The 56,280-nt window shown below is 58.9% G+C and carries 54 protein-coding genes and 5 pseudogenes (1 of these 59 only partly in view); 29 read left to right on the top strand and 30 right to left on the bottom strand.

Features of this window, described 5'->3' with window-relative positions; all coding sequences use genetic code 11:
* The 6 genes and pseudogenes from ACUXUR_RS21045 to ACUXUR_RS21020 form a co-directional block, all read right to left on the bottom strand.
* On the bottom strand, positions 1-198 hold the start of the coding sequence (locus ACUXUR_RS21045) for a PAS domain S-box protein (RefSeq protein ID WP_445504314.1). It extends 2,553 nt beyond the left edge of the window; 198 of the gene's 2,751 nt are visible here — the first part of the coding sequence; the start codon lies at positions 196-198; the stop codon falls past the left edge of the window.
* 2 nt (positions 199-200) lie between these two features.
* The gene (locus tag ACUXUR_RS21040) at positions 201-1,697 is read right to left on the bottom strand and encodes an ATPase domain-containing protein (RefSeq protein WP_445504313.1); all 1,497 of its coding nucleotides are present in this window, start codon (positions 1,695-1,697) and stop codon (positions 201-203) included.
* Complete coding sequence (locus tag ACUXUR_RS21035; RefSeq protein WP_414472876.1) at positions 1,687-2,037, bottom strand: HigA family addiction module antitoxin; 351 nt, start codon at positions 2,035-2,037, stop codon at positions 1,687-1,689. The genes ACUXUR_RS21040 and ACUXUR_RS21035 overlap by 11 nt, the downstream gene beginning before the upstream one ends.
* Before the next feature lie 218 nt (positions 2,038-2,255).
* Positions 2,256-2,457, bottom strand: a pseudogene (locus ACUXUR_RS21030) (IS5/IS1182 family transposase); the annotation flags it as partial.
* A 430-nt stretch (positions 2,458-2,887) separates the two neighbouring features.
* The gene (locus tag ACUXUR_RS21025) at positions 2,888-3,124 is read right to left on the bottom strand and encodes a hypothetical protein (protein WP_445504312.1); all 237 of its coding nucleotides are present in this window, start codon (positions 3,122-3,124) and stop codon (positions 2,888-2,890) included.
* 181 nt (positions 3,125-3,305) lie between these two features.
* On the bottom strand, positions 3,306-4,046 hold the full coding sequence (locus ACUXUR_RS21020) for a Crp/Fnr family transcriptional regulator (protein ID WP_414472874.1): 741 nt from the start codon (positions 4,044-4,046) through the stop codon (positions 3,306-3,308).
* A 262-nt stretch (positions 4,047-4,308) separates the two neighbouring features.
* On the opposite strand from ACUXUR_RS21020, the gene ACUXUR_RS21015 reads away from it, so the two are divergent.
* Positions 4,309-4,551, top strand: a complete 243-nt coding sequence (locus ACUXUR_RS21015; protein WP_445504311.1) for a DUF6894 family protein — start codon at positions 4,309-4,311, stop codon at positions 4,549-4,551.
* A gap of 212 nt (positions 4,552-4,763) precedes the next feature.
* Here ACUXUR_RS21015 and ACUXUR_RS21010 read toward each other — a convergent pair whose 3' ends face one another.
* The 3 genes and pseudogenes from ACUXUR_RS21010 to ACUXUR_RS21000 form a co-directional block, all read right to left on the bottom strand.
* Positions 4,764-5,045 carry a hypothetical protein gene (locus ACUXUR_RS21010; protein WP_445504310.1) on the bottom strand — a complete coding sequence of 94 codons (282 nt, stop codon included), beginning with the start codon at positions 5,043-5,045 and terminating at the stop codon, positions 4,764-4,766.
* A gap of 445 nt (positions 5,046-5,490) precedes the next feature.
* A pseudogene (locus ACUXUR_RS21005) lies at positions 5,491-5,649 on the bottom strand (IS6 family transposase); the annotation flags it as partial.
* A gap of 36 nt (positions 5,650-5,685) precedes the next feature.
* A complete protein-coding gene (locus ACUXUR_RS21000) occupies positions 5,686-6,030 on the bottom strand; it encodes a DUF6894 family protein (protein WP_445504309.1) in 345 nt (114 codons plus the stop codon).
* 1,150 nt (positions 6,031-7,180) lie between these two features.
* Between ACUXUR_RS21000 and ACUXUR_RS20995 the strand changes: the two genes are divergently transcribed.
* The 6 genes from ACUXUR_RS20995 (at position 7,181) to ACUXUR_RS20970 (ending at position 9,677) form a co-directional block, all read left to right on the top strand.
* Positions 7,181-7,390, top strand: a complete 210-nt coding sequence (locus ACUXUR_RS20995; RefSeq protein WP_445504308.1) for a hypothetical protein — start codon at positions 7,181-7,183, stop codon at positions 7,388-7,390.
* Positions 7,391-7,412: 22 nt separating this feature from the next.
* Positions 7,413-7,640 (top strand): hypothetical protein, encoded by a 228-nt coding sequence (locus ACUXUR_RS20990; RefSeq protein ID WP_445504307.1) that lies wholly within the window; start codon positions 7,413-7,415, stop codon positions 7,638-7,640.
* 653 nt (positions 7,641-8,293) lie between these two features.
* Complete coding sequence (locus tag ACUXUR_RS20985; RefSeq protein WP_445504306.1) at positions 8,294-8,503, top strand: cold-shock protein; 210 nt, start codon at positions 8,294-8,296, stop codon at positions 8,501-8,503.
* 152 nt (positions 8,504-8,655) lie between these two features.
* Positions 8,656-8,865: a hypothetical protein gene (locus ACUXUR_RS20980; protein WP_445504305.1), complete on the top strand. Its 210-nt coding sequence runs from the start codon at positions 8,656-8,658 to the stop codon at positions 8,863-8,865.
* A gap of 327 nt (positions 8,866-9,192) precedes the next feature.
* A complete protein-coding gene (locus tag ACUXUR_RS20975) occupies positions 9,193-9,498 on the top strand; it encodes a hypothetical protein (protein WP_445504304.1) in 306 nt (101 codons plus the stop codon).
* A gap of 38 nt (positions 9,499-9,536) precedes the next feature.
* Entirely contained in the window at positions 9,537-9,677 is a 141-nt protein-coding gene (locus ACUXUR_RS20970; protein WP_445504303.1) for a hypothetical protein, read from the top strand.
* Between the two features lie 358 nt (positions 9,678-10,035).
* Here ACUXUR_RS20970 and ACUXUR_RS20965 read toward each other — a convergent pair whose 3' ends face one another.
* Positions 10,036-10,668: a DUF6894 family protein gene (locus ACUXUR_RS20965; RefSeq protein ID WP_445504302.1), complete on the bottom strand. Its 633-nt coding sequence runs from the start codon at positions 10,666-10,668 to the stop codon at positions 10,036-10,038.
* Positions 10,669-11,202: 534 nt separating this feature from the next.
* Between ACUXUR_RS20965 and ACUXUR_RS20960 the strand changes: the two genes are divergently transcribed.
* From ACUXUR_RS20960 to ACUXUR_RS20940, 5 genes are all read left to right on the top strand, one after another.
* The gene (locus ACUXUR_RS20960) at positions 11,203-11,406 is read left to right on the top strand and encodes a hypothetical protein (RefSeq protein WP_445504301.1); all 204 of its coding nucleotides are present in this window, start codon (positions 11,203-11,205) and stop codon (positions 11,404-11,406) included.
* Between the two features lie 42 nt (positions 11,407-11,448).
* The gene (locus ACUXUR_RS20955) at positions 11,449-11,883 is read left to right on the top strand and encodes a hypothetical protein (protein ID WP_445504300.1); all 435 of its coding nucleotides are present in this window, start codon (positions 11,449-11,451) and stop codon (positions 11,881-11,883) included.
* 330 nt (positions 11,884-12,213) lie between these two features.
* Entirely contained in the window at positions 12,214-12,432 is a 219-nt protein-coding gene (locus tag ACUXUR_RS20950; protein ID WP_445504299.1) for a hypothetical protein, read from the top strand.
* A gap of 64 nt (positions 12,433-12,496) precedes the next feature.
* Complete coding sequence (locus ACUXUR_RS20945; RefSeq protein ID WP_445504298.1) at positions 12,497-12,736, top strand: hypothetical protein; 240 nt, start codon at positions 12,497-12,499, stop codon at positions 12,734-12,736.
* A 158-nt stretch (positions 12,737-12,894) separates the two neighbouring features.
* The gene (locus tag ACUXUR_RS20940) at positions 12,895-13,122 is read left to right on the top strand and encodes a hypothetical protein (protein ID WP_445504297.1); all 228 of its coding nucleotides are present in this window, start codon (positions 12,895-12,897) and stop codon (positions 13,120-13,122) included.
* A gap of 446 nt (positions 13,123-13,568) precedes the next feature.
* Here the strand turns inward: ACUXUR_RS20940 and ACUXUR_RS20935 are convergent, their stop codons facing one another.
* From ACUXUR_RS20935 to ACUXUR_RS20925, 3 genes are all read right to left on the bottom strand, one after another.
* Positions 13,569-13,724, bottom strand: coding sequence for a hypothetical protein (locus ACUXUR_RS20935; RefSeq protein ID WP_445504296.1), 156 nt, complete (start codon positions 13,722-13,724; stop codon positions 13,569-13,571).
* 23 nt (positions 13,725-13,747) lie between these two features.
* Complete coding sequence (locus ACUXUR_RS20930; RefSeq protein WP_445504295.1) at positions 13,748-14,065, bottom strand: Crp/Fnr family transcriptional regulator; 318 nt, start codon at positions 14,063-14,065, stop codon at positions 13,748-13,750.
* Positions 14,066-14,503: 438 nt separating this feature from the next.
* A complete protein-coding gene (locus ACUXUR_RS20925) occupies positions 14,504-14,740 on the bottom strand; it encodes a hypothetical protein (protein WP_445504294.1) in 237 nt (78 codons plus the stop codon).
* Between the two features lie 1,216 nt (positions 14,741-15,956).
* Here ACUXUR_RS20925 and otsA point away from each other — a divergent pair.
* Positions 15,957-17,372 (top strand): alpha,alpha-trehalose-phosphate synthase (UDP-forming), encoded by a 1,416-nt coding sequence (gene otsA / locus ACUXUR_RS20920; protein WP_445504293.1) that lies wholly within the window; start codon positions 15,957-15,959, stop codon positions 17,370-17,372.
* Between the two features lie 54 nt (positions 17,373-17,426).
* On the opposite strand, the gene ACUXUR_RS20915 is transcribed toward otsA, so the two are convergent.
* From ACUXUR_RS20915 to ACUXUR_RS20880, 8 genes are all read right to left on the bottom strand, one after another.
* Positions 17,427-18,587 carry an RHE_PE00001 family protein gene (locus ACUXUR_RS20915; protein WP_445504292.1) on the bottom strand — a complete coding sequence of 387 codons (1,161 nt, stop codon included), beginning with the start codon at positions 18,585-18,587 and terminating at the stop codon, positions 17,427-17,429.
* 339 nt (positions 18,588-18,926) lie between these two features.
* A complete protein-coding gene (locus ACUXUR_RS20910; RefSeq protein ID WP_445504291.1) occupies positions 18,927-20,744 on the bottom strand; it encodes a relaxase/mobilization nuclease domain-containing protein in 1,818 nt (605 codons plus the stop codon).
* Positions 20,741-21,109, bottom strand: a complete 369-nt coding sequence (locus tag ACUXUR_RS20905) for a plasmid mobilization protein (RefSeq protein WP_445504290.1) — start codon at positions 21,107-21,109, stop codon at positions 20,741-20,743. The genes ACUXUR_RS20910 and ACUXUR_RS20905 overlap by 4 nt, the downstream gene beginning before the upstream one ends.
* A 376-nt stretch (positions 21,110-21,485) precedes the next feature.
* Positions 21,486-21,734 carry a WGR domain-containing protein gene (locus ACUXUR_RS20900; RefSeq protein ID WP_445504289.1) on the bottom strand — a complete coding sequence of 83 codons (249 nt, stop codon included), beginning with the start codon at positions 21,732-21,734 and terminating at the stop codon, positions 21,486-21,488.
* Between the two features lie 360 nt (positions 21,735-22,094).
* Positions 22,095-23,312 carry a plasmid replication protein RepC gene (gene repC, locus ACUXUR_RS20895; protein ID WP_445504288.1) on the bottom strand — a complete coding sequence of 406 codons (1,218 nt, stop codon included), beginning with the start codon at positions 23,310-23,312 and terminating at the stop codon, positions 22,095-22,097.
* 482 nt (positions 23,313-23,794) lie between these two features.
* Positions 23,795-24,859: a plasmid partitioning protein RepB gene (gene repB, locus ACUXUR_RS20890; protein WP_445504287.1), complete on the bottom strand. Its 1,065-nt coding sequence runs from the start codon at positions 24,857-24,859 to the stop codon at positions 23,795-23,797.
* A gap of 3 nt (positions 24,860-24,862) precedes the next feature.
* Complete coding sequence (gene repA / locus ACUXUR_RS20885; RefSeq protein ID WP_445504286.1) at positions 24,863-26,083, bottom strand: plasmid partitioning protein RepA; 1,221 nt, start codon at positions 26,081-26,083, stop codon at positions 24,863-24,865.
* Positions 26,084-28,414: 2,331 nt separating this feature from the next.
* Positions 28,415-29,308: a recombinase family protein gene (locus ACUXUR_RS20880; RefSeq protein WP_445504285.1), complete on the bottom strand. Its 894-nt coding sequence runs from the start codon at positions 29,306-29,308 to the stop codon at positions 28,415-28,417.
* A 354-nt stretch (positions 29,309-29,662) separates the two neighbouring features.
* On the opposite strand from ACUXUR_RS20880, the gene ACUXUR_RS20875 reads away from it, so the two are divergent.
* From ACUXUR_RS20875 to ACUXUR_RS20865, 3 genes are all read left to right on the top strand, one after another.
* On the top strand, positions 29,663-30,820 hold the full coding sequence (locus ACUXUR_RS20875; protein ID WP_445504284.1) for an RHE_PE00001 family protein: 1,158 nt from the start codon (positions 29,663-29,665) through the stop codon (positions 30,818-30,820).
* 443 nt (positions 30,821-31,263) lie between these two features.
* Positions 31,264-32,049: an ion transporter gene (locus tag ACUXUR_RS20870; RefSeq protein ID WP_445504283.1), complete on the top strand. Its 786-nt coding sequence runs from the start codon at positions 31,264-31,266 to the stop codon at positions 32,047-32,049.
* 193 nt (positions 32,050-32,242) lie between these two features.
* Positions 32,243-32,758 (top strand): hypothetical protein, encoded by a 516-nt coding sequence (locus tag ACUXUR_RS20865; RefSeq protein ID WP_445504282.1) that lies wholly within the window; start codon positions 32,243-32,245, stop codon positions 32,756-32,758.
* A gap of 59 nt (positions 32,759-32,817) precedes the next feature.
* Here the strand turns inward: ACUXUR_RS20865 and ACUXUR_RS20860 are convergent, their stop codons facing one another.
* Positions 32,818-33,303: a hypothetical protein gene (locus ACUXUR_RS20860; protein WP_445504281.1), complete on the bottom strand. Its 486-nt coding sequence runs from the start codon at positions 33,301-33,303 to the stop codon at positions 32,818-32,820.
* 384 nt (positions 33,304-33,687) lie between these two features.
* Here ACUXUR_RS20860 and ACUXUR_RS20855 point away from each other — a divergent pair.
* Positions 33,688-34,032: pseudogene (locus tag ACUXUR_RS20855) on the top strand (sugar phosphate nucleotidyltransferase); the annotation flags it as partial.
* Here the strand turns inward: ACUXUR_RS20855 and ACUXUR_RS20850 are convergent.
* The 7 genes and pseudogenes from ACUXUR_RS20850 to ACUXUR_RS20820 all read right to left on the bottom strand — a co-directional run.
* Positions 34,032-34,678 (bottom strand): annotated as a pseudogene (locus tag ACUXUR_RS20850) (transposase); the annotation flags it as partial. The pseudogenes ACUXUR_RS20855 and ACUXUR_RS20850 overlap by 1 nt on opposite strands.
* A gap of 207 nt (positions 34,679-34,885) precedes the next feature.
* Positions 34,886-36,109: a sugar ABC transporter substrate-binding protein gene (locus ACUXUR_RS20845; RefSeq protein WP_445504280.1), complete on the bottom strand. Its 1,224-nt coding sequence runs from the start codon at positions 36,107-36,109 to the stop codon at positions 34,886-34,888.
* Between the two features lie 41 nt (positions 36,110-36,150).
* Positions 36,151-37,161, bottom strand: a complete 1,011-nt coding sequence (locus ACUXUR_RS20840; RefSeq protein WP_445504279.1) for an ABC transporter permease — start codon at positions 37,159-37,161, stop codon at positions 36,151-36,153.
* Positions 37,162-38,133, bottom strand: a complete 972-nt coding sequence (locus ACUXUR_RS20835) for an ABC transporter permease (protein WP_445504278.1) — start codon at positions 38,131-38,133, stop codon at positions 37,162-37,164.
* On the bottom strand, positions 38,130-39,674 hold the full coding sequence (locus tag ACUXUR_RS20830; protein WP_445504277.1) for a sugar ABC transporter ATP-binding protein: 1,545 nt from the start codon (positions 39,672-39,674) through the stop codon (positions 38,130-38,132). Before ACUXUR_RS20830 ends, ACUXUR_RS20835 begins: the two co-directional genes overlap by 4 nt.
* A 329-nt stretch (positions 39,675-40,003) precedes the next feature.
* Positions 40,004-40,912 (bottom strand): polysaccharide deacetylase family protein, encoded by a 909-nt coding sequence (locus ACUXUR_RS20825; RefSeq protein ID WP_445504276.1) that lies wholly within the window; start codon positions 40,910-40,912, stop codon positions 40,004-40,006.
* A 159-nt stretch (positions 40,913-41,071) separates the two neighbouring features.
* Positions 41,072-42,052 (bottom strand): asparaginase, encoded by a 981-nt coding sequence (locus ACUXUR_RS20820; RefSeq protein WP_445504275.1) that lies wholly within the window; start codon positions 42,050-42,052, stop codon positions 41,072-41,074.
* A 207-nt stretch (positions 42,053-42,259) separates the two neighbouring features.
* On the opposite strand from ACUXUR_RS20820, the gene ACUXUR_RS20815 reads away from it, so the two are divergent.
* The 11 genes from ACUXUR_RS20815 (at position 42,260) to ACUXUR_RS20765 (ending at position 54,638) form a co-directional block, all read left to right on the top strand.
* The gene (locus ACUXUR_RS20815) at positions 42,260-43,924 is read left to right on the top strand and encodes an ABC transporter substrate-binding protein (protein WP_445504274.1); all 1,665 of its coding nucleotides are present in this window, start codon (positions 42,260-42,262) and stop codon (positions 43,922-43,924) included.
* Between the two features lie 56 nt (positions 43,925-43,980).
* Positions 43,981-44,910, top strand: coding sequence for an ABC transporter permease (locus tag ACUXUR_RS20810; protein WP_445504273.1), 930 nt, complete (start codon positions 43,981-43,983; stop codon positions 44,908-44,910).
* Entirely contained in the window at positions 44,910-45,920 is a 1,011-nt protein-coding gene (locus ACUXUR_RS20805; RefSeq protein WP_445504272.1) for an ABC transporter permease, read from the top strand. The genes ACUXUR_RS20810 and ACUXUR_RS20805 overlap by 1 nt, the downstream gene beginning before the upstream one ends.
* A gap of 7 nt (positions 45,921-45,927) precedes the next feature.
* Complete coding sequence (locus ACUXUR_RS20800) at positions 45,928-46,950, top strand: ABC transporter ATP-binding protein (RefSeq protein WP_445504271.1); 1,023 nt, start codon at positions 45,928-45,930, stop codon at positions 46,948-46,950.
* Complete coding sequence (locus ACUXUR_RS20795; RefSeq protein WP_445504270.1) at positions 46,848-48,008, top strand: oligopeptide/dipeptide ABC transporter ATP-binding protein; 1,161 nt, start codon at positions 46,848-46,850, stop codon at positions 48,006-48,008. Before ACUXUR_RS20800 ends, ACUXUR_RS20795 begins: the two co-directional genes overlap by 103 nt.
* 9 nt (positions 48,009-48,017) lie before the next feature.
* Positions 48,018-48,770, top strand: coding sequence for an SDR family NAD(P)-dependent oxidoreductase (locus tag ACUXUR_RS20790; protein WP_445504269.1), 753 nt, complete (start codon positions 48,018-48,020; stop codon positions 48,768-48,770).
* 143 nt (positions 48,771-48,913) lie between these two features.
* Complete coding sequence (locus ACUXUR_RS20785) at positions 48,914-49,645, top strand: FadR/GntR family transcriptional regulator (protein WP_445504268.1); 732 nt, start codon at positions 48,914-48,916, stop codon at positions 49,643-49,645.
* Positions 49,646-49,699: 54 nt separating this feature from the next.
* On the top strand, positions 49,700-50,599 hold the full coding sequence (locus ACUXUR_RS20780; RefSeq protein WP_445504267.1) for a polysaccharide deacetylase family protein: 900 nt from the start codon (positions 49,700-49,702) through the stop codon (positions 50,597-50,599).
* 342 nt (positions 50,600-50,941) lie between these two features.
* Entirely contained in the window at positions 50,942-52,018 is a 1,077-nt protein-coding gene (locus ACUXUR_RS20775; RefSeq protein WP_445504266.1) for a CobW family GTP-binding protein, read from the top strand.
* A 107-nt stretch (positions 52,019-52,125) separates the two neighbouring features.
* Positions 52,126-53,289 carry a mandelate racemase/muconate lactonizing enzyme family protein gene (locus ACUXUR_RS20770; RefSeq protein WP_445504265.1) on the top strand — a complete coding sequence of 388 codons (1,164 nt, stop codon included), beginning with the start codon at positions 52,126-52,128 and terminating at the stop codon, positions 53,287-53,289.
* A gap of 248 nt (positions 53,290-53,537) precedes the next feature.
* Positions 53,538-54,638 (top strand): tartrate dehydrogenase, encoded by a 1,101-nt coding sequence (locus ACUXUR_RS20765; RefSeq protein ID WP_445504264.1) that lies wholly within the window; start codon positions 53,538-53,540, stop codon positions 54,636-54,638.
* A 33-nt stretch (positions 54,639-54,671) separates the two neighbouring features.
* On the opposite strand, the pseudogene ACUXUR_RS20760 reads toward ACUXUR_RS20765, so the two are convergent.
* Positions 54,672-54,854: pseudogene (locus ACUXUR_RS20760) on the bottom strand (DDE-type integrase/transposase/recombinase); the annotation flags it as partial.
* Positions 54,855-54,940: 86 nt separating this feature from the next.
* Here ACUXUR_RS20760 and ACUXUR_RS20755 point away from each other — a divergent pair.
* Complete coding sequence (locus tag ACUXUR_RS20755) at positions 54,941-55,990, top strand: IS110 family RNA-guided transposase (protein WP_445504263.1); 1,050 nt, start codon at positions 54,941-54,943, stop codon at positions 55,988-55,990.
* The last annotated feature ends 290 nt before the right edge of the window (positions 55,991-56,280 follow it).

The following is a 56,280-nucleotide window of genomic DNA, read 5'->3' as shown; positions in this document are numbered from 1 at the left end:
GGCGGTCCGCAGCGTTTCGTCGGTCACGATCGCAAAGCCCGCGCCATGCCCTATCGCGAGCACGAGCGCGGGCAGGTCGGGACAGATCTCGGCCGCGATCCCAGCGGCTGCCAGAATCTGGACCGCGACAGTGGCGTCCCGCCCATGCGGAGCCAAGATGAGCGCCCGCTCCGAACGGGATTGGAGTGTATCGCTCATGATCAGCGGTCTTCGAGCAGCCGGGCCCGCTCGCCATCGGCCAGGACCGGGGTGCCGCGTAGGATCCCCTGGAAGCCCTCCAGGGCTTCGCCGATGGCAATGCCCCGGCTGTCGATGCGGATCTCGCGGATGGTGTTTTCGTGTGTGCCGAACCGCTTCTTGATGATCGAGATCGCCCGCCGGACCTGCCCGAAAGCCTCGAAGTAGCGCAGCAGGATCACAGTGTCAGCGAGATAGGTGACGTCGACAGGGGACTTCATGTCGCCGACAAGTCCGTGCTGGGCTATCGTCAGGAAGGTCGAGGCACCCTGCCGGTTCAGGTACTGCAACAGTTCATGGATGTGCAGGACCAGAAAGCTCTCGTCCGGCATGGCGGATTGGTACCCGTTGAGGCCGTCGATGACGACTGTCTTCACGCTGTTGCCATCCACCCTAGCCCGAACCCGATGGGTAAACTCTCCAGGCGAGAGCTCGGCGGCGTCAACCTGCTCGATGAACAGGTTGCCACTGGCACATAACGCGTCCAGATCGATGCCCATCAGCTTGGCTCGGTCGATGAGCAGACCAAGCTCCTCGTCGAAAATGAACAAGGCCGCCTTCTCGCCTCGCGCGGCAGCGGCAACGGCAAATTGGACGGCCAGCAGGGACTTGCCTGCCCCCGCAGGCCCCATGATCAACGTGCTGGAGCCCTTCTCGATGCCACCACCCAGCAGGGCGTCGAGTTCCCCTATGCCGCTCGTGAGCACATGGCGGTCAAAACCAGTCTTGTGCTCGCCGGCGACGAGGCGCGGGAACACCTGGACGCCCCCTTGTGCGATAGTGAAGTCGTGGAAGCCGCCCCGAAACGCCTGGCCACGATACTTGATCACCCGCAGGCGGCGGCGCTCGGCTCCATAGCTGGGCGCGAGTTCCTCCAGGCGGATCACGCCATGGGCGAGGCTGTGAACCGTCTTGTCATTCGTGTCGGTGGTGAGGTCATCCAGCATCAGCACCGTCGCGCCCTGCTTCGCGAAGTAGTGCTTCATCGCCAGGATCTGACGGCGATAGCGCAGGGAGCTTTGCGCCAGGAGGCGGATTTCGGACAGGCTGTCGATCACGATCCGAACCGGCTGGCTTCGGTCAATCGCCTCGAATACGGCCTTGGTGGTCTCACCCAGCTCCAGATCCGACGAGTACAGCAGGCTCTGCTGGTGCTCCTCGTCGAGAAGGTTCTCCGGCGGCACGAGTTCGAACACCTGAATGCCGTCGCGAAGAGCCCAGCCATGCGAGGCCGCCCCGTCGCGTAGCTCCCGCTCGGTTTCGGACATGGTGATGTAGAGCCCCGTTTCTCCCGCCTCGGCACCTTCGATCAGGAATTGGAGCGCGATGGTGGTCTTGCCGGTGCCGGGGCTGCCCTCCAGGAGATAGACGTGCCCGGGGGACAGGCCCCCGACGAGGATATCGTCCAGACCCGCAACCCCGGTCCGCGCTTTCGGAGACCGCTGAGGCTTAGTGTTCATAACTTAGTCCGATCTCGGCCTGGATAGCAGCCGGAAGAGTGTGAGTCGGGATCAGCCCGAGTACGCCGGTGAGCGCCTGCTCCGCGTGCCAGAGGTCGTACTGTTGCTGGCGGTCGAGCCAGAAGTGAGGTGCCGTGCCCGAGAGACGGGCCAGACGCGTGGCCATTTCGGGACTGATCGCAGCCGTGCCGGCGAGAACACGATGGAGCGTCTGACGGGCGATGCGAAGCTCGCGGGCCGCTTGGCTGACGGAGAGCCCAAGGCCCGGCAGAACCCGATCACGTAAGATCCAGCCTGGATGGGTCGGAGGCACCGGAAGGGCGTCGCGGGAGCGGGGCATGCGCTTGCCTTGGTTAAGCCGACTGTAGCGTTATGGGCGACAGGCCACCGAAAACAAGGGCTGATGCTGATCTTTGCATGATCGAGCTGTCGGTCCGCCCTGATAGCCGTTTCGAATGCCCAGTCTTCTCTGTTCCTTTGGATTATAGGAGGCGGAGGGCCGGCCTGGGTGCAATATTCCACGGCCCAACTGATCAACGAACGTCAGCTGTTTGGCGCGATCTTGAGCAGAATGGCCGGATGGTAAGCGGACCGCCCTGGGGCGGCAGGCTGAACCCGGGCAAAGTCGTGAGCCTGGAGATCGAGTTCGTAATGAAGGCGTCAATCACCCGCACCGGATTGTCTCGAGTGACATAGTCGTCTCGGCCCCTGGGAGGAGCAGCGCCTGCCGGCGGTCTTTGCCTTCGATGAAGCGCGCCACCGTGGCCTCCTGGATCCGGTGAAAAGTCTACCGGATCAGCGCGCTTCCACGCTGCCTCAAGCGCCAAAGTGGACCAAGCTCTCTGATCTAGGGAGTGCCAGTTTGAGACCTTCCTGGTGTGGAGACCGCTGCGTCCTGTACCATCAATGACTTACGGCAAAAATTTTGCGGAAGGCCGCATGTGGACGGCGTTTATGGAAAGGTTGGCAGAGTGCCATATTTTAGGCTGGAGAACTGGCTTGATTTGATGGGTATTCTCATGGCCGAGAGCAACCATAATCCGTTTGGTCCCCCTGCCGAGATGTGGCAGATCCTGAAAGCTCAACAGGCCGAACAGGTCTGGGTTTGGGAGCAGATCAGGTTCTCCAGGAGAGCCATCTGGCGGTCGCACCAGATCCTGGCTGAAGAGGCGGCTCGCTCCGTTCAGGGATCAGGTCCAAGGGAGCGTGGATTTTCGGGTGATGGTACCTAGGATAAGTTGTCGGCGAATGTGCAACTGTTCGAGGGTCTGCTCGAAGGCTTGGAGCAGTCGCATGGCTAGAGCCGTTTCCTGGCTATCCTTGCGCAACTGCTCGACATACGCGGCTTGATCGCCCACACGCCTCTCGCACTCGCCAAGGTGCTGATCGATCTTGGCGAGCTGTTCACGGTGCTGGTAGAGGTCCATGGCATCTCTCGCTTCGCAGGCGGGAGCGCACGTCTCTCTCAGTCACCGGGGCCCACGGGTTCGGATTGGCCAGTGATGGTTGGACTATGCGCTCTTGCCGCTTCAAAGTCCAAGCGGGGCCGCGAATTTCGATAAGCACTGTATGGAACGATCCGGGGCGGGCTGGAAACCCTCCTGCCGGTCAGAGCGCCTCTTTCTTCACCAGGTGCAGGTAGGTCGGATCAAACTCGCCTGCCCATTTCAGGCCTTCCCAGTCCAGTACCTTCAGGGTTGTCCCCTGCTGGGAGATCAAGCTCTCTTTCCGGAGCTCTTGGAGCACCCGGTTGACGTGCACGTTCGAGATCCCGAGCGCATCCGCCAGTTCTCCTTGGGTGACCGGCAGGTCAAAGACATGGTCCTCCACCAGCTCGACCGCTCGCAGCCGCACCAAGAGCTCGCACAGCAGATGCGCCATGCGGGTCCGCGCGGGGCGCCGGCCGACATTGACCACCCACTGCCGAAACACGGCTGCTTCGATGAGGGTGTCACGCCAGAACAGGTCATTCAGCCGAGGGTGATTGCGCATGAGGCTGCGGATGTCGTCATGCGGAATGAAGGCGAGCTTGCAAGGGATCAATGTGCCCAGGCTGTGATCCATGACCTTCAGGTGCAGGCTCTGGAGATCCGGGATGTCGCCGCTGATGTGAAACGACTGGATCTGTCGCCTGCCCTGGGCCGTGACGTTGTAGCGGCAGGCAAAGCCCTCGACGATCAAGCAGCACTCGGAGGGGGTGTCGCCTTCGCTGACGATGTCCTGGTCGGCCGCAATCGTTTTCAGCCGCAGCGGCAGGCGCTGGAGCGCTGCCTTCTCCGCCGGCGCGAGCCGGGCGATGCTCTCCAGCTTGCGGATCAGCGCAATGGTGTGAGGGTGGATGGCATCCATGACAGCCTCCCAGTGTGATCAGGCGGGAGAGCATGTCTCTCAGCCGCCAGCTCCCGAGGTATAATTGCTGGCGATGCTTGATTTTTATGGCTGGAAGCATCTTGAGCAAGGCCTGAGAGCGGTCTGAAACCGCAAATTGACAATGTCGTTCCCGAACAAATGCAATCGTTTGCCGTTGACGCTTATCACCAGCATGGATGATCCAGGCGTTGGTGGCTGAGAGATCCCCGTGCTCCCGCCTGTCGGCAGAGGAGCGTTCAAGATGCCTCGCTATTTCTTCCATACCTTCAACGGATTCGCCCAGCCCGACACCGAGGGAACTGAGCTTCCAGGGCTTGAGGAGGCGCGCCAGGAAGCCGTTCAGACCGTCGGTGAGATCATCCAGGGTAACGGCGTCGACTCCTGGATGGGTTCCGACTGGCACATGGAGGTTACCGATGCCGCCGGACAGGCCTTGTTCAGGCTTCGCTTTTCCCTGGAAGAGCTGAGCCGCGAAACCTCATGATTTCGCAGAGGCGCCTTTTTGGAACCGGATAAGGTGTCTTTTCAGCGCATTCGGAGGAATTTCGCAGCGGCTCCTTATACTAGCGAGCAAAGGGTTATTCTAACCCATTCTTTGGAAGCGAATGATCGGAAGTTGGATCCTCGCGAATGCCGGCCCGCGGGCCAGCACAGCTCCCTAGGGTCAGGACCGTCATAAACGGAGGCCTGAGCGCATCATTTGCGCTCAGGCTGGCTCGTTTTCGGCGGCACGATGATGGCACCAGCGTTGGGGTGTCGATTTCCCATCTGCTTCTCCTGCCGGATACCATCACCTTTCATCCGTCCATCAAACAGGAATGGCCTTGTTCCATTTGTGCTCGGCGCAGCAGGAGCCTGCGATTGTCCGGATGGAGCATTTTGAGCGCTGGAGGTGGTCGCTGCCAGTGCCAACGCAGCCGCGATTGCTAATCTCGACAAGACAGACATCTCCTCCTCTTGCCCGGGATCGGTCACCATTGGGGAGCACGTAGGCACCAGGATGGAAGCCGTTTAATGCGCCCTCTAAAAAACCTAATGCAGAACTGTGCCCTGTAACTGCTTTTTCTCGGAACGGGACGTTATGAAACATGGACCCTGACGGGAGAACTGCTCCGGGAACGTCCGGAGTGGGTCGAGCCTGTGTGAAAACTCAAACGAGCTCGGCCTTAGCGCACTATTCGTACAATTCTGCGCCTCTATACCGGAAAACCTCCGGCCTGTTGGATCTTGCAAGACATGAAATTGCGCCGGGGCTTGGCCCGTCAGCGTTTTCACGCGGATGTCATATTAACGGCGAATACTCCCCTGTACGCGTCAAGGAAAAATCTGGCGCCGAGGAAAATCAACGACTTGGGTTGTGCAAAAACTGATCTCGCCGGGCAGCCCAACGGCTATACTCAGTTAATGTGACATCCCCCCTGCCCCACCGGCGGATCGTTTCGTAGGATACGACGATGCCGCGCTCCAGCAGCATCTCCTCCACGAGCCGCAGGCTCAGAGGAAACCGGAAGTACAACCAAACGGCATGGGCGATGATCTGGGGTGGGAAGCGATGGCGCTTGTAGTGGACGGGATTGGTCATGACGCGGCTCTTAGGGCACAAGCCTCTGCCCGAAGGTTAGCGTGACATCACCGTCAGCACCTGCTGATTGGCTCTGTCCATGATCTCGACGCTCCAGCTTCGTCGGTCCTCGCCTTTCCGATCACCTTCTCTAATTAGGGTACGCGCTTGGGCGGCAGCGGCCTCCCGCGCCGCCTGAAGGTTCGGATACTTGTTCCCTTCAGGATCTTCGGCGAAGCCATCTTCGGTCCGGATATTGAAGTAGTACAGAGCCGTTTCCGCCCTGCGCTCAGGCGTGGAGGGCAACTCTTGGGAAGGGTGACCTGAGCGAGGGGCACCGCCCTCATTGTTCCACCGCTTGAGATCGTCGCGCTGGTTCGGGTGCTTCGGAGCTTTGCTCATAGAAAAAGGATCACAGCTCTGGGAGGCTTTTTCCATGGCTGCGCGATGTTGACGCGGCCTTACTGCGCAATCCCTTTGCAACGAAGGCAGACGCGCGGTGTTGGTGATTAACTTATGTTATCGGGATTGCGCCGTTTCCGGTGTTGGAGAGACCTAGATGAGGTCGATGAACAATCCATTCAAGCAATTTAATGAGACACTTCTCCCAAGCAGCCTGAATTTCACTCAAGCTCAGGTCAACTGGATCTTGGGCCAATCTCTCGCGAGCATTTATCAGGATCTGCTGAAGGCTCCTGTTCCCGAGCACCTTCAGGCTTTGCTCAATCAACTCCATGAGGAAGCCTCATCCTCAGAGGACGACAGTGGTCCGCGATCCTGAATTGGCCTGTATCTCGGTTATTTAGCCAATGCCTGCTCTAATCGGGAGGGGAACTTATCCCGAGGCCTCTTCTTAACCTATAGGGGTTCGCTTTCTCTAAGCATGCTCAGTGTCATCTCAGACTGACCTCTTTATGATTTGAGCCTCGGCATCCTTAAGAACATGCACTTCTGAGTGTCATATAGGCCAGAGCCCCACATCGACCGCACAGGTGATTCCTTGTTCGTGCATTGCGGCCTGCACGAGCCCGACAAGGAAGGAATGCGCTATGCAAGCCCATCGGTTCGCCGCCGGAGAGATCGTGCTTTTCGTCGAGAGAAGGCACTCTCACTTCACATGGAAGGCTCCTTATACGATCACCGAATGCATCAAGACGGATGCCGCTGAACCGCAGTACAGGATCGCGTCCGTCCACCGGAACGAAATCCGTACCGCAGGTGAGCACGAGCTTTGTCGCACGCCGCAACCGCTTTCTGATGTCCAGCAGCCACCTGAAGAGTTCCTTGAGGCTCTGTCTTGCCTGCAACCCGCCAACCTCAATGCCAGGACCGCACTTGGGAATCCACTCATGCCGTGGCCTCAGCGCTCAAGGACTGGAAGACATCATGTTTAGCGTTGATTTCGCTTTCAGCAGACACCCGAGAGATTGGCTCCCAACCGCCAGCATGGCTGGCGTCTTGTCCTTCATCCTGTTCGTCGTGCTGTTCATCGGGTGAGAGCCCTTTTCGCAGCGCCTCGCTCAGACATTGTCCGCCTCGAAAGGAGGCTTCCATGGCAACGCATCTTTACCCCTGCGGCCAAATCGTCACTTTTAGCGATAAGCGGTTCTTAGGCGCGTCCTGGAGCGGGGACTTCGTGATCGTCAGGCATTTGCCTTCCGGCGACGAGTTTCCCCGCTACGAGATCAAGAGCACGGGCGAAGTCTATAGCCGTGTTGCCTACGAGAATCAGCTCGCCACCTCGTTCACGATTTTTCGATAAGCAATGCATCGCGGAGAAGAGCATGTCCGACAGGCAGAAGCTGGCCTGGTTTCTGGTCTCTCCTTCATCCAATGGCAGCGATCCTCATCCCGTTATAGAACTGGAGAACGGTTTTAGGCTAACGCTCACGGCGAGCTTCTCTCAGATCGAGGACATGGCGGATGTTCTGGATGACATTCTGGGCGCCGCGCCTCCTCGCGAGGGGATCGATCCAGATCACATGCCTGCCTTTCTTCAAAAAGACAGGTAGTAAAGCTAATCTGTTAGTTCTTTTGAGAGCCTATCCTTGAATTATGAACAGGGCCCACGTTGTTGGCTTTCGATGAACTTGATTTTGGCGTCGACCAGATCCGCCAGTGCACTAGCGGGCGTGAGAACTCGCGAATCGTTCGATGCTTGCTTCAGCTCGACCCATGTCGCACCGTCGATCAACGTTCGCTCTGCAATCCGTAAGGCTTGTTCATAAGGCATCGGTTAATCCTCTGGTTCTCAAATGCGCCGCCATAGAGCCTTCGGAATACGACTTTCATGCGCTTCCCAGGGGGGCATTTGAAGATACTGATGTTTGATGGTCTGGCGGTCTGGATAATGCTGTCGGAATGCTCCGCCCTCTTCGAAGCCCAAGCCTGTTCACTTCGCCCCATGCATAGGAGCATCTTCCGCCCCCCTCACGGACAAGCTTTTCTCGAATAAAAACTAAATATCCAAGGCGCTTGTTATTGTCCGAGTTAAGACCTATATAGTTTTTATCGGATTTTGGCCGGACAATCGGGTCGTTTCGCTTTTGACGCTGTCAGGCGCACGTTCGGACTTTCTTACCATTACATCGACGAACCGAGCTAGGCTGCGCTTTCGCGCGCCATCGCTCACGTGCATCTACAGCAATCGCGAAAGGTTACCCCTATGATTACGGGCACTGTAAAATTCTACAACGACATGAAGGGCTTCGGCTTCATCCAACCTAGTGATGGCAGCAAGGACGTGTTTGTCCATGCGACCGCGCTCGAGCGCGCTGGCATGCGCAACCTCGTCGAGGGCCAGAAAGTTGCCTTCGACACCGCAGAGGACCGCCGCTCCGGCAAGATCTCTGTCAACAATATCGAGACGGCGTAACCTTTGATGGCAGGCTCGGGACATAAGCCTGCGCCACCAAGCCTTGAGGCCGCTCCCCTGTGGAGCGGCCTTTTCGTTTGCATCCCGCAAACACTCGGCTGCGGTTATCCGTCCTCCCCTTCCCGATCATCATCACGCCTCAAGAGAAATGAATGTCCCACAAGTATAAAGTTCATCAGCTGGTCTGCATCACCCACCCGAATTTCTCGGACAAACGCATCAATTCGGGCGGCATCTATGAAGTGACACGCCTCATGCCAGCCGATCAGACGGGCGAAGTCTCATATCGGATCAAATCATCCGGCTTCGGCGAGCGCGCCGTGCGCGAAAGCGAGATCACGGCACGGGTGTCACGCAGTTGATGATTGGCGAAGCGTTCTTCCATGGGTCGCAAATCTACGATCCGATTGCGCTGCTTCGACAAGGAGACGAGGCTTTGTACGTTGCTCGCGTCGGCATGAAGGCATCACAACGATTCATGATCCTCCTGCCTTCTGGCGAACTCGCTCGGCCGCATGAACCGCTCGGCAGCCTATCCGATGTTGGCTGGTCGCTTCGAGCGCACAACTAGCATATCGCAACAACGGAGTCGGTAGGCTCCGCTGCGCGGCCTGCCAGAACGCTGGCGCGGCTGCTGACCGAACGCGCTTAAATGGTCGTCTCGTCCTCAGGAATAAAGGGAGCAGATTATGGTTGATCAACCGACCAATCTCGATGCCCATCGCGGCATGGCGGCACAAAAGGCAACGGATCTTCGACGCCTGCGATCCGAGGTCGAGGCCGATCAGGAGTCTTTGCGTGCGAGACAGGCAGAACTCGAAGATATGCTTGCGGCTGCCCCTGCGGCTGACTGGCCGGAGGCAGTCGACAAAGCACGCTATCTGCTCCGCCTCTTCGCGCAGAGCGCCGACGCCGTCGATCCACGTCGCCGCAAGCTGATTGATCAAGTGATCGCCGACTTCGATCACCTGCTCGGCACGGTAGCCCGCGACTAAACCAATTTCCCACGAACTGACCGGTAAAGGAGCAAGCAATGGCCAAAGGCGAACGACGCGGAAACCGCGAGGCGAAAAAGCCGAAGAAGGAAAAACCGAAGGTCATCATGGCAGCGCCATCCGTCGCAAGCCAGGGCAAAGCGACCGCACCGGCAAAACCATCCGGCGGCAAGCGATAAATTTTCGCACTGAGACATGCTCCAGTCATGGAGATCAAATAGGCGGGTGGCGAGGATCGACCCGCCTGTTAGCCGCCTCCATGTCACGGGCGTCATTCTCAGCAAAGCGCCTTAGGGAGCCGCTGCTCGAGACTAGTCGGCGTCCGACTTCTTGCTGGGCGATGGAATATCGTCATCTCCATACCCTCTCCGGCCATCGAGCTTTACCTTTGATGGCTCTATGGATGGATTGTCCAAGCGCCGCAAGGCCTTCCTGACCGCGTTCACAACGCCTTGGACCGCTCCGAGAAAATCCTTACTCATCCTTGGCTCACTTTCCTGTATCGCGGGCGCGTTGCTGTCACGCAAGCCTTTCAGCCTACACTTTTGTCCCAGGACCAAGCGCTTCTGGGAACGTAACCACGAGGACAGGTTTATTGGCTCTGTCCATGATTTCGATGCGCCAGTCTTTCCGGTCCTCGGCGGCCTGATCGCCTGTGGCGATCATCTCACGCGCTATAGTGAGCGCCTCTTCGCGTGCTGAATGAAGATCAGCATACACGTTCCCTTCCGGGTCCTCGATCAGTCCGCCATCGGTTCGGACGTTGAAGTAGTAGAGAGCCGGCTTCGAAGCAGTTTGCAGTTGAGGCGCCTCACTGAAACGGCGGCCTGATCGGGGCGCACCACCCTCATCATCCCACCGTCTGAGATCCTGAGACTGCCATTGTCTTTCCAGTTCGTTGCGATTTTGGCGGGCAGGCGATGCACAGGCCATCATGGCTTGCGGAGGACGCTTACTCAAACGCGTCTTTCTCCTACCGAGCCCCTGCAGCTGAGTCTCCCAGACAACTTGGTCATAGGTCTGATCGTCACCTCGGATCTGATATTGAGGCTCTCGGTCTCCAGCAGGAAGAAGGAAGACGATCTCGTAACGGCCGCCCCAGACATCATTGGGTGGATGAGCCTCGGCATAGCGGACATGTTGGCCGACGGCATAGCGATGCGTTCTCATGACAGGCTCCTTTCCGGCACTTGGATCACACTGCCAAAGAGGCTCGAGGTCGTTCGATTACAGCTCCAGGACGGGCGAAATTCATCGAACATGCTGCCGTCACCGCAGGATGCGCGGATGTTTGACCGTTCCGGCTCGAATGCTCACTCCGTACACAAGGAGACATCCGGCGATGAGCAGGATCGAAACAATTGCTTGGCTTAACATGATTGTCACTCCCGACCCCGAAACCACGCAGGAAAGATAAATCGATCTTCTCGCTCATCATATAATTCGATGCATAACAACATACTCCTCCATACGGATTTTAGATATACGAAATGTGTTTGTTATGTTTTTATTTACGGAAGTCGCTGCAAAAACGCGTTCCGGCCCCATGTATAACTAAGATGAACTTTCGGCCTTGGGGCTTTTCGTTCAGCCAAGGTTGACACCGAAAGCCGGATGGCAGGCGAGCAATTCTCGATTTCTTTGAATTCGGAATGGATGGCCGTGTGTCCCAGCCCCGAACGTCCGATCAGCGGAGGTCAGTCGATGGCAACCGAGTTTTACGTCGTCCGGCATCATGGTGCATGGCGCATCAGAGTGAATGGCAAACACCACGGGGAATACGGATCTCGGGTTTCGGCCATCCACGCCGCAATGGCGGCGGCCGAGACGGCTGGAGCAGGGGCCAAGGTCTTCAGCACCGGAATTGTGAGTCGATACAGCCAGGAACGGCAGACGCCGGAGACTTAGGCCAAGCATGCGTCATCGCAATGCGCCTGAAAGGAGCCTCGCATGAGCGAGAGATTAAGCCGCCTTTGCGATGAGCTTCGCATCAAGCTTCACGGCCTTGATCGCCGGCTTGAAGCTTTAAAATCAAATGGCGTTTCAACCTTCGATCACTCTCAAGACGCTCTTGAGAGTCAACTCGACCGTGTCGAGCAACGCATCTATGACCATCGTGCCGCCGTCGAAGCGGCAAATGCCAGGGCAAAGACCTGGGTAGCGGAAAAGAAATCCGGGCTGCATGCGATTCATGTTCCCCGGAATGACCACGACAAGATATTCCTGCTTGAAGCTGAGGCCGACGAGGCCGAGACCTATGCATCCGCCGCGTTCGAGCTGGCGGCGGCAGCAGCAGATGAAGCCATGCTAGCCGTCTTGCAGGCACTCCTCGCGCGCAACAAAGCGGATCAGGTCGCATTCCTAGAGGCGGATCCTCCCAATTGAAAACCTCTCCCTCCCTTTTTGATGAATTCGGCAATCTGAGCCGTCGAAACGGATTTGATGATGAATGACGAGGAAACAGAGCTCGACCACCGGGATATGTACTATCGCGGGGTTCTCGCGGAGCGATCTACCGATTTGGTCGTGCGAGACGGCAAATTTCCGCGTGGTTGCGGCGAAGCTCAAACCCTGGCGCTCTTGCGGGCTGGATACTTGACGAGTGTTCCTCATCACTTTGCCGATGGAACGGCAGAGATAAAATATGAAGTCACCTGCTAGGGGAAGGCTGCTTGAAAGGCCTATCGATTCAGCTAGCAAAGGGGAGTTGGTGCGATGTTTACCTTCGAGTTCTTTCGGGTCCGGGATGCGGACGACGCCCATGCCGTTCTGGATCGGGTTGCGCACGACACATCCGATCTGGAGAATGCGAAAACAAGGGCGAAATCCCTTTTCGAGACATTGGACATGCCGCAAAAGCCAGATGCCCTTCGGATTCTCGATGAGCGTGGTGAAGAGGTGTTTATCTGGAGCCCGGACAGCCACGGGGCCTGAATGTGCAACTGTCACCCTCTAGGTCTGTTGTTCATTCAGGCAGAGCCTAAATGGGAGAGTAGATATGGCGAACGTCCATTACACGGTGGTGGAACACGAGGACGGTTGGACTTACAAAGTCGGCGACGTCTTTTCGGAACGCTACGCGACCCATGGCGAGGCCCGTGAGGCTGCGGAGCGGGCCGCCGCCGAGCAGATGCTGCCGGGCGCCACTGAGGACATTGAGTTCCAGGACGAGGCAGGTGACTGGCACGAAGAAGTCTCTCTGGGAAAGGACCGACCAGAGACAGACGTCACCGGCTGAGGGACAGTTCCTCACAACGTGGCAGCTTGCACACCAGGGATGTTCGTCCTCGCACAGACGCCGGGAAAGCCCTCGAAACGCCTGATGAGACAGCTACATGGTGCCAAAGGCAAAGAACAAACGCCTGAGAGTCCTCTCCGCCAAGCAGGGAGCCGAAGATGACGAAGGCGCGAAAGCTCTACAGCAGTCCAACTGGCGACCGCTGGTTCCTGATTCGCACTGCGTCGGGAGAGGTTTTCGTCAGGCATGAGGCCAACTCAGCCTCCGGCGGTAATGTCGATCACATCGAGATCGGAGCCTTCCTCAGTTCTGGGCGTGGCCCTGAGCATCAGGAGCTGCTCCGCCTGATTGGATCCTTGTTGGATGATGAGACGGCACACGTCTGACGTGGCCGCGTATGCCTGAAGGACGAGGAGTATTCCCGATTCAACGGTGGAATAAGCCATGTGTGGAGCTGAGTTGCATTCAGGGCGTATGAGCCTCCACTGACGGTGAGACCAGGCAAGCTGTGCTGACGTTGCCGCTCGCGGAGATCATGCATGACGGTAACAGGAACGATCGCTTGGTTCGACCTGACCAAACGATTTGGCTTCGTGGCACTGGAAGGCGGCCACGGCGACGCCTCCCAGCACATGCCAGGGCTCAAGGAGGCCGGCTATGTCTGGCTTTCCCGTGGCACTACTGTGCGGGTCAGGGTTGAGCAGGATCGCAGCGGCGGGTGGCCGAAGTTCTGGAGATCGACACCAGCACTGCCCGGCCCAGGGAGAACGAGGCGATCCGGCGCAAGCCCAAGGCCTGAGCGCGTCAAACTAGGGTTTACCCCCGATCAGGCTCAATGGACGAGGCGCTGAACGATCCACTGCTGGGCAGCATCCAGGTCAGCAAAGGTGGGATGGCTGATCCCATCCAGCCGGCCAAAGCCCGCCTCCAGGAACCACTGCCCCGGAGCCACCTCGTTCTCGTCCGAGAGGCGAACCAGCACCGCCACCAGCCGCTGCTCCTCATCGAGGACTAATGTGCCTTCTTCGTCAAAGCCTGTCGCCATGCGTATGGGCTGAAGAGTGAGGGGCATGCGGCGGCCTGATTGGTCTCCAGGTGCAGGTAAGTCGGATCGAACTCGCCCACTTCCTTCAACTTGCCCCAGTCTGGAATGTTCAACCGATCGCCTTTTAGCTCGATCAGCCCGTCAGCCCGCATCTGCTGGATCACCCGATTGACGTGAACCGGCGTAATGCCCATGGCATCGGCGAACTCGCCCTGGGTGATCGGCAGGTCACAGGGATGGTCCTCCACAAGACCGACGGCCCTCAGGTGCACCGAGGCGGCCACCTAGGACCTTCTGTGTTGACATTCCCGTCACGTGCCGTTCACCGGGTAATAGCGCCCTTCTCAGAACCGTGGTTCGCGACCACAACGACGTTATCGGGCCGACGCTCGAGCCAGTGGTGATTGCCTGCATATTCGAGGCCGAGCTCGAGATCATCTCCACGCTGCCCCAAGCTCACCGTCCACCAATGTCGGAGGCTTTGGATGGAGATCCCCCTGCCCTTCGGTCTTTCCCAGCCCACGGACGAGGTGGCGGATAAGGTGGAGCGCAACACTCTCGGCGGGAACGGGACTCATGCCGAAGGTCTCCTGGATCTCTGAAGGGGCTCTCAGCGAGTATGCTCACAGGTCATCTGGCCGGGGCCAATCTTCGCTAAGGTAGCCTGCCTATCCTGAAGGTTCAGCTTATTCATAGGCTGAGGCGATCCTGTGGCGGAGATCTCAACAGCCGGTGCAAATGCCCTTCGAGATCGCCCTCATTCTGCGATCCCTGGCGCGTTCCAGCGCCTCGGCCTTGTCACGAGCTGTTCGCGCCAGCGTTGCCGATTCCTCGGCAGTGAATTGCTGAGAGGGGGAAGCCTTCCAGCTCTGGGTGTCAGGCGCCGCTTTGTCCTGGGCATTGGCCGTCGAAGACAACACGATGATGGCAAGCAGGACCGTGGTTTGTAGAACCCGCATAGGAACGCTCCTCGAGGAGCGCATGCGGCGGCTCCGAGCCTGGATATAGGGTCGGCAACCTCGCTCCCCAGGTTCCGGGGAGGACGATGTGAGGCAACTATGGGGTGTCCTCCTCAATTGGAGACGATCCTGATCGAGGATGGGTATCACGTTCCGGCTTGAGGGCAGGTTTCCATGCCCGCCTCGGCAACGTTCCCTCTCGCCACGCTCGATCTCGTAAGCTGGGCTCACGCCCAGAGCGCTCCGCCAGCATCGAGTACGCCCCAGCTCATCACCGTCGGCAGTAAGTACTGGCCTCCGCTGACTTAGAGCCCGGGTTGAACAGATCTCAACGGGCGTTCCCGCCCTTCTCGCGCTGCACAAAAAGAACTTGTCCCTCGTGGCATCCCGGCTAAAGATGGCCCCATAGAGCCTTGCCTCACGCGAACTAGCTACAAACGCGGGAACCCGGAGAGCCTATGGACACTCGCCTTTGCCCGCAATGTTCTTGCGATGCAGCATCGGTCCTGAGCTCTAGGACCGACGACGGTCGATATGTTGCCGCCGTCCAATGTCACGTCTGCGGCTACGAGAAGCCGACCTCTACGGGCTTCGACGATGAACAGGCTGCCCACGAGGCCGCAAAGCGGGAGTGGTTTGAAGCCGCCTGATCGACGTTTGCCCCCGGAACCAGGATGGTGATGTACATGCTCCCGAGCTGGTGCCTCACATCTTTGATGTGCTCTGGGGTGGACTCCTCAGGCGGCAGCATCAAGCCGGATACAGCGGCTGCGGTGAGCGTCCCACCATCGTTAAAGGCGGCGCCACGCAGCACAACCAAGAGGGCGCCCACGCAGCGGGACCTGCACCTCCAGGTGATCCAAGAGCGCGGTCGGCCCAGCTGGCAGACAGCAGTCAACTACCGCCAGTGTGGTCCTTGGGCGAAGTTGGGGTGACGCGCTACAAGACCCTTATCGGCCGCCGCTTCCGCGCCCGGACTCTGCCAACGCAACCGACCGAAGCTGCCGTCAGCTGCAAAGTCCTCACCATCATGACCCACTTTTTGGCAGGCTGGTGTCGCGGCCCATCGCCTGCGTTCGAGCGTTAGGGACTGAATGCGGTCCATCTTGGAGCTACGAGCCAAACTCGGTCGCAGAGACGATCATCAATCGGGATTGCTCTATTATGATGGAGCGCCACTTCATGGTGGCCATATCGGAACAGCCGGGAGAGCTTGTTGCCCCGCCTCGTCGTCGTGTCCAATCGGGTCTCAATCCCCGATCCCGCCGCCAAGGGGTCCGCCGGTGGTTTGGCGGTGGCCCTGCGCGAGGCCTTTCAGGGCCGGGACGGGTTATGGTTCGGCTGGAGCGGGAAAGTTTCGGCCCATCCATCCGCCGCGCCCAAGATGACCGACAAGGGCAATGTGCGCTATGCCCTGATGGACCTGACGGCCACGGATCGCCGGGAATATTACAGCGGGTTCGCCAATCGGGCGCTCTGGCCGGTGATGCATTACCGCATTGGGCTGTCGGACTTCTCTCGGGCCGACTACGCCGGATACCTGCGGGTCAACCGGACCTTCGCCGGGGCGCTGGCGCGGCTGATCCGGCCGGACGATCTCATCTGGGTGCACGACTACCATCTGATCCCGCTGGCCGCCGAGCTGCGGGCGCTGGGCCTGGCCAACCGGATCGGCTATTTCCATCATATTCCCTGGCCCGCGCCGGAGGTCATTGGCACCTTGCCCGGAAGCCCGGACTTGCTGCGCGCGATCACGAGCTACGATCTCGTTGGCGTGCAAACCGAGCGGGATGCGGACAACCTGCGGCGCGGCCTCTTCCAGGAGGTCGATGCCACTCAGCACAGATCGGATGTGATCGTTCTCGGCGGTCGCCAGACACGGGTGAAGGGGTTTCCCATTGCCATCGACGTGAGCAGCTTCGAGCAAGCCGCGCGCCGCCCGGTCAAGCATCGCCTGATCAACCAGACTGTCGCCAGCCTCGGCTCGCGCAGCCTCATCATCGGGGTCGACCGCCTCGACTACTCGAAGGGCATTCCCGAGCGGATGGAGGCCTTCGAGCGCTTTCTCATCAGCAACCCCGATCAGCGCGGCCGGGTGACCTATCTTCAGATTGCTCCCACGAGCCGCAGCGAGGTGCCCGAATATGCCTCGCTCAGCCGGACTGTGAGCGAGACCCTCGGCCGCATCAACGGCACGCACGGTGAACCCGGCTGGGTGCCGATCCACTATGTGACGAGCGCCTATCCGCGCAGCGTGCTGGCCGGTCTCTACCGCCTCGCCCGGGTCGGCCTCGTGACGCCGATGCGCGACGGCATGAATCTCGTGGCCAAGGAATACGTGGCGGCGCAGGATCCGGAGGATCCCGGCGTGCTGGTGCTATCCAAGTTCGCCGGGGCGGCCGAGCAGCTCGGCAGCGCGCTGATCGTCAATCCCAACGACAAGGTCGAGGTGGCTGAGGCGATCAGCGCGGCCCTCCACATGGAACGGGCGGAGCGGATCGCCCGCTGGCGGCAGATGATGGATGTGCTCCGGCGCTATGACATCTCCTGGTGGGCCGATGCCTTCCTGAAGGAGCTCGCGGGCCAGAAGCGAACCAGCAAGGCACCGAGCCCGGCCCGGGTCCTGGGCTAGAAGCGCCGTGGAAGGCGTGATCCCATCCGGTAAGCCAATGCCCAGTGAGGCCTCTCAGACGATGCCCCAGGCTCGGTAGCGGGAGCGGCCGGTGAGCTCGCGCGGGAGGGCTCCGCCAAGCTGGACCAGCATCAGGTCGACGGCCTTGGGCGTAACCTGCAGCAGCTTGGCCCCGAGCGGCACCGTCACCAGCGGGCGCGACAGGAACAGCTCCACCAACCCGGGCAGTTTGGAGTTGCTCCTACACTCCTTGGTCACCCGCTGCATCAGCTCGCGGGCGAGGATCAGGCGATCGAGATCCTTGTTGGCGATCGCAACCGCCTCCTCCACGACCGTGCAGAAACCCTCCACCTTTTCGAGCGCCCCTTCCCGGCCCTGCGGCCGGAACCTGGACTGCTTGAACCCGGCGGCGAGCGGCAGCAGGTGGGAGGTCAGGCCGCGCGCCCGCAGGATGGCGGCGGCCATGATCAGCCCGAGCCACGGCAGGCGGGTGTAGAGGTTGAGATCGAGCCAGGCATCCCACGCGACGGCGGCGGCCGCCAGTGCTGGCCAGTGGGCAGTGCGCTGGACCACATCGAGCCAGAGATCCTCATTCTCGGCCTCGTCGACATCCGGGTCATAGACGAGGTCCGAGCGGCGCTTCGGCAGCGGGGTCTCGCCGGCCAGCACCTTGTTAGTCCGGTCTAAGAGGGCATCGATCTCGGCAAAGTGGGCCCTCCACGGATCGGCATCGTTGGCATAAGGCGGGTAGGCCTCGTCGTCGTCCGGGTCCGGCTTGCCCGTGGGCCGGGTGGCCTCCCCCTCCCCGCGAGCCGGGCCGAGGCCGCGCAGGGCGGCGAGGCCGTCGATCGACAGCGGCCAGGGCGCCGGCCGGGCCAGGGCGGTGCGGCGGGCCCGCAGAGCGGCGGCGGCGCGGGTGAGCTCGTGGGTGGGATGGCGCACGTCCATGCCGGCATCGTGCAGGACGAGATCGCCGACATCGACGAGCTGGCCGTCGAGGATGAGGGCGCGCACGGCCTCGGTCATGTCGCAGCGCGCCTGCCAGCCGGCGGCCAGGCCCGAGCTCTCGAGCCGGGCATCAAAGCGCAGGAGGCGGATCGCGACCGGCTCGAGCCGGCCGGCGACCTTCTCCCACGGCAGCTCCGGCAGAGCGTAGGTTCGGACCTCCAGCAGGGCCGGGTCGTCGAAATCCAGCGCCCTGCTCTCAAAAGCCACGCTTGGCCCCCACAGCTAAGTTGTTGATCTTCGGCACTATAGCTTGGGTGGGGGAAGCGAAGCAAGCGAAGGCTACGGTCTGAGGAACGGCTCCGCGTCCTCTCGCGCGACGGTGGCCGCGCACCACGCCCACCGCAGGCATTGGGTGATAGAGCTGACCGTCCGGCTTGGTCCTCGGGGCGCCGCAGAGCGCCCAAACCCTTTGGTTTAAGCCACTTTCGGCGGCCGGTGAGAAGCCCTGCCCTGCTTGGCTGGTAAACGAAACCCCTCACGGATCGTCTGCAAACGATCAGTTCGGAGTATCCTAATCAATGTACAGGTGTGCGACAACCACACGGATCAGAAACGAATACCGACGGATTCATTCTCCAAATCACAGGATGGTTCATCAGGGTCGGGATGATCAGCCATTTCGAAACGCATCTTTGAGATGGCCTGCTCGAGAGCGTCCCAGCCCTTCCTCGCGAGCGCAGGATCACTCTCAAGAATACCCTTAGCGTCCAACAACCATGCCAGCTCCCCCTTCGCCCACTCGATATCCGCCTCGCGTTTGCGGGAATGCTGAATGTTATCGCGATCGAAGGCTCGGCTCAGGTCTTTCACTCTCTCGGCTCCGTCACGGGCAGCCTGCTCTGCCGCAGCCCAGGTCCTCTTGGCCTCAGCCAATGCCGCTTCCGCTGCATCAATTGCCTCCTGATGCTGGCGGCGAGCGCCTCTCCGCCACACCCAGACGCCGCCCGAAGCGTCGCCACCCAGGTTCTCCAACTCTGCCTGAAGTCGTGTCACATCCCGCTCGGCCTGATCGCGAGCCTTGCAGGCAATCTGCAATTCAGTCTGCGCTTTTGAAAGCGCCAGTGGAATAGGAGGAAGTGGGTCCTGGGCCCTCCGGAGAACGTCGTACGCGGCCGTTACCCGCTTGTGGATCCGGTCATACAGGCTGTCAGTCGCCACGACATTGTGGCCAATCGGTTGCGGTAAGTCGGAACCTACCCTGGCCGAGGGAAAGCCGCCTCTCAGGGCACCGCGTTCCGTAGATACCAGCGAAGCAACCTCCTGCATTTTGTCGGCGCCCATCGGAGATCCAGGTGAGTGAGGCGCCCACATCTCGACATCGGCTGGATGCGCCTGGCTTGGAGCCTCAGATTCCATCGGGTCTTCGGCGCACGAAATAGTCAGTTGGCTGTGACACGCTTCGAGGTCTCCCCGATCGTGATCCAGCCCAGTCTGATCCGATGCAGCCTGTTCGATTGGAGCATCCGCAGTCGGCGACACGTCCGCTTGATCATCATGACGGCCTCCGTCCAGGCAGGCCGCAACCTCTTTCCGCTTTGCGCGGACAAGCCGATCAAGCGCACCCAGCAGAATGTCACTCTTCATCACAAGCCAAACATTCTCCTCCTCACCCTTGATGAGGCTGAATCCAAGAGCCGTGATGGCGGCCCGTGCGGCCTTTCCCGTATCAGCGCTGCGGTACGCTTCGGCAATCCGGACACGCTCCCGCGGGAGATTGATGCCATGCCGCGCGGCCCTGGCGCGCGTCCGGCTCGACATGGTCGACCGGGGAAGGTCCTCAGGATCCTTCGGCATCATCGCCAGGATTGCTTGAGCCACGTCGTCCCGACCCTGCTTGCGGGCCGCCGCGGCCACTGCTTTGTGACGTCCAGTTGGCGTGAGGACCTCGACTCCCCAGTCCACTTCGAGAGAGCGTGCGACTGCCTCCAGCCTGGCGTAAGACCGCCGGGTATCAAGAGCTTTTAGGGTGGGGCCAACATGGCCCAGCACCAAATGAAAGTGATGATCGGCGGCGTTGGCGGTCGCCCGCTTCTTTCCATCATGCTCCCATAGGACCCACGGATGCTCCTCTGCGCTGAACGCCTGCAGGATCCGCTGCACGGCCTGGTCCCGCTGCTCCTCTGAGAGGCGCCGCAAGGGATTGATCGTGATGTGGTGAAAGGCAATCTCGGCCTTCTTCGATCCGTCCCGCATCAGCTCCATGATCCGGAGCGCCTCCTCGGCAGTCCGGGCCGTGACGTTCTCGATCGCCACGACCCGGACCGTCTGACCATCGGCCTTATAGAGATGGGCGAGGAGGTTCCTCGTGCTGCGGCGGGTTCGGCCGTGCGTGACGGTCCCGATGGTAATCTGAGGAGGGATCAAGCGCCCTGCTCCTTCCGCCCGGCCAATGCATCCAGCACCTGATTCCGAACCATCTCCCATTCGATCTGGACCGCCGCGACCGCTGCAGCATCGGCCTTGCCATCCTTCGCCTGAAGCGTCAGGAGCTTCATGAGACCGCCGATCCGGCCCATTTCGCCGAGGAGGCGAGCGAGGGTCTCGTCACCCGGCCGGCAGCGCCGTTTCGGGATCGGTACCGGAAGGCTTGCGGCCTTCAGCGTTGCGGTGCGGGCGAAGGTCGATAGGCCTACGCCCCGAGCCTTCGCTGCTTTCCGGGCGACCTCATCCTCCTCGTTGGAGAGGCGGAAAGACGTAATCTTGGAAAGGGATTTGTGGTTGCTCGACATGGTGGCTCCGGCTCGTTGGGTTCTCGTGGAAGGATCCCCTCGCCTCACCAGGAGGGGGTGCGTAGCACATCCCGTTCCTGGCCTGCAGAGAGATCACCCCGTCAGATGAGATTGTTGTGAGCCGATGCATAAGACAAACGATCGCCGAAGCGGCGGGCATCCCAGACCCACTTGAACCGTGGTTTCCCGCAACTGCGTCAAGTGTTAGGGCCGAGATCGTCTCGGATGCCTAACAAAGTGTGCGAGCGTTGCAATTTTTCACTTGTGCCTTTCTGTGTAGATCACGATGACCTGCCGGTAGATCAAAATAACCTGACGTCAGGTCGCTGGGAGGTTGCCGGCAGGTCATCACGACCTGCCCGAAGATTACTTTGATCTACGGACCTCGCACGCGGTAGCCACGTCGCTGCTTGCGGTGGAGCCAGGATTCCAGGGCCTCGGCTGCCCTGTCCTCTGTTCGATGGATTTCAATCCGCTGGCGACCACGCTGGCCAATCCGCCCCCATTCACGGACCAAAGTCGGATCGCCAAAAAGCGATGGTTCGATGCGCAGGACGTAAAAGCGCGAGACATTCTGCGATGGGTCGCAGCGCTCCAAGACGAGGACATTGAGCTTTTCAGACATGAGCCCAGTGTCGTGATCCGCGGACTCAAGGTCTAATGAAAAGCAGGAATCTTTCACAGACTGACCGATTCACGACCGTGATGGATCGTGTCCGTTGCGCATTGTTCATGCAACGGATGGAGCCTGCCTAAAGCGCGAGGCCTATTCTCATCAATGCAATCGCCGCGAGCTTTGACTTCCACCCTCCCTCGTCTCCAGTTGTATGGGCCTTCGGCATGGAGGTGCCGTACCCGTTTTGGAAGCGCATTCATGTGAGCAAGACTTAGCACTTGTCCTGAAGGTTCATGAGCCATGTAGAGCCCTCCTTCAGGATGACTTGCACGGGCCTCAGACTCGCTTTCCCAAGCCGCGGCATTTGCGTCATGCCGATTTTCTCCCATCCGCCGCAGCCACGCGAAGGAGAGCCATGACCATGGGGCCGACCGAGAACTTACCCTCTCGGGCCCGCTCGGTCAGATTTCGCAGGTAACCACCAGCGCTCACGATCATCTCGGACCGCTGCAGAATCGCGGCCATGACGATCGCAGCGTCTTCCTCGCCCATGACAACACAAGCGTCCTCCCAGGCGGAGGGACTAATCCCCAAGGCACCTCTTACGACGCCGGCTGCGGCGATGAGCTCGCGCCAGGTCGAAATCCCCTGCCCTCCCTTCGTGTACATCGCGATATCGGGACAGGCCTGCAGCACAAGGTTCAGAGAAAAAGCGCGGATGGGAGGCTTATTCGTTTCTGGATCTGGCGCCGAAGTTTCTTCCAGCCTTTCTCGAAGGCTCTGTTCAGAATCTAAAAAGGGGTTTGGTTTTGAATTCTGATAGTGACGCTCATTATGAGACTCATTGGCGTTCATATTTTCAGTTTTAAGCTGAATTTTCAGCGCTTTTTCCACATCAGCCCAAAGGGCCCGCAGATCAGTCGCAATTGCTTCCAGAGCTCGCGTCTCTGCGTTGCGGGGCGGTGTCTCGTTCAACGCATCAAACCGCGCCAGAAGATCGTCCCACGGGCCAGCAACGTCCTCCTCAAGGGCCAAGGCAATCGTCTTGCCAATGTCACGGCGTAGAACGGTGATCTCTTCGCGCAGGAGGTAGCGGGCCTTCCTCTCGGCTCGCGCCGCTTCAGCGAGGCTCTCGAACTCCGCGGCACGGGCTACGAGTGGTGAGAGGTCGAACCCGAAGGCCTGCTCGATCGAGCCCCCCTCCCCTTTGCGGGCGTAGCGCTTCCCGTTCGGGCTGTCGCGACGGATCACCAGGCCGGCTTGCACGAGGGCTGCGAGATGGCGCCGCAGCGTCGCCGGCGACATGCCGTTGGCCCGGAACGTCAGGGCCTTGTTGGACGGAAACACGATCAGGTCGGATCCGAGCTGCAGGGTGGTGTCCTGGTGGAAGGTCAGCAGGGCATTGAGAACGCTCAGAGCCCGGTCAGAGATCCCCAGGGCTGTCTTGGCCTCCCGAAGGTTGTCGAAGACCTTCCACTTCTCGGCCAAGGCATCCTTGGGCCCAGCCTCTGAAACCGCTCGCGCGGCTACCATGGCCAGCGATAGAGGCCGCGGGCCAAAAGGTGTTGTCGATTGATAGGTTCGCATCGTCGTGGCCCTTTGTTGGGCCGCACGTGTCCGTTCGCAGAATGCACGGGGGCATCTACGTCGTAAGGGAAAGCAAATGTGTTCGGAGAAATTGGCGTTTCTCCGTTGACACTTGATTCGCTGTGTGGGACTCTCGGAACTGTTCGACGGTTCTGATCGTCCCACTATCCACGGCCTCCGAGGTTGGCGCTTCGGGGGCCGTTGCTTTTCCTACGCGGTCACTTTCGCGGCACTTCTCCTCTAATGTGACCTGCCGGCGGCATGGTCCTGCTATTTCCTTCGCATCCGCAGACTTGCTGCGTCCGCGAACTCTCAGCACCTTGCCAGCCAGCACCCAGCCCGGCCAGGATCTGCTTTGATGGTAAATTGTGCACGATTCGCCCGGTCGGTGGAGTCGGAGCTGCTGCAGACGTCAAGAGTCCATAGTGAATCCGGTGGGCAAGTTTCGCGGCATCCACACGAAAACACGACGAAGCGCGGAGTTAGCCCCCGCGCTTCGTTTTCTTGAATTCTTTGTAGAGCGCCTCAAGCCGACCTGCGATGAACTGGCCGAAATCGGGCTCCAGTCGATCGTTCAGGACGAGAGTAGTACGGCCTGGAGCGGTTGAGATCTTTGCAACCGCCTTACCCTCGGGCGTGTGCCAGACCTCTGGCGGCTTAGGGCTTGCCCTCTTTTCCTTGACGGCCTCGACGAGCACCTCGAATCGCTGATCCCCTTCCGCCGTCTCGAACGGGAACGACTGAATGGCTGTCCGTACTCGTTTGAGCGCCCCGTCAGACTGCAAGGCCTCTGCGAAGTCATCCCAGCGCACGCGCCCGATCCCCGGAGCGGATCCGACCGCTGTCGCAATTTCCTGCGGGACCTTGTTTGCGAGACTGATCATGCGCGACAAGGCAGCTTTGTCGACGCTGAGAGCAGACATGATCACGTCGCGCGAATAGCCAGCCTTCTCAAGGGCGGACGCAAACAGGCACTTCTCGATGTAGGAGAGGTCAGCACGGGCGCTATTTTCCTGCCCCTGTGCGATGACAAGCTGGACGTCCGTCAGTTCGCGAACGACAGCTCGCACTTTTCGACCCAGCGCTCTGACCGCGCGTAGTCGTCGGTGGCCGTACGCGACCTGGTAACGGCCCTTCTTCTCCGGATGAGGACGCACAAGGATTGGAACGAGTTGACCATCTTCGGCGATGCGTTGCTTCAGATCTGCATCTAGCTCCGGCTGCGTCCCCAGGCGATCGGTGATGAAGGCGGGATCAATTGTTTCAGGATCGAGTTCAACGACCGCGTATCCGGCGCTGAGCTTCTCCTCGATGTCGCGGGCGCGATCGGCTTGGGAGGCAATTGTCGCAAGCGACTTTCCGAGCGTTCCGAAAGCGCCGGTCTTGGTGATCGTTGGAGCCGCCGACGGGCGCTGCTGCGTGACAGCCGGGGATGCGGCTGTTTCACTCTGTTGCGCAGGAACGGAGGCTGGCGCTGACTTTGCCGGGATTTCAACATCCGGAACGTCGGGACCGGCAATATTCGCGAGAAGATTCTTGCGGGCCATTGTTTACGCCCTCCCCCACGCGCGTTGAACCAGAGCCTCGATCTCGGCATTCACGAGGTCGAGCGACTCGATAGCACGGTCATAGGTCGAACGAGTGAACTGCTGACGGTCGACCTCATACAGGGTTTGCTTCGTAATGCCCGCATCAGCGATGGCCGTGCTTTTCAGCATCGGATGAGTGAGTACTCGCTGTCCGAACATCGAACGCATGAAGCCCACCATTTGGGTCTGTGGACCATCCCCTGGTTCATAGCGGGTGATCAGGTAGCGGAGCCAATCATGCTTCGTATTGCCTCCGGCGGCAGCAACGACGTCGAGGAGTTCACGCATCATGATGAGGAACTGGTTCATCGACATCACGTCCAGCATCTGCGGATGGACGGTGAGCAGAACAGAGGTCGCGGCGCAGATTGCAGACAGGGTGAGGAAGCCCAGCTGTGGCGGGCAGTCAATGACAACGATGTCATAGCGGTTAGCGACGGTGTCGAAAGCCGCGCTCAAGCGCGCAAAGAACATCAAGTCTTCGGCACCGCGACCGGTCAAAGCCTTGGGGGTCTCATGCTCGAATTCCATCAGCTCAAGATTGCCGGGCACGAGATCGAGGCCGGCAATGTAGGTTGGCCGGATGATTTCAGCGAGTTCACGACGTTCTTCGTCATAGCGAATGGCGCCATAGAGCGTCTCGTTCGGCCCGACGTCAAATTCAGGCTGCTGCCCGAACATGGCACTCAAGCTCGCCTGAGGATCGAGATCGACGGCGAGAACCCGATATCCCTTGAATGCCAGATATTGTGCCAAGTGTGTTGCGGTCGTCGTCTTTCCGGACCCGCCTTTGAAGTTCATGACCGAGATCACCTGGAGGTGCTCGTTTCCAGTGCGATGCGGGACGTATCGGCGTTTTGACCGTGTGTTTGTGTCAAGATAGGCACGGATCTCGTTCAGATCCTCGACGGAATAGAAGCGGCGGCCGGTATTGGACACCTCTGGGCTCCCCGCTTTCCCCTCTTGGCTGATTTGGCGAAGATAGCCGTCATTGATGCCAATCAGTTTGGCGGCTTCTACGGGTGAGAATCTCCGGATTGTCTTTGAAGCGGACGGAGGAAAGAGCTCCAGCCGGTGGGCCCGGAGGCGTTTTGTCAGCTGTTCGGTATCAGCCCCGATGAGATCGCGGATGTCATCCTGCTCGTGAGGGGCCTCTTCAAGCATTTGAGCTGTAGCTTCCATGTTCGTCTCCGCATTGGGTTACAACTTCGATTTTTTGGCGAGTTTTGATTTATTTCGAAGTTCAGTATTCAAGAAGGTGTTTAAGACAAGGTTAAAGAAAGCTTATCAACTTAACATGCTGCGTGTGTTGCGCACGGGCAACAATCTTGGCCATACGGACTATGCACTACTTTTAGTGGGAGCCCAGCTGCCGTGACAAAGATCCTTGCTTGAGTGAAATCGAGCGTCTCTCCCAGTTGGGATGACAGGTGCAACTGAGTCCCAGGCGGCAGCTCTCTTGAACATTTAGCAGAGGCAGGATGATTGCGGATCCCGCGAGAGCGGGCGACTTAATCTTGCACGGAGGCGTTGCGGGCTCTCGACCATCCCGGCAGCAGAAAAGTAAAGGGTGACCTCGGCGAGCCAGATACGAATCCGTCGCCTGTGGATGACAGGCTCCCACTGTCTGCGCGGCAAGGCCAGTGGCGCGAGTTGTACATGTACAACTCGCTTGTCGACCAGGGCCATCTAGGTCCGGGCGTGCCGTCGATTGCCTCGTCCAGAAACGTTTAACACCTCCACCAAGGAGCTAGTCCGGTTTATCTGTCGCGACGGATGGAATGTCATAGTCTCCTGCTTCGGTGATCAGGGTCAGTGGCGTTGTCCGAAGGAGCGCCCCGGTTGTACCTGTACAACGCTTTCCCTCAAGCTCCGACGCCCAATCATTTACTGAGGTCGGAAGCCCATAAGAGTATCATGCGCGGTGCATAGGCCCACACCTCCCCTGCTCTGATTCCCGCGTACAATTGGGCCCGGATTGAACGTGATGATCGCCAATCCGCGGCTGCCGCGATGTGCCCGCCCTGGGTATCCAGTTGGATCGTCATTGACCAGGAGGCTCGTTTTCATCCCGGCGGGCTTCGACCGACGGTGTTAGTTGTACATGTACAACTCGAGCCTTCCGAATCCATGATCGTTCGGCCGCCCGGCTTTGAGTAATTAACGTCCCCGGCATGTCGGAACTATAGGCCAAACTCCCTTGACGGCATCAATCAGCAGCGATTGGCTGTACATCCACGACCCGATGGCATCAGGAGATCCCCTCCGGTGGTCGCCTGTTATGACGCGATCAAGAAGCGAGTTGTACATGTACAACTCGGCACTGGCCCTGATATTCCCAGGCTATGGCAGTCGGTCTGCGCGGACCAGCGGAGGCTGATGCGTTCAGCTTTGCTGCGGACACACCGATCCGATCGGCCGTTTTATAGGTTATCGCATGCACAGGTATAAAACCGGCATCCCGGCAATCACGTGAGTGGTGCCCACGACTTCTCAATCGCGTCATCCGAAGGATGGTAGCGGGCGGTCACACTCACACGCGCGGTTCGCTGCCACCTCATATGGACCTAACTGACCGGAGACGCTGCCAAGGAGGTCGGGAGGTGTCCTCACTTCATTAACGTTAAGGACACAATTGAGAAATGAAATGACCTCAAACTGGCGCATCTCAGCCTCCTAGAGCAGCCGAGGGCAGATGTCGTAGTTACGCCCTGCATGCCATTAAGGACCAGTTCAGGAGAGCTTTCAGGGCCACAGGTGAGCACGTTCGTTGCGAGAAACTTCGATCCAGAGCGCTTTTGAAACCGAGCTCTCATCCGTGCCACGCCCACACAGCGCTCGGCTACGCTGTGCCGAACCACGATGTGCACAAGTCCGAGTCGTGTGTTCTCCGCCCAACCATTTCATGCACCTGTATTCGACCAGGGGGAGAACCAAAATTGTCCAGATTTAATCTGCTGCATGGTGCAGGCGTGTACTCGGCGTCTTTACGGCACCAGTTGTACATGTACAACTCTCGGGGATGACAGGTGCGGATGATCGAAAAATGACCAGGTGCCGGCTTCCCGAATCGCGCGGGCGCAGACATTCAGCCCAATGATCGAGTTGAGAGAAGGCCGCCCGAGCATCTTTCCAGCTAACGCTGGCATGTGTCACCCAACACGTTCGCTGACATTGTAGATCATTTGACGATGCGAACGACAGCATCTGATGAAGTATCGCTGATGCAGCGATAGCAACCGGGAGGCGACATATGCAGATGAGCCCACCGTCACAGAGCCCTGTCTGGTGGCACTATGGGCTGAGGAACAGTTGTAAAATATGTGTAAATATTCTTATGATCTCTCGTGGTGCGATCGCCGCTCCGGCGCAGGTAATCCAAACCAGTCCCGTCGGTACAAACGAGATCAAAGTCGGCAACCAATTTGATAGATTCCCTAAGACGCAGCGTACTCGTCCCGTTCCCAAGCCAGGGCCAACTCTTGGATTCTATGAACGCAGAACGGGAGCGATTTAGGCGAGCCCAAGCCGTATTGCTCTATCTAGCTGTTGTTTGACGGACGAGGCGCTCCATTTCGTGCCGCCTCTTGGGGTCCGCTCACGCATGCGCTCCAGCTGGGCGGCGATTTCCCGCAGCGATAGATCCGGATCAGCCATGGCGATGCCGGCGATCAGCGTCATGAGGCGATCCTCAGGGCTCTTTCGTGGAGCGGGCTTCAGAAGGATCGGGGCCGCCATGCGCTGCGAGACGAGCTTGCCCACGGCGCGCCGCAGCCGCGCCACGGTCCACGATTGCCCGCGGTCGCCGAGCACCCGTACGACGTCCTCCCAAGGGTGATGCGGACGCATGCGGCGAACCGTCGGCATCCATTGGTCCGCACTGGCGATCAGCTCGTCGAGGTAGACTTTCTCGCGGGCGCGGGCGATCTTGCGGATCGCCTCCGGCCGGCGCTCACGCATGCCTGGATTGCCCAGCTTCTTGCCCCTCGCCTTGGCGGCCCTCATTCCAGCCTTGGTCCGCTCCGAAATCAGCGAGCGCTCGAGCTGCGCCACCGCGCCGAGCACCTGCAGGGAAAACATGCCCTGTGGCGTCGAGGTGTCAATCGGATCGCGCAACGAGCGGAAATGGGCCTTTTTGGCCTCCAGTGTCTCGATCACCTCTAGAAGATGACTCACCGAGCGCGCCAGACGGTCGAGGCGCACTACGACGAGCACGTCACTTGGATTGATTTCGCGGAGGAGCCGCGCCAGCACCGGCCGGGCTCGGCTCGTACCGGATCCGTGCTCCTGATGGATCTCGGCACAACCGGAAGCGCGCAATTCGTCGAGCTGGGCATCATGCGCTTGGTCCTCAGTCGAGACACGGGCGTAGCCAATGAGGCGGGCTGTCGAGAGGGGAGGGGCCATGAACGAGCTTTTGGGAGGTGATTTTCAGTGCCTTTGTACACTATCGCCTGTTATGAGCAACTGATCGTTTGCAGACGATTCTCAAGCCAATTTGTTAACCAGCCAGAAAGGGCAGGGCTTCCCCACCACGTGCGAAAATGGCTTAAAACAAGGCTTTTGGAGCCATTCCGCGTCTTCATTGCGTGCCGAAGCACCGTGCAGAGCCGATCGCCGGCAGCAACGGTCTCGAGTTCTGCGGATGCTGCTCCGCAAGATGCAGAACTGCCTCACCCCTCATGGTAGCGAGGCCTTGCTTTGCTTCCATTGGCTCAGCTATAGCTCGTAGCGTCAATAACTTAGCTGTGGAGCCGAAGCGTGGCATTTCAGAGCAGGTCAGGGGACTTCGACGAGCCGTTCCTGGCGCCCCGCACCTATGCCCTGCCGGAGCTGCCATGGGAGCAGATCTCCGGGCGCTTGGAATCCATCACCATTGCCATCCTGCGCTTCGACGCCCGCCTGGAGGCCTCCGGGTTGGCCGCCGGCTGGCAGTCGCGCTGCGACATGACCGAAGCGGTCCGCGCCCTCATCCTCGACGGACACTTGGTCGATGTCGGCGACCTAGTGCTGCACGACGCCGGCATGGACGTACGCCACCCCACCCATGAACTCACCCGGGCCGCCGCCGCTCTCCGCGCCCGGCGCACCGCCATGGCCAGGAAGGCGCCCTGGCCGCTGTCGATCGACGGCTTGGCCGCCCTGCGCGGCATCGGCGGTGTGGCTGAAGAGATGTCGGTCAGATCGAAGGGCAAGAAGCCTGACCCCGACAATGATGAGGCCTACCCGCCCTTTGCCAATGACGCTGATCCGTGGGCGGCGCACTTTGCCGAGATCGACGCCCTGCTCGAGCGCACTACCAAGGTGCTCGCCGGCGAAACCCCGCTGCCCAGAAGCCGCTCGCATCTGGTCTATGACCCCGATCAGGACGAGGCGGAGGCCGAGGACCTGTGGCTCGATGTGGTGAAGAGGACCTCGCACTGGCCGGCGGTGGCGGCTGCGGCCATCGCGTGGGATGCGTGGCTGAACCTGAACCTCTACACCCGCCTGCCGTGGCTCGGCCTGATCATGGCGGCCGCGATCCTGCGGGCCCGCGGCCTGACCAGCCATCTGCTGCCGCTGGCGGCTGGGTTCAAGCAATCAAAATTCCGGCCGCAGGGGCGGGAAGGGGCCCGCGAGAAGCTGGACGGCTTCTGCCAGGTGCTCGAGGAGGCGCTGGCGATCGCCAACAAGGATCTCGACCGGCTGATCCTCGCCCGGGAGCTGATGAGCCGGGTCACCGCCCGGTGCCGCTCCAACTCCACGCTGCCGGAGCTGGTCGAGTTGTTCCTGTCACGGCCGCTGGTGACGGTGCCGCTCGGCGCCAAGCTCTTGCAGGTCACGCCCAAGGCGGTCGACCTGATGCTGGCCCAGCTCGGCGGCGCGCTGCCGCGCGAGCTCACCGGCCGCACCCGCTACCGCGCCTGGGGCATTGTTTGATTATGTCTTGAAGGATGATGGACGAACGTCATCCCCCGTTCATCTTCGGTTGGATATCTCAGCGTCCATTAGAAGGACGGTTGCCGATGCTAATGTGGGGTACAGCTGTTTCTTTTCTGCTTTCGCTGGTGGCAATTGGGCCGCTACGGGAGAGCGCCCCCGACTGGGTTCACTCTGCCTCTGAGCTGGTGGCCGTGATCAGTCTCTTTGCCTTGGTGTGCCTGCTCGAATCCAGCGGGAACAACACTGACCGCTCCAATCCCGCCGCCTGATCGTTCTGTCGTCAGTCACACAGACGCCAGAAGACACCTACCTCTGGGCTGCGGCCAGGCTTTCAGGTAGATGTGCCACTCCTGCTCGGCTCCCAAGCGGCGGCTTCGACACGGGCGCTTCGCCTTGGCGCGAGGGCAGGTCACCTCCCTTCCGCTTTCGAGACAATGCCTATGCTGGAACGATTGCTGAAACACCCTCGTGCCGAACGCGTGATCCTGACCTTCATCATCATCAACGCCATCACTCTGGGCCTTGAGACCAGCCCCTCGGCCATGGCCGTATTCGGGCCGGTTCTGATCGCGATCGACCGCATCGTCCTGACGATCTTCGTGCTGGAGCTGGCCGCCCGTCTCGTGGTCCACCGCCTCTCCTTCTTCCGTGATCCCTGGAGTGTGTTCGACCTCGCGGTTGTCGGGATTGCCCTCGTTCCTGCCACAGGGGCGCTGTCGGTGCTGCGGGCGCTGCGGGTCTTGCGGGTGCTGCGCCTGATCACCGCCGTGCCATCGCTCCAGCGGGTGGTCGGCGGGCTTGTCTCGGCCCTGCCCGGCATGGGCTCGATCACGCTCCTGCTGGCGCTCATCCTCTACGTCTTTGCCGTGATGGCGACAAAGCTGTTCGGCCAGACCAACCCGGAGCAGTTCGGCTCGCTCGGGGCCACCGCCTATACGCTGTTCCAGGTCATGACCTTCGACGACTGGTCTGGGGGCATCGTGAAGCCGCTGGCGGAGCCCCATCCTTATGCGATCGCGTTCTTTCTGGTCTTCATCCTGCTGTCGACCTTCATGGCCCTGAACCTGTTCATCGGCGTGATCGTGAATGCGATCAATGCCGAGACGACGGAGGATGCCCCGAAACTGACGCATCCGTCCGGGATTGACGAACGCTTCATCGCCGAGATCAGCGCGCTGCGGGCCGAAATCGCGGAACTCAAAGGACAACTGAGCAAAGCAGCCTGACTGGGCCGGCATGTCAGATTGCTCCGCCTCGGCTCTGACAGCGGAGCGATCTGATCCGAGCCGGGCTATGGGCGGGGCTGATAGGCTGAACGCACTGTCGGGCTTGGAACACTGTCTGGGACAAGCAGAGCAAGTTTGGTAAGACCTGCGAACTACCGTGCTTCTCCGTTACCCCTTTGCTGGAGACAGCACCATGCGAAGCCTTCCGCTCGCCGTGATCGGGATCGTCCTGGGGTCCTCCAGCACGCTGGCCGACGGCCTGAGCCTTGCGGGCTCCCTGTGGCAATGCACCCGCGCGACCGATCGGTCTCAGTTCGTGATCACCTTCTATCCGGGCGGGGGTGTCGGCGGAGGCGAGATGCAGAACGGAGAGGTCAGTCCCTACATCTTCGATGCCTCTCGCCTCGAGGGCGAGTGGCCCGGACGCTGGGAGCAGCACGGGCCGAACTTCAGGTGGAGCTTTCCTGACCAGCGAATGGAGATTGCCGGCACCATCAGCTCGGCCGGGAAGCCTCATGCCAAGTTCACTGGCAGCGAGGTTGCGTCAGGCGTGACGTCTCCAATCACCTGCACCGCACTGTCCCGTCTTCCGCCGATAGGGCAGGGACTGGTCATCCCCCGAGACAGCCACTTCCTCGATCTTGAGGATGGGGAGGGCGCACTCAAGATGCCAGCAGGGATTTCTCTGCAGGAGCCACGAGCCCGATAGGATCCGTCGCATAGTCCTGGTCCTGGGCAAATCCTGGTCCTATTCCCCAGGCCGGGTTCTCAGGCTTGGGCGAGAGCGTCTGATGGGCTGGACGAGGTCTGGCCTCCCGCGAGGAACCGGGTCAGGAACCGCTCCAGAACGTCCAGGATCTCGTCCATGCGATGCGCCGGAATGCGGCCATCTTCCGCGAGAAGCGCGATCTCTGCACTCCCCTGCTGGTCCAGGCCATGCAGTGTGAGGCATGGGATCTTGCCGGGGATCTTCAGCGCAAAGCCGATGCGCAGGATCCGATGCCGTCCGGTGTTGGCGTGCAGGGAGTACTCCTCGGTGCGAAACTGACCAGCAACGTCTCTGGGCTCCAGAGCCGTGATGCTGGCTGTTGCCCGTCGCGGTTCAAGCTCCTGGGCAAGACTGAGCATCAGATCCCGGATCGGCGCCAGAGCCTGTTCGGCTTGGCCCGGAGTTGCTGATCCTGCGGGGGCAGGGGACTTTGCCGTGAGGACGGCGTCGGCAATGCGCTGAGCGCGTTCCTGGATATCGGTCATCAGAGGGCCTGTCGCAAGCTACGCGAGGGGAGGGGGTGCCCTGCCTGTAGCATAAACGCCCCTCTCGGCCAGCACCTGTTCCAAACCCGGAGGATGATGTCTAACCTGACATCTCTAGCTGCGCTGGACAGAGAAAGGCGGTCGGTAGTCGAGCCTCCCCGCCGAGACTTCGGCGCACGGCTTGCCGAGCGCAGCCTGGCCCAGGATCTCGACGGCAGGGCTCAGATCGAGTTTGCCCCAGGTCGAGTGATCTGCCCGATCAACACCCCGTGGCCTCGGGGGACACTACCGGTACCGTCCCCTGCGCGCAGGGAACTTCTCGTCATCTCTGAGCATAGAAGCCGAGCGGGCCAGAAGAGCGCCGCCTGGATGAGAGGAATGCCTATGCCCGAGATCGCTGCCCCGCTGGCCCGTCACACCATGGCTTATGTCCTGGCCGGCGGGCGCGGCAGCCGTCTCCTGGAGCTCACCGACAAGCGCGTCAAACCGGCCGTGTACTTCGGGGCCAAGTCGCGCATCATCGACTTTGCCCTCTCGAATGCCCTCAACTCCGGCATCCGCCACATTGCCGTGGCGACCCAGTACAAGGCCCATAGCCTGATCCGGCACCTGCAGCGCGGCTGGAACTTCTTCCGGCCTGAGCGCAACGAGAGCTTTGACATCCTGCCCGCCAGCCAGCGTGTCTCCGAGACGATGTGGTACGAGGGCACGGCGGATGCGGTCTACCAGAAGCGCACTGCGAGTTCCCGCGGCGACTGCTCCGGCTCGTCCAAGGCCAATTGGATGATCTGCTCACGCACGGCATCAGGGATGCGGTTCCAGATCCGCTTGGGGCAAGGGCGCCGATCCTCCAGAGCCTCAGGGCCGCCGGTCTGGTAGAGATCGTACCAACGGTAGAAGGTCGGCCGTGGAATGCCGATCTTCTCCAGTGTTTCCCGGACGGACAGGTGGGACTGCTCAACCAGGCGGATGATCTCGATCTTCTCGGAAGCTGGATACCTCATGCGCCGTCCTCCCCATCCCCGATCATGCTTTTTTTGAGCAGACGGTTCTCCAGGGCGAGGTCGGCCACGGCTTCCTTGAGCGCGGTGGCTTCCCGGCGCAGGCCCCGGACCTCGTCCGAGGTGGCTTCCCGGGCTGTGTCGCCGGCCAGGCGCTTCTTGCCAGCCTCCAGGAAGTCTTTGGACCAGCGGTAGTACACGTTGGGCGGGATCCTCTCCCGTCGGCAGAGTTCGGCGATGCTGTCCTCGCCGCGCAGACCCTCGAGCACGATCCGGATCTTCTCCTCGGCGGAGTAGGGCTTGCGCGTGGCGCGGCGGATCTCCTTGACCACCGTCTCGGCCGGCTCCTTGGCCGGTCTCGGTTTCTGTCTCATCGTTATGTCCTCAAAGGCTACGATGAACCAGAAACTCTCCCTTCTTCAACTCACCCGATCTGTCTCATGAGCGCTGACGGCGGACACACAGCGTACAAGCTATGGGGCGATCAAAGCACTAGAAAAACTTGGCTCAGCAACTATCATTTCCTGAGCACTGTAAGCCGATGATGCGACGGGGCAGGGCCAAAAACCTGCCCCGAACGCTCATTTTGGGACGGCGATCGGGTCTACCCGATTTGGCTTGAGCCAGTCTGCCGGAGCGTTACACTCAGTGCAGTTGATCCCCGGCAGATTGTCTGCATAGCTGATGTTCGGCAACTCCTTAATCGTAGCGTTCGGAGTTGGGGTTCCGTTCTGGACAGAGTCTAGGCTTAATTCCGGCAGGAGCTCGCCGTTGAGGGACGTGTCGAGAAACAACGGCGGCACCTTATCCGCCGGGAAAGTATTGCAGCCTTCTACAAACAGCTCACCCGAGCACACCTTTACATCTTTGGGCTCGGCCCACGGTAGGGGATACTCAATATTCTGCTTTTCAAGCTTCTTTTTGCCGGTGACCACTTCCATCATGAGTTTGAAGGCGTATCCACCAACAGCAGGCCCCGCACTCGACGAAAGGCCCTTAAGTCCTTTCGCCTGAAGGGCAGGATCGGCGATCATGAGGCGATAACCGTTGTTCGATTGACCGGCAATCGTGACCAGTCGATCAGGGCGCCCGTTCATTACGGCTTGTAGTGATCCGTATGTGCCGTCTACAGTCCATATACCATCAATGTTCGGGTGGGCGGCAAGGATCTTCGCGACCTCCTCTTGGGACGTCGCGTCATTCCAGTTGCCGTAGAAGTCCCCGACGATTTTGATGCCCGGATACTTCTTGAAAACATGATAAGCTTGTTCGTCATAGGTCTTTGTAACGGTTGTTCCTGCGACCCCGTGATTAAAGACGAGTTCGCCCTTGCCGCCCATTTGGTTGACCATCCACTGGGCGCTGTTAGCACCGTATCGGGCAGTGATGTTGCTAACGTTGTAGGCACAAGGTTCTGTGACTGTCGAGTCGTAGGTAAATACAGTGATCCCTCTCTGACAAGCCTGCTTGATGACCCGATTGAGCGCAGTTGGTGAAAGCGGGTAGATAAGGATCGCGTTCGCCCCATTAGCGACCATACTTTGGATATCGGAGATTTGACGCTGGACATCGGTGCCGGAGATCACCGTTTTGAACTCGACTGTTTTGTCATAGGGCGGTGTGGCCGCGAGCGCCTTGATGCCGTTTGCCGCTGCAGCCTGCCACGTGTTGCCGCTGTAGCTCATGTTGAGAAACACCTTGTAAGGCTGCTGAGCATACACGGGCGTCGCCATAAGGCCGATGACAGCGGTGGCTAGGGTACCAGGCGCTCCGGTGCAAATCCGATGGTAAAACTTGGCTTTCATTTCGTCCCTCCCAAGTGAGTGCGCAACTGCCGGAGTTGCGATCAGCGTTTACCGCCGATTAGGTGTTTCCCTTGAAATACCAATGCAATGATGATGATCACACCCTGTACGATGCTCCTGAAGCCCTGTGAGAGGCTGAGAGCCGTAATGACCGTTGAGAGTGTGCTCAGAAACAACGCGCCCGCGAAGGTTCCAATGTAGAGGCCAGCTCCGCCGGTTACTCGCGCGCCGCCAATGACGACCGCAGCAATCGTCGGCATCAGAAGTGCATTGCCCATGTCCAAGGTGGCACTTGACGAATAGCCGGCGAGAAGAACGCCCGTAATCCCTGCACATAATCCGCTGATTGCATACACGGTGACGGTCAAGGCCACGATCGGAAGCCCAAGCACCCGTGCGGCCCCAGGGCTGCTGCCCATCGCATAGAGCTTCCTGCCCATCGCGGTCCTGTTCTGGAACAGGACCGCGATGGCAACAAACAGCACCATGAAGAAAATAGGATACGGTATTCCTAGCCAGCGCCCATTCATGAATTCCTGCAGAGCGGGCGCTACAGACTGCTGCGAGCTCCCCGCAGTAAGACCGAGCGCAATTCCGAAAAAGGTAGTTCCTGACGACAGTGTCATGATGAAAGGTGGAAGCTTGGCAATGCCAATTCCGACCCCGTTTATTGCACCGATCACGGTACAACAGAGCAGCGCAGCCGGCAGAGCGTAAGCCAGTGTGTCGTTGCTGCCATGGGTCAAATTGGCGATCATCATGCCTCCAACTCCCATGGTGACGCCTATGGACAAGTCGATGCCCCCGATCAGAATCACGAGGCCTTGGCCGAAGGACGCGACGACAAGAAAGATCGCCGTCACGAGAATGGCTATAAGCTGCTCCAGTGAGCCAAAAGCCGGATTGTGCAACTTCATTCCGGCAATCAAGACGGCCGTCGCCCCGAGCACACCGAAAGCGGAAACAAAACTCAGCGGGATGAGAGCATTACGGTACCTAATCGGTTCGCCAGTCTCGAGGTCCGTGATGGGAGTTGGATTCTGTGAATTCATCTAAGTGGCCTCCCGTCTTGTGAGCCGGAAAACGAGAGGCGTGAGCTGGCCAAAGAAGATGGCTGCAATCATAATCAGCCCGTTGAAGATATTCGTGTAGAACTCGGCTACCCCGAGCGCGAAGAGCATCTTCTGCATAACGGTTAGGATCCCGGCGCCAAAGATGGTCCCGATGACGCCACCGAGCCCCCCCGTCAGGGACGTCCCGCCGATAGCCACTGACGCGAACATAAAGAGTAAGAACGAGTCGCTGACCCGGGGGTCTCCTGATCCAATCTCGGCGCAGTAGACAAATCCGGCGACGGCATAACAGATTCCGGCCGCAACAAACGCGAATAGCTTTGTCGACCGGCTATCAATTCCTGATAAATTGGCCGCCGCTTCATCGGCCCCAACGGCATAGAGCGCTATACCGCGACGGGTATTCTTCAGGATCAGCCAAAGCAGGCCTGCCGCGATCAAGATGATCGCCGCAGTTGGTATCCCATGGAGGTCGCCCGTTACCCCGTCAGAAATGGCATCCGCAACCTGGCCTCCAGGTGCAGGCAGAACCAGAAGAGCAATGCCCTGGCAAATGATTAAGGAGCCGATTGTCACCGCCAGCGATTGCAAGCGGAGATAAGCCACCAGAAAGCCATTTACGGCGCCAACCACGATTCCGATTGCGAGTACCACCGCCAGACTTCCAGAACTGCCCAGAACTCCAGTGCTTGTCGTTGCGACGACCACGTTGCTGAGGGCGACTACGCCCGACCCCGACAGATCCAGGTTCCCGGTTAATATCACAATGGTCAGGCCTGCAGACGCCAGAGCAAGCACGACCGCATTGTTCACCAAGTTGCTAATGCCGAAAGGCGAAATTGCGGAGGGCTCATGGGCTGCGTAGATCCCGAACATGAGCAAAAACAAAAGAATGGACGGCGCTGTTGTGCCCCCAAGCCTTCCGACCCGCTGCGCGATTTGGTTTATCATGTGATTCTCGCCTCCGCCGTATGTGATCGCGACGATGAGGCAGAGATTGGATGGCCGGATGCGATCGACAGCATTCTTTCTTGAGTAAGTTGGTCTTTGGACAGCTCACCGGCGATTGTGTTGCGATATAGCACGATGCAACGGTCGCAAAGGTGAACAAGTTCATCAAGTTCGGTGGAGTAAAATAGGATTGCGCCGCCTTCCGAAACGAAGGTCCGCATCATTGCGTAGATGCTTTGCTTTGCTCCGACGTCGACGCCCCGGGTAGGGTCGAACAACAACAGGCACTTCGCCCCGCTGATGAGAGATCTGGCAAGGATCGTCTTCTGCTGATTGCCTCCCGATAGCGCGCTGATGCTCAGGGGCAAGTAACGTTCTGCCAAGTTAACGGATGGAATGACAGCCTCAACGATCTTTCGTTCTGCCCTCGTGCGGATAAGTCCCGCGCGCTGTGCAGACTCGATCACCGGAAGCGAGATATTTGCCATTGTCGAGAGATCGTTGAAAACTCCTTCCGACTTACGCTCCTCGGGGACAAGGACCACGCCAAGTTTCTGAGCCCCCCGCGGAGATCGGATTGCCGTCTCGGTACCGTTTACGGCGATCGATCCTTTGTGCAGGGGCTGAAGCCCTACCAGTGCCCTGAAAAGGTTCGACTGGCCATGCCCCTCTAGTCCGGCCACACCTAGGATCTCTCCTGGGGCGAGAGATAAACTGACGCCGGAAAGACCCCGGCCGACAAGCCCTTTTGCTTCGAGAGCCGGTTTCTCACCGGCCCGAATGACAGGGGCCCGTTCTGTGAAAGTCTCAACAATGGACCGGCCGGCCATGCTGCTGAAGATGGCGTCATCGCTCATGGCAGATACTTGGCTGTCCTGTACCTTGCGTCCGTTACGCAGGATCACGCAGCGCCGGCAAAGCCGTCGGATCTCATCGAGCTTATGGCTAATATAGAGAATAGAACCGCCGCTCGCCTGAACCCGCTCTACAAGACGAAACAGCCATTCACGATCCGTGAGGGCTGCCGTCGGCTCATCGAGGAGGAGAACGGCGGGCCGACGGTGGAGTGCGCGGACGATCTCGACCCGCTGCCTCATTCCAAGCGGCAGGTCCGCAACTAGCGTCGAAGGTGCAATGTCCAGGACGCCATACTCTTCGAGGATCTCGCCGGCTCTTACCTCAAGATCGCGGGTAGAAACCAGACCAAGCCAGTTACGACGAGGCCGAGGGAGGAACATATTGACCGCCACCGAAAGAGACGGCACCAAGCTCAGTTCCTGAAACGCAGTTGAGACCCCGTGCACGTTGGCTTCAACAATAGTTTGTGGAGCAAACTTGGCGCCATTGACCAGGATTTCGCCGGAGTCCGGAGCCACAACTCCGCTGAGCAGCTTGACGAGCGTCGACTTGCCCGCGCCGTTTTCTCCAAGAAGGCCACATACCTCCCCGGGGTGTAACCTGAATGAGACGCCCTCCAACGCCGTGGTCGCCCCGTAATGCTTGCTTACGGCTCGAATGTCTAGAAGAGATGAGTCCATCATACCTCGCTTGCTGAAGGTGGACGGAATCTTCCGGTCAGACCAAACCACCATCGGTCTGGCCAGTTAAGTATCTCCGTGCCTCAATGCGGGGTCAAGCCGCTGTTTAAGACACGATCTTTTCGATACTGTCAGCAGGTAGGCCTATGCCTGCAGCCTCAGTTCGAACAAGTGATAGGAATCAACGGGCACCGAGTCACCAGATTGTCTGGCGGAGCGGCGCTGTCTCATGATGTTCATCAAATGCGATCCCGATTGAGCTGACTTTTTTCGCTTGGATTGCTGTTCGAAGATTGCCGGTTGGGCACTTGAAGTCGAGTTTTGAGCTTTCATCAGCCTTTGTGAGAAACATTGGCGCTCTGCCCAAGGTACCAGTCCAGGATCTCTGCGCCAGTCCACATCACCACGTGTTCATGAGAAAGGATATAATCATAAAGCTTTTCCAGGTACCCGATCCGGTGGGGTACCCCTGTCAAATAGGGATGGATGGAAATCGCCATGACGCGCGGAGAATCGGCCCCTTCAAGATAGAGCCGGTCAAAGTGGTCACGACCGCGGCGAAGGATCTCGTCTGAGGGTTGCTGTTGGACAGCCGAAATTACGACGTCGTTAATCTCGACAGTGTAAGGGATCGACGTGAGCCTTCCCGTCTTGGTACGAATGGGAACCGGCAGATCATCCAATACCCAATCACAGACATATTCGATTCCTGCTTCAGCGAGGAGATCAGCCGTCTCGTCAGTTTCCGTGAGGCCAGGACTTTCCCATCCGCGCGGCGCAGATCCTGTAAAATCTTTGATGACCTGGATTGTCTCGATGATCGTAGAACGCTGGTCCTCGATCATGTGCATAGGCTTCTGCACGAAGCCGTGTCCAATGAACTCCCAACCGGCATCGTGGGCTGCTCGGCAAGCCTTCTCGTATGCTCGGCAAGCAGACCCGTTGACGGCGAAGGTCGCCCGTATGTCGCGCGTTCCCAGAACGTTCAGAAAACGCCAGAAGCCGGCTCGCATTCCGTATTCGTGCCATCCCCAATTGGGAATGTCAGGTAACAGCGGTTGACCCATCGGTGGCGGCAGTACAGCCCGCGGCATAGGAGCCGTCGGCCGCCATTGCTCCACGTTCACGATCGTCCACACGGCGACCCTGGCTCCGCCAGGCAATGTCAACGGCTGCCGATCGGAAGGCGCCTGGTAGGGAATTCGGTCTTTTACCGTCGCTCCCTTCTCGAAATTGGGCATCGGGCCAACAACTCCTATGATAAGGCTCCTCTAAGGTGCTTCCAACTAAGTCGTTAGGTTTTCGAGCACCTCTGGATTCAGCGGGGAACACTGGAACCGCGAACGGCAAGCTTGAAATAGAACCAATGTCGAAGGCATTCAGGGCAGTGAGCGCTCCCATCACCCTCCGAGCTCTTCGAACTCCCGCCGCATCTCATCCATGCCGAGCCCCATCCCCAACAGAATCGAGGCGAGAACTCGCGCTTTGGGGCCTGGGAGATCGCCGGCGAAGATCGCACCAGCCCGGACCAAATCCTTTCCGCCACCATTGCCGTATATCGGTTTGACGCGTCCCTCCGCGCAGCGAGATGTCACAATGACAGGGATACCTTGGGAGACTGCATCGCTAGCGGCCGACGCTACTGAAGGCGTCGCATTGCCTCGCCCGAACCCTTCGAGAACGATAGCCTTCGTTCCATTGGCAATGGCCCAGCGTATGTAGCGGTCGTTAGATCCGATCACCAGCTTGATCAGCTCAATCTCAGGCTCAATCGCCAATGCGGAATATTGCTTGCGCAGAACAGGGCGCCGCTGAATGCTCACCACCTCGCCGTCGATCTCACCGAGCTTCCCGTGCTCTCCTGACCGGAACGTATCCACACGATAAGTATGGGATTTCGTGACATCTCGGGCGGCGTGGAAGAACTGTTCGAAACACACCATCGCGCCGAGGCCCCGGGCCCTGGGGGATGCGGCGAGGCGAACGGCTTCAGCGATGTTGCGAGGGCCATCCCTGTCCGCGCTGTCAGCGCTACGCTGTGCCCCAGTAAAGACGACGGCCTTGTCACTTGTGACGAGAAGATCGGCCATATAGGCGCTCTCCTCCATAGTATCTGTGCCGTGAGTAATAACGACGCCATCGCACTCGGGGCGCGCGAGGTGCGTATTGATGCGGCACGCAAGAGAAAACGCGAGCGGCAGGTCCATCGCAAAGCTGCCGATGTTACAAAAATCGTCTACGTCAACATCGATCCCATCGAGGGGGTCATGCAGCGTTTGTTTTAGATCTGCGCCCGCGACACTCGATACAATATGGTCGCCCTTCGCATCCCTTTGGGAAGCAATGGTGCCGCCGGTCGTAATCAAAGTTACTCGTGCCATAGTTGCCACACCTGAATGTAGTTATGTTTACCTACTGGCCAGACCAGAGTTGCTGCTCGTTGACAGTATATGGAACCTTCCGACACAAAAAAGAGAGGAGAAAAAAAATTTTTGTCTTTTCAATCTTTGGGAAATCAGCTCATACTTATGAACTGACCCTCTGGTCAGACCAGTGTGGTGCACCACAAGGAAGAGGGAGCGCTGACAATGTCCCAAGACAACGAAGGATTGGCTGCCAACCGAACCCGCCGGCAGTTTCTGACAACCGCGGCAGCGGCGGCGAGTACTGCCGCATTGCCCGGCGGCCTAGGGGTAGGAAGGGCGCTGGCTCAGGGCCGGAACGACACGTTGGTCATCGCCGCGCCTGCTACGCCACAAGGGCTAGATATCGAATTCGACGTAAGCCTTGGTTCTATTGATTCGCTGGGCGCTCTCTACGATTACATGCTCGCCTACGAGAAGATCCCAGACCCGAACGCACCTGGCGTTAATCGCGAGGACACATCAGTCCGCACCGACCAGCCCTACAATCTGGCGCTTAAAGGAAAGCTTGCGGAGAAGTGGGAAGTATCCGACGACGGTCGCAAAGCGACATTCAAGCTTCGCGAAGGGGTTCGATCCAACTGGGGTAATCCCTTCTCGGCCAAGGACGTGAAGTGGACCTGGGATCGCAAGTTCAATCTGAAAGGGCAAGGAATCTTTCAAACCTCAGTCCTCGGCTTGAAGTCTCCGGACCAGATTAAGATCGAAGGAGACTATGTGATCTCCTTCAATCTCGAGAAACCCAACCCCTTGCTTCTCAAACAGCAGTGCAACCTTGCTAACCCAATTTACGACGCGAAGAAGTGTGCCGAAGCGGGCGGATCCAGCGACCCTTGGGCTGTTCAGTTCCTGAAGAATGAAAGCGCTGGGTTTGGGCCATACCGGTTGGCCCAGTTGGTCCGTGGGCAACAGGCGGTGTTCGAGGCTCGCGATGATTATTGGGGCGATAAGCCGTTTATGAAGCGCGTCATCATGCGGGAGGTGCCGACATCGGCCAGCCGCCTGTCTCTCCTCCAAGGAGGCGCTGTCGACATCGCACAGTTCTTGCAGCCGCGAGAGTTGCAGAGCTTGAACGGACGTCCCAATGTGGCGGTCGACTCGGTCAAGTCCTCGTATATGATCTGGCTGGAGCTGAATACGAAGATAGAGCCGTTCGGCGACGCAGACGTTCGGCGAGCCATCAATCTTGCAATTCCTCAGGATGAAATCATACGCACGATTTATTATGGCTACGCCGATAAACAAACGGCGCCAATGCCGTACATCTATCCGATGGCCGATCTGAGCTTCTTTGAATACAACTATAATCTTGATAAAGCGAAAGAGTTGCTCGCCAAGGCAGGACACGGCTCCGGGTTCAAAACAACCTTGTCGTACAACGCCGGCGATCCGACACAGGAACCGATTGCGCTTCTGATTCAAACATCCCTGCGCCAGATCGGCATCGATCTTGTGCTCGACAAACTTCCCGCAGGCGTTTTTTACGAGAATGTGACCAAACGGCAGAAGCCGATGATCTTCTATCTCGACTCGCCGTGGACGCCGGATCCAGGTTACTCAACCTACCTGTACTTCCACCAGAAGAGCTACGTGAATTACTCCAATTACACGAATGATACAGTTGATCGGCTGATCACGGAAGGGTTGGAAACACTGGACGATAAGGAACGGTTAGCCAAGTACACCGAGGTGCAAAAGATTCTGATGAACGAAGCTCCTTGGGGTTTCATCGCTTATCCTAGCTATACTTTGGCGCGCAAGGCTGATCTTAAAGGGTTCACGTACTACACGTCGAACAATCTGCGTTTCCAAGACTTTGTGCGCGCCTAAAAAACGTCCCCCCGGCTCGGCCGGGGGGACGCCCCAGCATAGGGAAACTGAGCGCTATGGAAAAGATTCGCACTCTGGCCCAAATTGCTCGAGTCAGGCCCCGCTTCGCGGTGGGCTATATCATCGTTGTTGTTGTCACCATTGCGGCGATCTTTGCACCCCTTATCGCTCCATACTCTCCTATTGAAGCAGACCCGACGCAGTTTCTACAGCCGCCAAGTTGGTCGCATCTGTTTGGAACCGACGCCGTCGGCATGGATATTTTCAGCCGCGCGATTTATGCGCCCCGAATTGATTTGACCATCGCCGTTCTTGGCACGTTGATATCCGCCGTTCTTGGGACCGCCATCGGCGCGCTCGTCGGCTTTTACAGCGTCGGGAAGGGCGTTCGGGTTTGGCTCTCATTTGCCGTGATGCGTGCAGCTGACGTTCTCCAGGCCTTTCCGGTTTTTGTGTTTGCGATCGCGCTCGTGGCAGCACTCGGTCAGAGTATCCAGACCGTTGTCATTGCCATCGCATTTGTGAATGCACCGATCTATCTGAGGCTCATGCGCTCCCAGGTCCTCAGCATTCGGTCGATGCGGTATGTCGAGGCAGCGCAGGTTGCAGGCATGTCCGACGTGCAAACCATCTTTCGTCATATTGTTCCTAATGCGATTGCACCAATCCTGGCGCAACTGTCGGTGAATGTAGGCTGGGGTATTCTTTTGACGGCTGCCCTTTCATTCATTGGCGCGGGCGTGCGGGCTCCAACGCCCGAATGGGGCAGCATGATCGCTATGGGGTTTCAGAACGTCGTGACCGGACAGTGGTGGCCGTCGGTCTTTCCCGGCCTGATGCTGGCGATCACGGTGTTTGGCTTCTCCTTGGTCGGCTCATCTGTCGAGGTTCTCGCAGATCCCACGAAGCGGCGCGCTTTGATACGGGACATCGACGCACGCCGCCGGCGGCACGCCAAGCCTGTCGTGCGTGAGGAGGCAGCGTAATGCGCGTTCTGACCTATGTGGGCCACCGGATCGTCTTTATACTACCTCAACTGGTCGGAATTATTCTTGTCAGCTTCCTGCTGGTAAAGAGCATTCCTGGCGATCCGGCCACCCTTATGCTGGGTCCGACCGCAACGCCAGAAGCCATCGCAGGTCTTCGCGAGCAGATGGGCCTGGATAAGCCGCTCTACATTCAGTTCTTCATTTATGTCGCCAACCTCTTTAGCGGCGATCTTGGAACATCCTGGCAAACGACACGACCGGTTCTTGAAGACCTGCTCATGCGATTCCCGGCGACCCTTGAGCTTGTAACATTATCGCTTATCTTGGCAATCGCTATCGGTGTTTCGGCTGGTGTCGCTTCGGCGCTCAACGAGAAGGGTTGGATCGCGCGCTTCTCGGATCTTTACGGTTTAAGCGCAGGGGCCCTGCCGGATTTCTGGCTCGGGCTCGTCCTGATCTTTGTCTTCTATACGCTCTTGGGTTGGGCTCCGGATCCACTCGGCCGGATCGATATGGCGGTCATCCCGCCACCGCCTGTGACTGGGTTCTATACGCTCGATTCATTGATCGCAGGCGACATGGAAGCGTTCAGGTCCGCGCTACTCCATCTGATCCTTCCGGTCCTTACCCTCGGCTTGATCAATGCGGGTCCGATCATGAAGATGACCCAGTCGACGATGGAAAAGATGTTGGCGTCAGACTTCAGCCGTTATGAAGTCCTTTGCGGAATACCTCATTCTACCGTCACGCGCCACGCTCTGCGGAATGCCCTTCCGTCAATCGTAACAATCATCAGCGTCCTCTATGGTTACTTGATCGGTGGCGCGGTTCTGGTCGAGATCGTGTTTTCATGGGGGGGCGCCGGGCAGTACGCCGTACAAGGAGTCCTCAACTCGGATATTTACCCGGTTTTAGGCTTCGTTCTGTTTTCGGCGTTCTTCTCTCTGATCGTCTATCTCGTCGTCGATCTGATCTACTTCCTGATCGATCCGCGCATCAGCAGCTGAGGATTGTATGGCTGAGCTCATGGATAAAGCCGCGGCATCCGTCGACGTCGCGCACGGCCAAAACAGGCCTCTCCTCAGCGTGGAAGACCTGCGCGTTGAGTTCCCAACCGCGTCAGGGACGCCTCGCATGGCCTTGCGGGGCGTAGACCTTCAGGTCGGCGCCGGTGAAATTCTAGGTCTCGTTGGCGAAAGTGGCGCAGGTAAGACCACCCTTGCGCGGTCTATCTTGGGGCTTCCCCCGGTACCGGGGCGGATCTCCGGCGGTCGCGTCATATTCGAAGGTAAGGATATCCTAGCGCTTCCCGAGCGGGAGTTGCACAAGCTCCGTGGGCGTCGGATCTCCATGGTCGTCCCGAACCCGCGCGGCGAGCTTAACCCGGTTCTTACCGTCGGCGATCAGATCGCGAATGTCGCCAAGGCTCACCTTGGTGTGAGCCGGTCAGAGGGAAGACGGCTTGCCCTTGAAATGTTGCGTGCTGTCCAGATTCCAGACCCGGAGAGGCGGATGGGGGCCTATCCCCATGAACTATCCGGTGGCATGGCCCAGCGCGCCGTGATCGCAATTGCGCTCATTTGCAACCCTGCCTTTGTTATTTCTGACGACGCCACCAGTGGACTCGATGTGACGGTCCAGGCCCAGGTTCTGGAGCTCCTTCAGAAGCTTGCGGCCGAGCATGGCAGTTCGCTACTGTTCATAACCCGTGACGTTGGCATCACGGCTCATTTCTGCGATCGCGTCGCGGTTCTTTACGCAGGCGAAATCATGGAGATCGCACCGCGCGAGGAACTCTTCCTGCGCCCAAGCCACCCCTACACTCTGATGCTGCTTGCGGCCTTTTCCCATAACCCCAAGCTGCGCAAAGTGTGGACGGTGCCAGACGATCGGAAGCGAGGAGTTCCTAGATCCGGCTGCCCATATGCCGATCGGTGTCCACTCGCTCAACCGTGCTGTGTGGAGAACGCACCGCCCCTCGTGGAGCTAACACCCGGACACCTCGCCCGGTGCTACTTTCCGGTGAGGCATTCATGACCGCGCTACTGCAGGTAACCAACCTTGTAAAACACTTTCCGATTGTCGGCTCTCGCAGTGTCGTCCAAGCCATCAACGATGTCAGCTTCAGCATTGCCGAGGGCGAAACGTTAGGACTGGTTGGCGAAAGTGGATCCGGCAAGACAACGGTCGGACGATCGATCGTGGGCCTGATTGAGCCGACAAGTGGAAAAATTCAATTCAAAGGTCATGATCTGACGGGTCAGCGGCGCCGCATCGGCGAGCTCCTCGGCAAGATTCAACTTGTGTTCCAAGAGCCTGCTGAGTCCCTCGATCCGCGCATGAGGGTTGGACGATCCATCGAAGAGCCGCTGGTCGCACTCAGGACCGAGAGCTCAGAACGACGCAAACGCGTGCATGAGGCAATCAGGCTCGTCAGGTTAGATCCGGAGATGCTGGAGTCCTACCCGTCTGATCTCTCGGCCGGTCAGCAGCAGCGGATCGGCATCGCACGGGCTATGGTGACGCAACCTGAGCTTGTCGTGCTCGATGAACCAACCTCCGCCCTGGATCCGACGGCCCGGGCAGAGATCATGGATCTCCTGCGCCAAATCCAGGCAGAGAGGGGAACGTCCTATTTGTTCATTTCGCATGACCTCTCGACTGTCCGGTTCATCAGCCACCGCGTCGCCGTGATGTACCTGGGTATGATTGTGGAGCAGGGCGATGCCGCAACGGTTTTCAACACCCCTCGGCATCCTTATTCGAGCGGACTGCTGTCTTCTGTCCTTCTGCCGCATCCGCACCTTAAGATGGAAACGACAGTTAGTTTGAAGGGTGAGATCCCTAGCCCCATCAACCTGCCGAAAGGCTGCTATCTCGCCTCCCGCTGTCCTTTCGCAATCAATCGCTGCCGTGCCGAGATGCCTCCCGCTGAGACTGTGGGCCCTGAACATCAGGTCCACTGCTTCAGGCACGAGGACGTGGCAGCAGCCATTCCGGCCTCGGAAATGTTCACATCCTTTATGGCCGAAGCTGAACGAATCCTTGGCCGGCCACCCGCCAAGGCTGACCTCCATATTACCGACGCGAAGTGAGGAACAAACATGACTGGAAGATTAGACGGCAAGACGGCGCTTGTGACCGGCGGAGCACGCGGCATCGGTGAAGCGATTGCCATTGCGTTTGCACGGGAAGGCGCAGACGTCGCGGTGCTCGACCTGCGTCTTTCTGCGGCTGAGGCAACGGCGACAAAGATCTCATCGGCCTTGGGGCGCAAGGGAATTGCCCTGGCAGGCGATGTAAGCGACGAGAGCCAGGTCAACGCCGCGATTGCTCAGGCCAATGAAGCTCTCGGTCGGATCGATATCATCGTCAACAATGCCGGGATTGACACCACCTCTGTCGTGGCTGAGATGCCGACAACAATGTGGGATCAGATGATGGCGGTTAACCTGCGAAGCGTGTTCCTGTGCACAAGAGCGGTTCTTCCAGGAATGATCGAACGTAAGCACGGGCGGATTATCAATATTGCGTCTCAGCTTGGGCATAAAGGTGCGCCGGAAATGGCTCACTACGCAGCTGCTAAGGCAGGTGTCATCGGATTTACACGCTCTCTTGCCTACGAGGTCGCCCGCCATGGGATCACGGCCAATGCCATTTGCCCAGGTCCCATTGAGACAGAGCTCTTCCGCGCTCTGCCTGAGGACTGGAAAGCACGGAAGCTTTCGGAACTGCCTATCGGGCGCGCTGGGACAGTCGATGAAATCGCCCCGACTGCGGTTCTCCTCGCGTCGGATGAGGGATCTTATTATGTGGGCGCAACAATGAATCCCAACGGTGGTGACGTCATGATCTGAGCGTTACCGCCGGTTTGTAAGACGGAGGAGCTATACCGTGGAGCCTCGTGCAGTGAGAAGAGCCAGCTTGCTGTTCGGGCTTCCGTGCGCAATAACCCGCGTCAGCGTGAAGTATTGGCAGGTAGATTATGCCTTCGGATGATATGATGATGCCGATCGACAGCGAAGCGAGACGCGAGCAGGGTCAGAGCGTGTCACAGGCGACCGCATCAACGTTGCTGGCGATCATTCGGAGCGGCCGGTTCGCTGTTGGCGAGGCGCTGCCTTCTCAAAGGGAGTTGGCACAGGAGTTAAACGTCAGTCGGCCCTCGTTAAGGGAGGCATTGGCGATCCTCACCACAAGCGGCGTCATCTCGGTCGAACGAGGAAAGGGGACATTCATCCGGGAGATGCCGAGCAATGAATCTCTCCCGCCCATAAAAGAACGTTGGCGCCTCGAGCAGCCCTACTCGCCCGAAGAGGTGTTCGAATTTCGGTATATTGCCGAAAGCTATGCAGCCCAGCTCGCAGCCATGAACCATACTCCGTCCGAGTTCGATGAGATACAGAGAAACCTTGAGACCTTTCGACGGGCGCGGCAGCGTGCTGACTATGCGGTGTTCGTGCAGACCGATTTCGAATTTCACCAACTCATCATCAAGTTCTCCCAAAACAGGCTCTTGGCAGACATCCATGCCAATTTCGCTCGCGTGATGAACGAGAGCCAGCGCCTGCCCTTGGAAGTTCCAGACCGGTTCTGGCAGCCCGTGATCGAACATGAGAAGATCGTCGAGGCTCTTGCGATGAGGGATCCGGCCGGGGCCGCATACTATATGCGACAGCATCTGAGCCGGGCGTGTGCTCGGGCGAACCTTAGAATCAAAGAGGTGATATGATGACGAGCCGCAACGCGCTCGCAATCGATCATTAACACGGAGGAAGGAAAGCAGATGACGAAAAACATCATGGTATCCTACGGTATCGACGTCGACGCTGTTGCAGGATGGCTCGGATCCTACGGCGGTGAGGATAGCCCCTGCGATATTTCACGCGGCGTTTTCGCCGGCCGGGTGGGGGCTCCGCGCCTCCTTCGCCTCTTCGAAAAATGGGGGGTCAAGACGACATGGTTTATTCCGGGTCACTCGATCGAGACCTTTTGGGATGAAATGAAGGCTGTCGCCGATGCGGGCCATGAGATTGGGATGCATGGCTACAGCCACGAGAATCCGATCGCCATGACGCCACAGCAGGAAGAGGCTGTCTTTGACAAGTGTGTGGACCTGATCACGAAGCTTGCCGGGAAGCCTCCACGTGGCTACGTGGCGCCGTGGTGGGAGTTCGGTTCAAAGACGAACGAGCTTCTCCTGAAGAAGGGTCTAAAATACGACCATTCCCTGATGCATAACGACCACCACCCTTACTATGTCACAGTTGGCGACAAGTGGACGAAGATCGACTACTCGCAGGAAGCATCATCCTGGATGAAGCCCTATGAATCAGGACAAGAAACCGACCTCATCGAAATTCCAGCGTCCTGGTATTTGGATGACTTGCCGCCGATGATGTTTATTAAGGCGTCGCCCAACAGCCATGGGTTCGTGAACCCACGCGATATCGAGGAGATGTGGCGCGACCAGTTCGACTGGGTCTATGAAAACTACGATTATGCGGTGTTCCCACTGACCATCCACCCGGACGTCTCCGGTAAACCGCACGTCCTCCAGATGCACCAACGGCTTTTCGACTACATGAGGGGGCATGAAGGGGTGCGGTTCGTAACGATGGAAGAGATTGCTTCCGACTTTGCGGAACGGTTCCCGAAGTCGGGCTCTGCTCGGCCGCAATCCTGATCGCGGATCGATAAAGCAAAAAAGCGAGGGTGGCGAAGATCATGTGCGGCCTATGCGGGACTTTTGGAGCTGCCGATCATTGGAGTGACGGCCTCACCGTCAGCACTTCGTCACCCTCCGCCGAAAGAAGGCGCCGGTCGACCGAGGCAAACCGAATTCTCAGATTCTATGGGCTCAAGCTCACGGAGTGGTCAAACAGGTTTACACTCGTTGGGCCCACCGGAAAGAGCGCCGTTGTAGACAATCTTGGCAGCCTCTGGGCTGCGGCTGAACAACTGACCGGCAGAGGATGCGATCCGCTGGATCTGTCAATCATCGAAGCAGTCGAGGCAGTACGCGACGATGGACACTGAAAACCTAACAACGCCACCTGAAACGGAACAGAGAACCGTCACCGTAAATATCCTGACGGGCTTTCTCGGGTCAGGGAAAACGTCCTTACTCCGGCGACTTCTTGAGCAGCCCGATCTCAAGGATGCAGCCGTGATCATCAACGAGTTCGGAGAGGTAGGAATCGATCATCTTCTTGTCGAAGAAATCGATGATGAGGTCGTTCTTCTTAAAAGTGGCTGCATTTGCTGCACGATCCGCGTCGACTTGAAGGACGCGATACTCAACCTCATGGAGCGGCGCGAGCGGAGACAAATTCCCTGGTTTTCGAGATTGGTCGTTGAAACCACGGGATTAGCTGATCCGGCACCGATTATCGCAACTCTTCTAGCAGATCCGCTTCTCCGCCACCAGGTTCGCGTCGGCAATATCGTAACAGTCGTCGATGCAGTGAACGGACCTGAAAATATCGATAAGTACCCGGAGTCCATGAGGCAGGCTGCTGTTGCTGACAGGCTCGTCATGTCGAAGATCGATTTGGTCGATCCAGATACAATCAGATTGCTGGAGCACAGACTGTCGGAGATTAACCCAGCCGCCGACATCGTGCCGATGGACGAATCCGATACTCCTGGCGTTTGGCTCTTCACACGAGATATCCATGATCTCGGCTCTCGAACAGCCGAGGTTTCACGTTGGCTCTCGTCTGAGATCAATCATCCACATCATCATAATCACCATCATGATGTGAATCGACACGGCGATGTTCGCGCCTTTGTCCTGACATCGCCGGATCCCCTCGACTGGGCGCGGTTCGCTCTTTGGCTGTCAATGTTGCTGAACCGGCATGGCAAAGACATTCTCCGCCTCAAAGGGATCCTTGCCCTTGAGAACGTGGATACGCCTGTCGTCGTGCAGGGGGTTCAGCACTTGATTCACAAGCCGATGCATTTGTCCACTTGGCCGGATGCAACCGTGGCAACGAAGCTCGTCATTATTGCGAGAGGACTAGACCCGGCTGTGGTCGAGCGGTCGTTCAAAGCATTCGTGACAGCAGGCAAAATGACCGGGGGTGCGGCGGCCGCGTAGATGTGAACGAGACCGCCGCTTGGTGGGGTCAGGAACGTCCTTTTCCTCGTTGGGTGCATCATAGATCAGGTCCCGCCTGTCCATCCGCCAAATCCAGGAGTACAGCTGTGCGCATCGTCGATGTCCGGGAGATCACCAAGCCGATCGCTTCGCCAATCCGCAATGCCTATATCGATTTCTCGAAGATGACGACGAGCCTTGTCGCTGTCGTGACCGACGTGGTGCGGGACGGTCGCCCCGTGATCGGCTACGGCTTCAATTCGAATGGCCGCTACGGCCAAGGGGGGCTCATCCGCGAGCGCTTCCGCGACAGGGTCCTGGAGGCGAACCCAGAGAGCCTGCTTGACGAGAGTGGAGGCAACCTGGATCCACATAAGATCTGGGCCACGATGATGAAGAATGAGAAGCCGGGCGGTCATGGCGAGCGCTCGGTCGCGGTGGGCACCCTCGACATGGCGATTTGGGATGCCACAGCCAAGATAGCGGACAAGCCGCTCTTTCGCCTCCTGGCTGAACGCCAAGGCCGCGAGGCTAATCCGAGGGTCTTCGTCTATGCCGCTGGTGGTTACTATTATCCTGGCAAGGATGATAGCGCCCTTCGGTCCGAGATGCGCAGCTACCTCGATCGGGGCTACAATGTCGTGAAGATGAAGATCGGCGGCGCCTCCATTGTGGAGGACCAGCGGCGGATCGAGGCAGTTCTCACTGAAATTGGTTCCCAGGCGCAATTGGCGGTCGATGCGAACGGACGCTTTGATCTCGAGACTGCAGTTGCGTACGCGAAGATGCTGCGTAATTACCCGCTGTTCTGGTACGAGGAGGTTGGAGACCCCCTCGACTATGCTCTCCAGGCCGCGCTATCCGAGTTCTACCCGGGTCCCATGGCGACAGGCGAGAATCTGTTCTCGCATCAGGATGCGCGCAATCTGTTGCGCTACGGTGGCATGCGGCCCGACCGCGACTGGCTGCAATTCGACTGCGCCTTAGCATATGGCTTAGTGGAGTATCTGCGCACCCTCGACGTGCTCGGACAGTTTGGATGGTCGCCCTCCCGGTGCATTCCCCATGGTGGGCACCAGATGTCGCTCAACATCGCGGCTGGGCTTGGTCTCGGTGGCAACGAGAGCTATCCAGACCTGTTCCAGCCTTTTGGAGGCTTCCCGGACAGCGTGCGGGTTGAGGAAGGCCACATTGTCATGCCGGACCTGCCCGGGATCGGGTTTGAGGGAAAATCAGATCTTATCGAGGTTATGCGTGAGTTAGCAGGCTGATCGTCAGGATTGCACAGTGGCGACGGTCTTATCGTTGCTGACCGCCATGCGCGCGATCTGCCCGCGTCAAACGAGCAAGGTCACACTTTTCGTCTGTCGGCGTTGAATTTGGGCACCATGCTCTTCGAGCCCAAAGCCGGCAGGCGATTGAAGGCCGTTCGATGTGACTGGCACGAGGCTAAGGAGCCAATGCACTTTTTCGTACAGGTACGCCTTATCTTGCACTTTACCGGTGAAGAGGAATTCAAATGGCGCTGGATAACAAGAAACGCTATCGGTTGGCAGTCATCCCCGGTGACGGCATAGGAAAGGAAGTTGTCCCGGAAGGAGTACGCGTGCTTGAGGCCGCGGCATCGAAGTTTGGCTTCGACCTGCAACTCGACCACTTCGATTTCGCATCCTATGAATATTATGCGAAGCACGGAAGCATGCTGCCAGAAGACTGGAAGGAGCAAATCGGCTCTCATGACGCCATCTTCTTCGGCGCTGTTGGCTGGCCGGAAAAGATACCGGATCACATCTCACTCTGGGGCTCGCTTCTCCAATTCCGTCGTGAATTCGACCAGTACATCAACCTGAGGCCGGTCCGTTTGATGCCCGGTGTTCCTTCCCCGCTCGCAAACCGGAAGCCGGGCGACATAGACTTTTGGGTCGTTCGCGAAAACACGGAAGGGGAGTATTCGTCAATCGGCGGCAAGATGTTTGCAGGAACTGAGCGCGAAGTTGTCATTCAAGAAACAGTCATGACCCGCATCGGTGTCGACCGTATCCTGAAATTCGCTTTCGATCTCGCCCAAAAACGTCCGAAAAAGCATCTGACATCTGCAACGAAGTCCAACGGCATCTCGATTACCATGCCTTATTGGGACGAGCGCGTTGAAGAGATGGCCGCGAACTATCCTGACGTGAAATGGGACAAGTACCATATCGATATCCTGACAGCCCATTTCGTGCTGCACCCGGACTGGTTTGACGTGGTCGTCGCGTCGAATTTGTTCGGTGACATCCTGTCCGATCTCGGCCCAGCCTGCACAGGAACGATCGGCATCGCGCCCTCGGGTAACATCAACCCGACGAGTGGATTCCCGTCGCTATTCGAGCCGGTTCATGGATCGGCTCCGGACATTGCAGGGCAGGGGATCGCGAACCCTATCGGACAGATCTGGGCCGGCGCCATGATGCTTGAGCATCTTGGGGAGGTGGAGGCTGCTGCCGCAATTGTGGGTGCCATCGAGAACACTCTCAGTGAGCGAACGCTGCGTACCCGCGATCTTGGCGGCAATGCCGACACTGTAACAACCGGGAAGGCTGTGGCTGAAGCGCTTGGTTCTGTCGCAACTTTGGGGTAAGGCTGAAAAGGCGGGAGCGAAGCCGCTTGGTACTCAAGCGGCAAGCCGCTCGAACTGTTCAGCGAGCGACAGTTGATGAGTGCAGGCGTATTTCGCCTGCTGTTTCCGCATCATATGAACCAACTCGATGCCACCTATGATCACGCGAGCACTGTCAGCGGATTTGAAGCCGAGCATCGATCGCACGCGGCGCTTAACGGCGCGGTGATCCTGCGGCAGTGTTGATGTCGTGGATGGCGCCCTCCACCAGCGTCAGACGTGCCAGAATAGGCATGTCCAAGAACCGGAGAGGATCCACGCCCATGCCTGAGATTGTCACGATCGGCCTTGATATCGCAAAGAACGTCTTTCAGCTGCACGGCGTCGACAGAAGTGGAGCGATCGTCCTGCGCAAGGCGCTACGCCGCAGCCAGGTGACAGGCTTCTTCAGAGCCCTTCCACCTTGCCTGATCGGGATGGAGGCTTGCGCGACGGCTCACCACTGGGCGCGCACGCTTATGGCTTTCGGCCATGAGGTCCGCTTGATCCCTCCGGCCTACGTCAAACCCTATCTGCGCCGACAGAAGAACGATGCCGCGGACGCGGCGGCGATCTACGAGGCCGTCACACGGCCGTCGATGCGCTTCGTTCCGGTCAAGAGCCCGCAGCAGCAGAGCACCCTCATGCTGCATGGAGCCCGCGATCTCCTGATCGGGCAGCGAACCGCCCTGATCAACGCCCTGCGCGGTCACTTTGCCGAGCTGGGCATCGTGGTGGCGCAGGGCGCTCGCAACACGCGCCAACTGATTGCCCTTATCCATGATGACGCCAGTCCCGATCTCCCCGTCACCGCTCGGGTCGCACTCCAGCCTCTGGCCGCGATGCTGGTTGAGATCGAGGCGCAGATCGCCACGCTCAACAAGGCTATTCTGGCAGCCCACCGCAGCGATCCAGTCAGCACGAGGCTCGCCGGCATTCCAGGCATCGGCCCAGTTGTGGCCTCTTGTCTCTCGGCCAGCATCCCGGACGCCAGCCTGTTCCAAGGCAGTCGGGAGTTTGCTGCTTATCTCGGCCTCGTGCCCCGGCAGCACTCAACCGGGGGCAAAGCAAGGCTGGGCTCCATCTCCAAGATGGGCAACCGGCACCTGCGCAAGCTGCTTGTGGTCGGAGCGCATGCCGCGCTCTACAGCATGAAGTCGGGCAAGGCCCGGACAGCCCTGGCGGACTGGGCCCGGACCCTCTTGGCTAAGAAGCCGTTCAAGGTGGTGGCCGTCGCCTTGGCCAACAAGATGGCCCGGATCGCCTGGGCGGTAATGGCCAGGAGTACGGTTTATGAGCCTGCGCGCCAGAAAGCTGCCGCGTCAGCGACATAACAACCAGTTCAGACGATCTGCCCGTAGGGCATCCCAGTTGGCACGGTGACGATGAGATGATGTGAAGCCACAGCGGACATGGACCGCCGGAACCGGAGAACCCGTGGCGTTGTCTTGCGTCAGTCGAGCGCGATAACGTGAGAGGGACCAGCTTCCAGCGTAAAACATCAGGGCCTGCGGTCATGCAGCACCGCGCTTAAAGGCCGGAGACATGACTGCACCCGCCCCGCTAGGCCAAACGCACCAACAATCACATTGCCAAACGGGCGCCATCCAGACATGACAACGCC

The sequence above is a fragment of the Microvirga medicaginis genome (assembly GCF_052658925.1).
The sequence above is the reverse complement of the archived record's forward strand: the minus strand, read 5'-3'. Positions and strand labels throughout refer to the sequence as shown.

Excerpts from the sequence above, each read along its gene's own strand:
- ACUXUR_RS21040 (WP_445504313.1), bottom strand. The coding sequence starts at position 1,697 with ATGAACACTAAGCCTCAGCGGTCTCCGAAAGCGCGGACCGGGGTTGCG.
- ACUXUR_RS21035 (WP_414472876.1), bottom strand. The coding sequence starts at position 2,037 with ATGCCCCGCTCCCGCGACGCCCTTCCGGTGCCTCCGACCCATCCAGGC.
- ACUXUR_RS21025 (WP_445504312.1), bottom strand. The coding sequence starts at position 3,124 with ATGGACCTCTACCAGCACCGTGAACAGCTCGCCAAGATCGATCAGCAC.
- ACUXUR_RS21020 (WP_414472874.1), bottom strand. The coding sequence starts at position 4,046 with ATGGATGCCATCCACCCTCACACCATTGCGCTGATCCGCAAGCTGGAG.
- ACUXUR_RS21015 (WP_445504311.1), top strand. The coding sequence starts at position 4,309 with ATGCCTCGCTATTTCTTCCATACCTTCAACGGATTCGCCCAGCCCGAC.
- ACUXUR_RS21010 (WP_445504310.1), bottom strand. The coding sequence starts at position 5,045 with ATGGTGACCGATCCCGGGCAAGAGGAGGAGATGTCTGTCTTGTCGAGA.
- ACUXUR_RS21000 (WP_445504309.1), bottom strand. The coding sequence starts at position 6,030 with ATGAGCAAAGCTCCGAAGCACCCGAACCAGCGCGACGATCTCAAGCGG.
- ACUXUR_RS20995 (WP_445504308.1), top strand. The coding sequence starts at position 7,181 with ATGGCAACGCATCTTTACCCCTGCGGCCAAATCGTCACTTTTAGCGAT.
- ACUXUR_RS20990 (WP_445504307.1), top strand. The coding sequence starts at position 7,413 with ATGTCCGACAGGCAGAAGCTGGCCTGGTTTCTGGTCTCTCCTTCATCC.
- ACUXUR_RS20985 (WP_445504306.1), top strand. The coding sequence starts at position 8,294 with ATGATTACGGGCACTGTAAAATTCTACAACGACATGAAGGGCTTCGGC.
- ACUXUR_RS20980 (WP_445504305.1), top strand. The coding sequence starts at position 8,656 with ATGTCCCACAAGTATAAAGTTCATCAGCTGGTCTGCATCACCCACCCG.
- ACUXUR_RS20975 (WP_445504304.1), top strand. The coding sequence starts at position 9,193 with ATGGTTGATCAACCGACCAATCTCGATGCCCATCGCGGCATGGCGGCA.
- ACUXUR_RS20970 (WP_445504303.1), top strand. The coding sequence starts at position 9,537 with ATGGCCAAAGGCGAACGACGCGGAAACCGCGAGGCGAAAAAGCCGAAG.
- ACUXUR_RS20965 (WP_445504302.1), bottom strand. The coding sequence starts at position 10,668 with ATGAGAACGCATCGCTATGCCGTCGGCCAACATGTCCGCTATGCCGAG.
- ACUXUR_RS20960 (WP_445504301.1), top strand. The coding sequence starts at position 11,203 with ATGGCAACCGAGTTTTACGTCGTCCGGCATCATGGTGCATGGCGCATC.
- ACUXUR_RS20955 (WP_445504300.1), top strand. The coding sequence starts at position 11,449 with ATGAGCGAGAGATTAAGCCGCCTTTGCGATGAGCTTCGCATCAAGCTT.
- ACUXUR_RS20950 (WP_445504299.1), top strand. The coding sequence starts at position 12,214 with ATGTTTACCTTCGAGTTCTTTCGGGTCCGGGATGCGGACGACGCCCAT.
- ACUXUR_RS20945 (WP_445504298.1), top strand. The coding sequence starts at position 12,497 with ATGGCGAACGTCCATTACACGGTGGTGGAACACGAGGACGGTTGGACT.
- ACUXUR_RS20940 (WP_445504297.1), top strand. The coding sequence starts at position 12,895 with ATGACGAAGGCGCGAAAGCTCTACAGCAGTCCAACTGGCGACCGCTGG.
- ACUXUR_RS20925 (WP_445504294.1), bottom strand. The coding sequence starts at position 14,740 with ATGCGGGTTCTACAAACCACGGTCCTGCTTGCCATCATCGTGTTGTCT.
- ACUXUR_RS20905 (WP_445504290.1), bottom strand. The coding sequence starts at position 21,109 with ATGTCGAGCAACCACAAATCCCTTTCCAAGATTACGTCTTTCCGCCTC.
- ACUXUR_RS20900 (WP_445504289.1), bottom strand. The coding sequence starts at position 21,734 with ATGTCTGAAAAGCTCAATGTCCTCGTCTTGGAGCGCTGCGACCCATCG.
- repC (WP_445504288.1), bottom strand. The coding sequence starts at position 23,312 with ATGCGAACCTATCAATCGACAACACCTTTTGGCCCGCGGCCTCTATCG.
- repB (WP_445504287.1), bottom strand. The coding sequence starts at position 24,859 with ATGGCCCGCAAGAATCTTCTCGCGAATATTGCCGGTCCCGACGTTCCG.
- repA (WP_445504286.1), bottom strand. The coding sequence starts at position 26,083 with ATGGAAGCTACAGCTCAAATGCTTGAAGAGGCCCCTCACGAGCAGGAT.
- ACUXUR_RS20880 (WP_445504285.1), bottom strand. The coding sequence starts at position 29,308 with ATGGCCCCTCCCCTCTCGACAGCCCGCCTCATTGGCTACGCCCGTGTC.
- ACUXUR_RS20870 (WP_445504283.1), top strand. The coding sequence starts at position 31,264 with ATGCTGGAACGATTGCTGAAACACCCTCGTGCCGAACGCGTGATCCTG.
- ACUXUR_RS20865 (WP_445504282.1), top strand. The coding sequence starts at position 32,243 with ATGCGAAGCCTTCCGCTCGCCGTGATCGGGATCGTCCTGGGGTCCTCC.
- ACUXUR_RS20860 (WP_445504281.1), bottom strand. The coding sequence starts at position 33,303 with ATGACCGATATCCAGGAACGCGCTCAGCGCATTGCCGACGCCGTCCTC.
- ACUXUR_RS20845 (WP_445504280.1), bottom strand. The coding sequence starts at position 36,109 with ATGAAAGCCAAGTTTTACCATCGGATTTGCACCGGAGCGCCTGGTACC.
- ACUXUR_RS20840 (WP_445504279.1), bottom strand. The coding sequence starts at position 37,161 with ATGAATTCACAGAATCCAACTCCCATCACGGACCTCGAGACTGGCGAA.
- ACUXUR_RS20835 (WP_445504278.1), bottom strand. The coding sequence starts at position 38,133 with ATGATAAACCAAATCGCGCAGCGGGTCGGAAGGCTTGGGGGCACAACA.
- ACUXUR_RS20830 (WP_445504277.1), bottom strand. The coding sequence starts at position 39,674 with ATGATGGACTCATCTCTTCTAGACATTCGAGCCGTAAGCAAGCATTAC.
- ACUXUR_RS20825 (WP_445504276.1), bottom strand. The coding sequence starts at position 40,912 with ATGCCCAATTTCGAGAAGGGAGCGACGGTAAAAGACCGAATTCCCTAC.
- ACUXUR_RS20820 (WP_445504275.1), bottom strand. The coding sequence starts at position 42,052 with ATGGCACGAGTAACTTTGATTACGACCGGCGGCACCATTGCTTCCCAA.
- ACUXUR_RS20815 (WP_445504274.1), top strand. The coding sequence starts at position 42,260 with ATGTCCCAAGACAACGAAGGATTGGCTGCCAACCGAACCCGCCGGCAG.
- ACUXUR_RS20810 (WP_445504273.1), top strand. The coding sequence starts at position 43,981 with ATGGAAAAGATTCGCACTCTGGCCCAAATTGCTCGAGTCAGGCCCCGC.
- ACUXUR_RS20805 (WP_445504272.1), top strand. The coding sequence starts at position 44,910 with ATGCGCGTTCTGACCTATGTGGGCCACCGGATCGTCTTTATACTACCT.
- ACUXUR_RS20800 (WP_445504271.1), top strand. The coding sequence starts at position 45,928 with ATGGCTGAGCTCATGGATAAAGCCGCGGCATCCGTCGACGTCGCGCAC.
- ACUXUR_RS20790 (WP_445504269.1), top strand. The coding sequence starts at position 48,018 with ATGACTGGAAGATTAGACGGCAAGACGGCGCTTGTGACCGGCGGAGCA.
- ACUXUR_RS20785 (WP_445504268.1), top strand. The coding sequence starts at position 48,914 with ATGATGATGCCGATCGACAGCGAAGCGAGACGCGAGCAGGGTCAGAGC.
- ACUXUR_RS20780 (WP_445504267.1), top strand. The coding sequence starts at position 49,700 with ATGACGAAAAACATCATGGTATCCTACGGTATCGACGTCGACGCTGTT.
- ACUXUR_RS20775 (WP_445504266.1), top strand. The coding sequence starts at position 50,942 with ATGGACACTGAAAACCTAACAACGCCACCTGAAACGGAACAGAGAACC.
- ACUXUR_RS20765 (WP_445504264.1), top strand. The coding sequence starts at position 53,538 with ATGGCGCTGGATAACAAGAAACGCTATCGGTTGGCAGTCATCCCCGGT.
- ACUXUR_RS20755 (WP_445504263.1), top strand. The coding sequence starts at position 54,941 with ATGCCTGAGATTGTCACGATCGGCCTTGATATCGCAAAGAACGTCTTT.